Source organism: Achromobacter aegrifaciens (assembly GCF_902859735.1).
GTDB lineage: Bacteria > Pseudomonadota > Gammaproteobacteria > Burkholderiales > Burkholderiaceae_B > Achromobacter > Achromobacter aegrifaciens.
The window spans coordinates 338583-393982 of sequence record NZ_CADIJY010000001.1; the positions used below are offsets into that span (position 1 = coordinate 338583).

The 55400-nt window shown below is 67.4% G+C and carries 55 protein-coding genes and 1 riboswitch (2 of these 56 cut by a window edge); of the genes, 26 read left to right on the plus strand and 29 right to left on the minus strand.

All coding sequences use genetic code 11. The annotated features are described in order from the left end of the window. The 10 genes from HV766_RS01570 to HV766_RS01615 all read left to right on the plus strand — a co-directional run. A protein-coding gene (locus HV766_RS01570) for an ABC transporter substrate-binding protein (RefSeq protein WP_054455062.1) crosses the window boundary here: on the plus strand, nucleotides 1-629 show its 3' portion. It extends 556 nt beyond the left edge of the window; only the last 629 of its 1185 coding nucleotides appear in the window; its start codon lies beyond the left edge, outside the window; its stop codon occupies nucleotides 627-629. Further along, complete coding sequence (locus tag HV766_RS01575) at nucleotides 626-1540, plus strand: branched-chain amino acid ABC transporter permease (RefSeq protein WP_054455060.1); 915 nt, start codon at nucleotides 626-628, stop codon at nucleotides 1538-1540. The genes HV766_RS01570 and HV766_RS01575 overlap by 4 nt, the downstream gene beginning before the upstream one ends. Further along, on the plus strand, nucleotides 1537-2523 hold the full coding sequence (locus HV766_RS01580) for a branched-chain amino acid ABC transporter permease (protein WP_119452165.1): 987 nt from the start codon (nucleotides 1537-1539) through the stop codon (nucleotides 2521-2523). Before HV766_RS01575 ends, HV766_RS01580 begins: the two co-directional genes overlap by 4 nt. Next, a complete protein-coding gene (locus tag HV766_RS01585) occupies nucleotides 2513-3283 on the plus strand; it encodes an ABC transporter ATP-binding protein (protein ID WP_175180433.1) in 771 nt (256 codons plus the stop codon). Before HV766_RS01580 ends, HV766_RS01585 begins: the two co-directional genes overlap by 11 nt. Beyond that, nucleotides 3270-3962: an ABC transporter ATP-binding protein gene (locus HV766_RS01590; RefSeq protein ID WP_054455055.1), complete on the plus strand. Its 693-nt coding sequence runs from the start codon at nucleotides 3270-3272 to the stop codon at nucleotides 3960-3962. Before HV766_RS01585 ends, HV766_RS01590 begins: the two co-directional genes overlap by 14 nt. 72 nt (nucleotides 3963-4034) lie before the next feature. After that, entirely contained in the window at nucleotides 4035-4808 is a 774-nt protein-coding gene (locus HV766_RS01595) for a GntR family transcriptional regulator (RefSeq protein WP_119452167.1), read from the plus strand. Next, on the plus strand, nucleotides 4801-5685 hold the full coding sequence (locus HV766_RS01600) for an alpha/beta hydrolase (RefSeq protein ID WP_054455052.1): 885 nt from the start codon (nucleotides 4801-4803) through the stop codon (nucleotides 5683-5685). Before HV766_RS01595 ends, HV766_RS01600 begins: the two co-directional genes overlap by 8 nt. A gap of 31 nt (nucleotides 5686-5716) precedes the next feature. Next, nucleotides 5717-6631: a LysR family transcriptional regulator gene (locus tag HV766_RS01605; RefSeq protein WP_013391216.1), complete on the plus strand. Its 915-nt coding sequence runs from the start codon at nucleotides 5717-5719 to the stop codon at nucleotides 6629-6631. A gap of 150 nt (nucleotides 6632-6781) precedes the next feature. After that, nucleotides 6782-7771: a Bug family tripartite tricarboxylate transporter substrate binding protein gene (locus HV766_RS01610; RefSeq protein ID WP_054455051.1), complete on the plus strand. Its 990-nt coding sequence runs from the start codon at nucleotides 6782-6784 to the stop codon at nucleotides 7769-7771. A gap of 49 nt (nucleotides 7772-7820) precedes the next feature. Further along, nucleotides 7821-8765: a M14 family metallopeptidase gene (locus HV766_RS01615; RefSeq protein ID WP_119452168.1), complete on the plus strand. Its 945-nt coding sequence runs from the start codon at nucleotides 7821-7823 to the stop codon at nucleotides 8763-8765. Between the two features lie 15 nt (nucleotides 8766-8780). Here HV766_RS01615 and HV766_RS01620 read toward each other — a convergent pair whose 3' ends face one another. The 3 genes from HV766_RS01620 to HV766_RS01630 form a co-directional block, all read right to left on the minus strand. Continuing rightward, entirely contained in the window at nucleotides 8781-9302 is a 522-nt protein-coding gene (locus HV766_RS01620; RefSeq protein WP_054455046.1) for a lipocalin family protein, read from the minus strand. Nucleotides 9303-9383: 81 nt separating this feature from the next. Next, nucleotides 9384-10955, minus strand: coding sequence for a glutamate--cysteine ligase (gene gshA, locus HV766_RS01625; RefSeq protein WP_175180434.1), 1572 nt, complete (start codon nucleotides 10953-10955; stop codon nucleotides 9384-9386). 32 nt (nucleotides 10956-10987) lie between these two features. Continuing rightward, nucleotides 10988-11881 (minus strand): alpha/beta hydrolase, encoded by an 894-nt coding sequence (locus tag HV766_RS01630; protein ID WP_054455043.1) that lies wholly within the window; start codon nucleotides 11879-11881, stop codon nucleotides 10988-10990. A 60-nt stretch (nucleotides 11882-11941) separates the two neighbouring features. Between HV766_RS01630 and HV766_RS01635 the strand changes: the two genes are divergently transcribed. Continuing rightward, a complete protein-coding gene (locus HV766_RS01635; protein ID WP_054455039.1) occupies nucleotides 11942-12481 on the plus strand; it encodes a hypothetical protein in 540 nt (179 codons plus the stop codon). On the opposite strand, the gene HV766_RS01640 is transcribed toward HV766_RS01635, so the two are convergent. Next, complete coding sequence (locus tag HV766_RS01640) at nucleotides 12471-12710, minus strand: helix-turn-helix domain-containing protein (RefSeq protein ID WP_082401106.1); 240 nt, start codon at nucleotides 12708-12710, stop codon at nucleotides 12471-12473. The genes HV766_RS01635 and HV766_RS01640 overlap by 11 nt on opposite strands. A gap of 199 nt (nucleotides 12711-12909) precedes the next feature. Here HV766_RS01640 and HV766_RS01645 point away from each other — a divergent pair, with 199 nt between their 5' ends. Beyond that, nucleotides 12910-13806, plus strand: a complete 897-nt coding sequence (locus tag HV766_RS01645) for an AEC family transporter (protein WP_054455035.1) — start codon at nucleotides 12910-12912, stop codon at nucleotides 13804-13806. Between the two features lies 1 nt (nucleotide 13807). Here the strand turns inward: HV766_RS01645 and HV766_RS01650 are convergent, their stop codons facing one another. From HV766_RS01650 to HV766_RS01670, 5 genes are all read right to left on the minus strand, one after another. Then, entirely contained in the window at nucleotides 13808-14815 is a 1008-nt protein-coding gene (locus HV766_RS01650; protein WP_054455033.1) for an Ldh family oxidoreductase, read from the minus strand. Nucleotides 14816-14853: 38 nt separating this feature from the next. After that, complete coding sequence (locus tag HV766_RS01655) at nucleotides 14854-15789, minus strand: hydroxyacid dehydrogenase (protein WP_054455031.1); 936 nt, start codon at nucleotides 15787-15789, stop codon at nucleotides 14854-14856. A 20-nt stretch (nucleotides 15790-15809) separates the two neighbouring features. Next, on the minus strand, nucleotides 15810-16820 hold the full coding sequence (locus tag HV766_RS01660) for a Bug family tripartite tricarboxylate transporter substrate binding protein (protein WP_054455029.1): 1011 nt from the start codon (nucleotides 16818-16820) through the stop codon (nucleotides 15810-15812). A gap of 179 nt (nucleotides 16821-16999) precedes the next feature. Beyond that, on the minus strand, nucleotides 17000-18175 hold the full coding sequence (locus HV766_RS01665; protein ID WP_054455027.1) for a UxaA family hydrolase: 1176 nt from the start codon (nucleotides 18173-18175) through the stop codon (nucleotides 17000-17002). A 27-nt stretch (nucleotides 18176-18202) separates the two neighbouring features. Next, the gene (locus HV766_RS01670) at nucleotides 18203-18484 is read right to left on the minus strand and encodes a UxaA family hydrolase (RefSeq protein ID WP_042795507.1); all 282 of its coding nucleotides are present in this window, start codon (nucleotides 18482-18484) and stop codon (nucleotides 18203-18205) included. 186 nt (nucleotides 18485-18670) lie between these two features. Here HV766_RS01670 and HV766_RS01675 point away from each other — a divergent pair, with 186 nt between their 5' ends. From HV766_RS01675 to HV766_RS01690, 4 genes are all read left to right on the plus strand, one after another. Beyond that, nucleotides 18671-19426 (plus strand): GntR family transcriptional regulator, encoded by a 756-nt coding sequence (locus tag HV766_RS01675; protein ID WP_054455025.1) that lies wholly within the window; start codon nucleotides 18671-18673, stop codon nucleotides 19424-19426. A gap of 87 nt (nucleotides 19427-19513) precedes the next feature. Then, nucleotides 19514-19595: riboswitch (SAM riboswitch) on the plus strand. Next, a complete protein-coding gene (gene metX, locus HV766_RS01680) occupies nucleotides 19585-20844 on the plus strand; it encodes a homoserine O-succinyltransferase MetX (protein WP_175161146.1) in 1260 nt (419 codons plus the stop codon). It overlaps the preceding riboswitch by 11 nt. Beyond that, complete coding sequence (gene metW, locus HV766_RS01685; RefSeq protein ID WP_054455023.1) at nucleotides 20841-21455, plus strand: methionine biosynthesis protein MetW; 615 nt, start codon at nucleotides 20841-20843, stop codon at nucleotides 21453-21455. Before metX ends, metW begins: the two co-directional genes overlap by 4 nt. A 104-nt stretch (nucleotides 21456-21559) precedes the next feature. Continuing rightward, nucleotides 21560-22816, plus strand: coding sequence for a muropeptide transporter (locus HV766_RS01690; RefSeq protein ID WP_119452172.1), 1257 nt, complete (start codon nucleotides 21560-21562; stop codon nucleotides 22814-22816). Nucleotides 22817-22877: 61 nt separating this feature from the next. On the opposite strand, the gene HV766_RS01695 is transcribed toward HV766_RS01690, so the two are convergent. Next, on the minus strand, nucleotides 22878-23747 hold the full coding sequence (locus tag HV766_RS01695; RefSeq protein ID WP_054455020.1) for a universal stress protein: 870 nt from the start codon (nucleotides 23745-23747) through the stop codon (nucleotides 22878-22880). 222 nt (nucleotides 23748-23969) lie between these two features. On the opposite strand from HV766_RS01695, the gene HV766_RS01700 reads away from it, so the two are divergent. After that, entirely contained in the window at nucleotides 23970-24608 is a 639-nt protein-coding gene (locus HV766_RS01700) for a trimeric intracellular cation channel family protein (protein ID WP_054455018.1), read from the plus strand. Nucleotides 24609-24717: 109 nt separating this feature from the next. Next, nucleotides 24718-25419, plus strand: a complete 702-nt coding sequence (locus HV766_RS01705; RefSeq protein WP_054455016.1) for a GntR family transcriptional regulator — start codon at nucleotides 24718-24720, stop codon at nucleotides 25417-25419. Nucleotides 25420-25444: 25 nt separating this feature from the next. Here HV766_RS01705 and HV766_RS01710 read toward each other — a convergent pair whose 3' ends face one another. The 4 genes from HV766_RS01710 to HV766_RS01725 are packed head-to-tail and all read right to left on the minus strand — an operon-like array spanning nucleotide 25445 to nucleotide 28405. Beyond that, nucleotides 25445-26212, minus strand: coding sequence for a LamB/YcsF family protein (locus tag HV766_RS01710; protein ID WP_175180435.1), 768 nt, complete (start codon nucleotides 26210-26212; stop codon nucleotides 25445-25447). Nucleotides 26213-26225: 13 nt separating this feature from the next. Continuing rightward, on the minus strand, nucleotides 26226-27221 hold the full coding sequence (locus HV766_RS01715; RefSeq protein ID WP_054455012.1) for a 5-oxoprolinase subunit C family protein: 996 nt from the start codon (nucleotides 27219-27221) through the stop codon (nucleotides 26226-26228). Next, the gene (gene pxpB / locus HV766_RS01720; RefSeq protein ID WP_175180436.1) at nucleotides 27218-27949 is read right to left on the minus strand and encodes a 5-oxoprolinase subunit PxpB; all 732 of its coding nucleotides are present in this window, start codon (nucleotides 27947-27949) and stop codon (nucleotides 27218-27220) included. The genes HV766_RS01715 and pxpB overlap by 4 nt, the downstream gene beginning before the upstream one ends. A 24-nt stretch (nucleotides 27950-27973) precedes the next feature. Then, nucleotides 27974-28405 carry a VOC family protein gene (locus HV766_RS01725; protein WP_054455008.1) on the minus strand — a complete coding sequence of 144 codons (432 nt, stop codon included), beginning with the start codon at nucleotides 28403-28405 and terminating at the stop codon, nucleotides 27974-27976. A gap of 150 nt (nucleotides 28406-28555) precedes the next feature. On the opposite strand from HV766_RS01725, the gene HV766_RS01730 reads away from it, so the two are divergent. Next, entirely contained in the window at nucleotides 28556-29422 is an 867-nt protein-coding gene (locus HV766_RS01730) for a LysR family transcriptional regulator (RefSeq protein ID WP_054455868.1), read from the plus strand. Nucleotides 29423-29472: 50 nt separating this feature from the next. Here HV766_RS01730 and serA read toward each other — a convergent pair whose 3' ends face one another. From serA to phoB, 6 genes are all read right to left on the minus strand, one after another. Continuing rightward, nucleotides 29473-30672 carry a phosphoglycerate dehydrogenase gene (gene serA / locus HV766_RS01735; protein ID WP_054455006.1) on the minus strand — a complete coding sequence of 400 codons (1200 nt, stop codon included), beginning with the start codon at nucleotides 30670-30672 and terminating at the stop codon, nucleotides 29473-29475. A gap of 168 nt (nucleotides 30673-30840) precedes the next feature. Continuing rightward, nucleotides 30841-31299, minus strand: coding sequence for a DUF411 domain-containing protein (locus HV766_RS01740; protein ID WP_054455004.1), 459 nt, complete (start codon nucleotides 31297-31299; stop codon nucleotides 30841-30843). A gap of 75 nt (nucleotides 31300-31374) precedes the next feature. Further along, nucleotides 31375-32775 carry a heavy metal sensor histidine kinase gene (locus tag HV766_RS01745; RefSeq protein WP_175180437.1) on the minus strand — a complete coding sequence of 467 codons (1401 nt, stop codon included), beginning with the start codon at nucleotides 32773-32775 and terminating at the stop codon, nucleotides 31375-31377. After that, nucleotides 32772-33461, minus strand: a complete 690-nt coding sequence (locus HV766_RS01750; RefSeq protein WP_054454998.1) for a heavy metal response regulator transcription factor — start codon at nucleotides 33459-33461, stop codon at nucleotides 32772-32774. The genes HV766_RS01745 and HV766_RS01750 overlap by 4 nt, the downstream gene beginning before the upstream one ends. A gap of 45 nt (nucleotides 33462-33506) precedes the next feature. Next, nucleotides 33507-34814, minus strand: a complete 1308-nt coding sequence (phoR, locus tag HV766_RS01755) for a phosphate regulon sensor histidine kinase PhoR (protein WP_054454997.1) — start codon at nucleotides 34812-34814, stop codon at nucleotides 33507-33509. Nucleotides 34815-34827: 13 nt separating this feature from the next. Continuing rightward, nucleotides 34828-35526, minus strand: coding sequence for a phosphate regulon transcriptional regulator PhoB (gene phoB, locus HV766_RS01760; protein WP_006227196.1), 699 nt, complete (start codon nucleotides 35524-35526; stop codon nucleotides 34828-34830). A gap of 161 nt (nucleotides 35527-35687) precedes the next feature. Here phoB and ubiE point away from each other — a divergent pair, with 161 nt between their 5' ends. From ubiE to rfaE2, 6 genes are all read left to right on the plus strand, one after another. Further along, on the plus strand, nucleotides 35688-36464 hold the full coding sequence (gene ubiE, locus HV766_RS01765; RefSeq protein ID WP_054454995.1) for a bifunctional demethylmenaquinone methyltransferase/2-methoxy-6-polyprenyl-1,4-benzoquinol methylase UbiE: 777 nt from the start codon (nucleotides 35688-35690) through the stop codon (nucleotides 36462-36464). 176 nt (nucleotides 36465-36640) lie between these two features. Beyond that, a complete protein-coding gene (locus tag HV766_RS01770) occupies nucleotides 36641-37645 on the plus strand; it encodes a Tim44 domain-containing protein (RefSeq protein WP_119452176.1) in 1005 nt (334 codons plus the stop codon). Between the two features lie 185 nt (nucleotides 37646-37830). After that, the gene (locus HV766_RS01775; RefSeq protein ID WP_119452177.1) at nucleotides 37831-38469 is read left to right on the plus strand and encodes a ubiquinone biosynthesis accessory factor UbiJ; all 639 of its coding nucleotides are present in this window, start codon (nucleotides 37831-37833) and stop codon (nucleotides 38467-38469) included. Nucleotides 38470-38472: 3 nt separating this feature from the next. Further along, complete coding sequence (gene ubiB / locus HV766_RS01780) at nucleotides 38473-40026, plus strand: ubiquinone biosynthesis regulatory protein kinase UbiB (protein ID WP_054454990.1); 1554 nt, start codon at nucleotides 38473-38475, stop codon at nucleotides 40024-40026. Nucleotides 40027-40210: 184 nt separating this feature from the next. Continuing rightward, nucleotides 40211-41089: a ferritin family protein gene (locus HV766_RS01785; RefSeq protein WP_175180438.1), complete on the plus strand. Its 879-nt coding sequence runs from the start codon at nucleotides 40211-40213 to the stop codon at nucleotides 41087-41089. A 22-nt stretch (nucleotides 41090-41111) separates the two neighbouring features. Then, a complete protein-coding gene (gene rfaE2, locus HV766_RS01790) occupies nucleotides 41112-41600 on the plus strand; it encodes a D-glycero-beta-D-manno-heptose 1-phosphate adenylyltransferase (protein ID WP_175180439.1) in 489 nt (162 codons plus the stop codon). An 18-nt stretch (nucleotides 41601-41618) separates the two neighbouring features. Here rfaE2 and HV766_RS01795 read toward each other — a convergent pair whose 3' ends face one another. From HV766_RS01795 to HV766_RS01820, 6 genes are all read right to left on the minus strand, one after another. Further along, the gene (locus HV766_RS01795; protein ID WP_175180440.1) at nucleotides 41619-42950 is read right to left on the minus strand and encodes a TolC family outer membrane protein; all 1332 of its coding nucleotides are present in this window, start codon (nucleotides 42948-42950) and stop codon (nucleotides 41619-41621) included. Nucleotides 42951-43029: 79 nt separating this feature from the next. Further along, nucleotides 43030-43710 carry a protein-L-isoaspartate O-methyltransferase family protein gene (locus HV766_RS01800; protein ID WP_054454984.1) on the minus strand — a complete coding sequence of 227 codons (681 nt, stop codon included), beginning with the start codon at nucleotides 43708-43710 and terminating at the stop codon, nucleotides 43030-43032. A 98-nt stretch (nucleotides 43711-43808) separates the two neighbouring features. Further along, on the minus strand, nucleotides 43809-44651 hold the full coding sequence (thiD, locus tag HV766_RS01805) for a bifunctional hydroxymethylpyrimidine kinase/phosphomethylpyrimidine kinase (protein ID WP_054454982.1): 843 nt from the start codon (nucleotides 44649-44651) through the stop codon (nucleotides 43809-43811). Continuing rightward, complete coding sequence (locus tag HV766_RS01810) at nucleotides 44648-45451, minus strand: thiazole synthase (protein ID WP_054454980.1); 804 nt, start codon at nucleotides 45449-45451, stop codon at nucleotides 44648-44650. Before HV766_RS01810 ends, thiD begins: the two co-directional genes overlap by 4 nt. Nucleotides 45452-45600: 149 nt before the next feature. After that, nucleotides 45601-46539: a cobalamin-binding protein gene (locus HV766_RS01815; RefSeq protein WP_175180441.1), complete on the minus strand. Its 939-nt coding sequence runs from the start codon at nucleotides 46537-46539 to the stop codon at nucleotides 45601-45603. A 53-nt stretch (nucleotides 46540-46592) separates the two neighbouring features. Beyond that, nucleotides 46593-48638 carry a TonB-dependent receptor gene (locus tag HV766_RS01820; RefSeq protein ID WP_054454975.1) on the minus strand — a complete coding sequence of 682 codons (2046 nt, stop codon included), beginning with the start codon at nucleotides 48636-48638 and terminating at the stop codon, nucleotides 46593-46595. Nucleotides 48639-49080: 442 nt separating this feature from the next. On the opposite strand from HV766_RS01820, the gene metH reads away from it, so the two are divergent. Then, nucleotides 49081-52854 carry a methionine synthase gene (gene metH / locus HV766_RS01825; RefSeq protein ID WP_119452179.1) on the plus strand — a complete coding sequence of 1258 codons (3774 nt, stop codon included), beginning with the start codon at nucleotides 49081-49083 and terminating at the stop codon, nucleotides 52852-52854. Nucleotides 52855-52916: 62 nt separating this feature from the next. Here metH and HV766_RS01830 read toward each other — a convergent pair whose 3' ends face one another. The 3 genes in view from HV766_RS01830 to HV766_RS01840 are tightly spaced (at most 10 nt apart) and all read right to left on the minus strand, a layout consistent with a single transcriptional unit that may run on beyond the window. Continuing rightward, complete coding sequence (locus tag HV766_RS01830; RefSeq protein WP_054454971.1) at nucleotides 52917-53702, minus strand: citryl-CoA lyase; 786 nt, start codon at nucleotides 53700-53702, stop codon at nucleotides 52917-52919. Beyond that, complete coding sequence (locus HV766_RS01835; RefSeq protein WP_175180442.1) at nucleotides 53699-55216, minus strand: class I adenylate-forming enzyme family protein; 1518 nt, start codon at nucleotides 55214-55216, stop codon at nucleotides 53699-53701. Before HV766_RS01835 ends, HV766_RS01830 begins: the two co-directional genes overlap by 4 nt. A gap of 10 nt (nucleotides 55217-55226) precedes the next feature. After that, nucleotides 55227-55400, minus strand: the 3' end of a protein-coding gene (locus tag HV766_RS01840; RefSeq protein WP_175180443.1) for a Bug family tripartite tricarboxylate transporter substrate binding protein. 810 nt of this gene lie beyond the right edge of the window; 174 of the gene's 984 nt are visible here — the last part of the coding sequence; the start codon falls outside the window, past its right edge; its stop codon occupies nucleotides 55227-55229.

A 55400-nucleotide genomic window follows, 5' to 3' on the forward strand; every position in this document is an offset into this window, starting at 1 on the left:
CCTACAAGGGCGAAGTGGTCGCCGAAATCTACACCAAGCTCGACCAGTCGGACTTCTCGGTCGAGCTGGCGCGCCTGCGTTCGCTGGCGCCCGACGCCATCTACCAGTTCCATCCGGGCGGCACGGGCATCAACTTCGTCAAGCAGTACGCGGCGGCCGGGCTGAACAAGAGCATCCCGATGCTGATGCCCAGCTTCTCGATGGATGCGCGCATGATCCAGGCCACGGGTGACGCGTCGGCCGGCGCCTACATCACCGGCATCTGGTCGCAGGACTTCGACAACGCGCAATCCAAGGCCTTCGTGCAAGCGTTCAAGGACGCCTACGGCCGTGTGCCGACGGACTACGCCATGCAGGCCTACGACACCGCGCAGCTGATTGGCGCGGGCCTGAAGGCTACCGGCGGCGACCTGTCCAAGGCGGCTGAGTTTCGAGCCGCGCTGCGCAAGCCCGAGTTCACGTCGCTGCGCGGCAAGTTCAGCATGAACACCAACCAGCATCCGATCCAGGATCTGTACCTGATGCGCATCGAGAAAGGCAGCGACGGCAGCCTGTCGCCGAAGCTGGTCCGCAAGCTGGTGTCCGATGACAAGGACGCCTACGCGCAACTCTGCAAGATGCCGTCATGACGCTCCTGTTTGAACAGCTGCTCAACGGGCTGCAGTTCGGCGCCATGCTGTTCATGCTGGCAGCCGGACTGACGCTGATCTTCGGCATCATGGGCGTGGTCAACCTGACGCATGGCTCGTTCTACATGGTGGGCGCCTACTGCGCGGCGTACGCCATCGGCACCACCGGCTCGTTCCTCGCGGGCGTGCTGGCGGCGCTGCTGGGGGCGGGCCTGTACGGCATTTCGGTCGAAGTGGTAGTGATACGCAAGCTGTACAAGCGGGATCACCTGTACCAGGTCCTGGCCACCTTCGGCCTGCTGCTGTTCTCGAACGAAGCGGTCAGCCTGATCTTCGGCCGGCGTCCGCCGCTGGTGGGCATCCCAAGCTTCCTGGAAGGCGCGGTGACGTTGGCGCCGGGATTCCAGTATCCGCTGATCCGCCTGTCGTTCATCGCCATTGGCGCGCTGGTGGCGGTGGGCCTGTGGTGGCTGGTCAACCGCACGCGCATCGGCATGCTGATCCGCGCGGGCGCCGACGACCGCGAGATGGTCGACGCGTTGGGCATAGACATCCGCAAGCTCTACACGCTGGTGTTTGGCCTGGGCGCCTTGCTGTGCGGGCTGGCCGGCGTGATGGCCGCGCCCTTGCTGGCGGTGGAAATCGGCATGGGCGAACGCATCCTGATCACCACCTTCGTGGTCATCGTGATCGGCGGGGTCGGCTCGGTGCGTGGCGCCTTGGCAGGCGCCTTGCTGGTGGGCATGGTGGACAGTCTGGGGCGCGCGTTCCTGCCGCAGCTGCTGTCGACGATGTTCTCGCCCGCCACCGCGGACCCGCTGGCCGCAGGCATGGCTTCGGCAAGCATCTATGTACTGATGGCGATCGTGCTGATCGCCAAGCCGGGCGGGCTGTTCCCGGCGCGAGGATGACGATGGCATACACACTTACGAACCGCGCCCGCTGGGGGCTGGGCGGCCTGGCGGTGCTGATCCTGCTGCCGGCTGCGGCGCTGGCCTCGGGTTCGCCGTTCCTGATCGGCGTGGTGACGCGCTTTCTGATCTACGGCCTGGCCGCGGTCAGCCTGGACCTGGTGATCGGTTATGGCGCCATGGTCAGTTTCGGCCATGCCATGTTCTTCGGGCTGGGCGGCTATGCGGTCGGCATCATCGCCTTCCATACTTCGGAAGCCGGTCCGATCTTCGGCTGGGCTGGCAGCAACGCGGCGCTTGTGGTGTGGCCGATAGCGCTCATCGTGTGCGCGTTGGCCGGCTGGCTGTTCGGCTATCTGGCGCTGCGCACGCGCGGCGTGCAGTTCATCATGATCACGCTGGCGTTCGGCCAGATGGTGTATTTCGTGCTGGTGTCGCTGCAGTTCTACGGCGGGGACGATGGCCTGATGATTCCGCAGCGCAATGAGCTGCCGGGCATCAATCTGGAAAGCCCCATGGTTTTCTACTACCTGTGCCTGGCGCTGCTGACCCTTTGGACGCTGCTGTGCATCCGCGTGACCAACTCGCGCTTCGGCATGGTGCTGCAGGCGCTGCGCCAGAGCGAGCGGCGCGCCATCAACCTGGGCGTGGCGCCCACGCCGTACCGGCTTAGCGCCTTCGTGCTGTCGGCGGTGGGCACGGGGCTGGCCGGCGTGCTGTGGGCCAACTATGCCGGGCTGGTGACGCCCGACATGGCGGCCTGGACCAAGTCCGGCGAACTCATGGCCATCGTCATCCTGGGCGGCGTGGGCACCTTGCTCGGGCCGATCGCGGGCGCGGCGGTATTCCTGGGGCTGGAGCAGATGCTGTCGTCCCTGACCGAGCACTGGCTGCTGTACATGGGGCCCATCCTGGTGCTGGTGGTGCTGTGGGGCCAGAAGGGCCTGTTCGGAAAGCTGCTGGAGACGCGCCATGCCGACTGACGCAAGCGCCAGCCTGTTGCGCCTGACGCAGCTGCGCAAGGCTTTCGACGCGGTGGTGGCCACCAACGGCGTGGACCTGGACGTACGCGCCGGCGAGATCCACGCCATCATCGGCCCCAACGGCGCGGGCAAGTCCACCCTGATCGCGCAGATCTGCGGCGAGATCCGGCCGGACTCCGGGACCATCCATTTGGATGGGCAGGACGTGACCGCGCTGCGCGCCTTCGAGCGTGCGCGCCTGGGGCTGGGCCGCTCGTTCCAGATCACCGAGCTGTGCCAGGAGTACACCGCGCTGGAGAACGTGATCCTGTCGCGCATGCTCAAGAGCGGCCGCGCCTTCCAGGCCTGGTCCAATCCGCGTCATGACGCGGCGTTGAAGACCGAGGCCATGCAGTGGCTGACGCACGTGGGGCTGGAGGACCGTCGCCACGTGCGTTCGGCGGACCTGGCGCACGGCGAGAAACGGCAGCTGGAGCTGGCGGTGGCGCTGGCGCGTTCGCCGCGGCTGTTGCTGCTGGACGAGCCCATGGCCGGCATGGGGCCGGAGGAATCGGCGCGCATGACCCGGCTCTTGCAAGGCATGAAGGGCGACTACGGCATCCTGCTGGTGGAACACGACATGGACGCGGTCTTCGCGCTGGCCGACCGCATCAGCGTGCTGGTCTACGGCCGCGTGGTGTTCAGTGGTTCGCCAGAGGAGGTGCGCCGCCATCCGGAGGTGCGCGCGGCGTATCTGGGAGAAGAACATGTTGAAGGTTGAAGGGCTGACTGGCGGCTACGGGTCCAGCAAGGTCCTGTTCGGCATGTCGTTCGAGGCCAGTGAAGGCGAGGTGATCTCGCTGATCGGGCGCAACGGCATGGGCAAGACCACCACGATCAAGACCCTGATGGGCATGCTGCCAGCCACCGGCGGCGCGGTGCAGTTTCGCGGCCGCACGCTGGGCCGCTCCGCGCCCAGCAGCGTGGCGCGGCTGGGCGTGGGGCTGGTGCCGGAGGGCCGGCGCGTGTTCGGTTCGCTGACGGTGCAGGAAAACCTGGTGGCGACCTCGCGCGCCGCGCCGGGCGGATGGGATCTGGAGCGGGTCTACACGCTGTTCCCGCGTTTGAAAGAGCGCCGCGGGCAGTCGTCGCGCACGCTGTCGGGCGGCGAACAGCAGATGCTGGTGGTGGGGCGCGCCCTCATGACCAACCCCAAGCTCCTGATCCTGGACGAAGCCACCGAGGGACTGGCGCCGCTCATCCGCCAGGAGATCTGGCGTTGCCTGCGGGCGCTGAAGGCCGAAGGCCAGACCATCCTGGTGATCGACAAGAACCTGCCCGAAATGGCGACGCTGGTGGACCGCCACTACATCGTGGACAAGGGCCGGGTGGCCTGGTCGGGGCAGCCCGCCGAGCTGTCCGCCCAGCCCGAGCTGGCGCAGCGCTACCTGGGCATATGAACAGGCCGCGCGGGTAGAATGAGCCGCCTGTGCGCGGATACGCGCCCCGGCCGCTGACATCTGGAGACCATCTTGAAGCCTAGAATAAAAGCTTCCCGCCAGGACGATCCCGGATCGGACGGGAGCGCCGGCATTGAGGAAATCACGCTGTCCGAGCAGGTTTACCGCCTGCTTCGGCGCGACATCATGCGCGGCGCCTTCGCGCCGGGCCAGTCCTTGCGGCTGGAATTGCTGAAGCAGCGCTACGGCAGCAGCTTCTCTCCCATCCGCGAAGCCCTCAACCGCCTGCGCAGCGAGCGCATGGTCATCAGCACCACGTCGCGCGGCTTCAGCATCGCGCCCTTGTCGGTCGAAGAAATGTGGGACGCCTGTGAAACCCGCATCCTGATCGACTGCGACGCGCTGCGCCGCTCGCTGGCCAACGCCGACGACGCCTGGGAAACGCGCCTGGTCGGCGCGTACCATGCGCTGACGCTGGCCGCGCAGCGGGCCGACCAGGCCGCCGAGCCGTCGGAAGAATTGGACGAGCTGCTGGAGGCGCGCCACCTGGAGTTCCACCACGCGCTGATCGGCGCGTGCCGTTCCAACTGGCTGCTGGACCTGTCCACCCAGCTCTACGCGCAGACCGAGCGCTACCGCCGTCCGGCGCGCGCCGGCGCGACCGCCTACGGGCCTGAACGCAACGTCGACGACGAGCACCGCCAGCTGTTGGACGCCGCCATCTCGCGCGACGTGGAAGGCTCGGTCGCCATGCTCGCCGCGCACTACCGCAAGACCGCGCAGTTCATCGAACGCATCATCTCCCAGCCCCAATCGCAGCCAACATCGCAGGCCAGGCATGCATAACAGCGACATCGATCTCTTCTTTCCCACCATCGCCGAGCGCGAGGTGCAATACAACGCGCGCGAATCGGTGCCGGATTTCGACGCCTGCGTGCGCCGCTATGCCGAGTCCTCGGCGCGGGTGCGCACGCGCCGCCCGGGCGTGCTGGACCTGCGCTACGGCATGGGCCAGGATGAAAGGCTGGACCTGTTCCTGCCCGCCGCCTCGCAGGCGCGGGCGCCGCTGTTCGTGTTCATCCACGGCGGCTATTGGCGCGCGCAGCGCAAGGAAGACGCGCCCGTGATGGCAGAGGCCTTCAACGCCGCGGGCGCCGCCGTGGCTACCCTGGAATACACGCTGGTGCCCGAGGCGACCCTGGGCGAAGTGGTACGCGAAGTGCGCTCCGCCGTGGCCTGGCTGTACCGCAACGTGGCGGCCTATGGCGTGGACCCTGAACGGATCTACGTCAGCGGCAGTTCGGCGGGCGGCCATCTGGCCGGCATGCTGGTCGCGCCCGAATGGCAGGCACGCTACGGCGTGCCGGACGACGTGATCAAGGGCACGCTGGCATTGAGCGGGCTGTTCGATCTGCGGCCGCTGTGCGATATCCTGCCCAACACCTGGCTGCAGCTGACGCCAGAGCAGGCCGCGCACCAAAGCCCGATCTTCCATCTGCCGGAACGTGCAGGCCCGATGCTGCTGGCCGTGGGCGGGTTGGAGACGCAGGGTTTCAAGAACCAGACGGCGGCGTACGAAGCGGCGTGGAATGCTGCGGGGCTGGCCTCCACCCGTATTCCGACGCCGCACTGCAATCATTTTGACCTGGTCAATGAACTGGAAAATCCGGACAGCGATCTGACCCGCGCCACCCTGGCGATGATGGGGCTGGGCGCCAAGTGAACGGCCGGCCGATGGCGTAAGCTTGACGTCCATGGCCGACCTGAAACTCCTTGAAGACCTGATTGCCCTGGCGCAGACCGGCAGCTTCGTGCGCGCGGCCGAGCTGCGCCACGTCACTCATCCGGCGTTCGGCCGACGCATCCGCGCGCTGGAGGCCTGGGCCGGCGCGCCGTTGATCGAACGCCAGCGCCTGCCGGTGGTCCTGACCGCCGAAGGCGAGGCCTTGCTCAAGACCGCGACGCAGGTGGTGGAGCAGATGGGGCAGGTGCGCCATCGCATCCGCAGTTTCGGCGCAGGCGGGGAGGCGGTGCTACGCATCGCCACCGGCCGCAGCCTGGCCCGCACGTTGGTGGCCGACTGGATCGCGCGCCTGCGCCACCGCACGCCCAAGGTGTTGACCGAGGGCACGCAGGTCGAATTGTCCACCGGCATGATGCAGGACATGGCGGCGCGGCTGGAGCAGGGCCGGGTGGACCTGCTGTGCTGCTACGAGCATCCGGCTCTGTCGGTGCAGCTGAGCCCGGGGCGCTACCGTTACATGACCCTGGGCACAGACAAGCTCGTGCCCGTCAGCCAGGCGGATTCCCGCGGCCGGCCCCGTTACGTGCTGCAGGAAGGCGGTCCGTCCGTGCCCTTGATCACCTATGCGGGCGGCCTCGCGATGGAACGCATTGTGGGCGACCGCCTGGAGGCCACGCCGTACGCCCTGGCGCCATTCTTGCGCAGCGACTCGCTGGACGCGGCGCATGGCGCGGTCGCCAAGGGGCTGGGCGTGGCTTGGCTGCCGTGGTCCATGGTGGCGGCGGACTGCCGCCGCGGCGCGCTGGCAGCCCTGGGTGGCCGTAGCGAGGAAATCTCGTTCGAGGTGCGGCTGTACCGTTCGCGGGCGCGCCTGGCGGACTTGGCCGAAGCGGCCTGGGAAGCGACCGCCAGTCGCAAGGCGTGAAATCCGTCAGCCGCGCGTCCGGCGTGTGCCGAATCCGCACGGCCATGTGTCGATTCAGCACGAAATATCCCTGGTGTACGCCCGAGAATAGCTCCCGAAACATTAAATGAGACGGCGCCGCCGTCCGCCTCAGCACCCCAGGGAGAAAACATGAAATCCGTCCTGCATCCATTGCGCGGCGCGCTCGCCGCTATCTGTGCCGTCTCGGCGCTGGCCGCGGCGCCTTCCGCCCACGCCGAGTATCCCGAACGCGCCATTTCTCTGGTGGTCGGCTACCCGGCGGGCGGCAGCGTGGACCTGACCGCCCGCCTGTTTGGCGAAGAACTGGCCAAGCGCCTGGGCCAGAGCGTGGTGGTCGAGAACGTGGGCGGCGCCGGCGGCACCATCGGCGCGCAGCGCGTGGCGCGCGCCGCGCCCGACGGCTACACGCTGCTGCTGGGCTCGACCAATGAGATGGTCATCGCCAGCATGATCAACAACGCGGTCAAGTACGACAGCGTGAAGGACTTTTCGCCGCTGGGCGTGATCGCCTCGCAGCCCATGCTGCTGGCCGCCAGCAAGAATTCCGGCGTGAAGACCGCCGCCGAATACCTGCAGAAGCTGCGCGCCTCCGCGCCCGGCAGCTTCAACTACGGTTCTTCCGGCGTGGGCACGACCCTGCACCTGGCCGGCGAGATGATCAACCAGTCGACCGGCACGCGCGCCGAGCACGTGCCGTACCGCGGCGTGGCGCCGCTGGTGACGGACTTGATGAGCGGTCAACTGGACTACGGCATGCTGGTGCTGTCCTCGGGCCTGCCGCAAGTGCGCGCCGACAAGATCGTGGCGCTGGGCGTGACCGAGAAGAAGCGTTCGCCGGTGGCGCCGGACCTGCCGGCCCTGGCGGAAACCCCGGGGTTCGAGTCCGTGGACATCAGCGTCTGGTTCGCGCTCTATGGCCCGGCCGGCTTGCCGGAGCCGGTGGCCGCCAAGCTGCGCAGCGCGCTGGCCGACACGCTGAAGTCGGAGCAGTTCCGCGCCAAGATGCAGGAAGCCGGCGGCGTGCTGTCGCAACCGGGCCTGGACCCGGCGGCCTATCAGGCCGAGGAAACCAGGAAATACGGCGCGCTGGTCAAGGCCGCCAAGATCGAAGCCCAGTGATCCGAAACCGGATCATCGCAACACCCTAGTACCGCAGCGGACGACATCCATGGAATTCAAGCTTCCCGTACCCGACCTGAGCGCCGAGCGCGCCGGCAATACCGGCACCCCTGGCGTGTGGCATTTCGATTCAGGCCTTCCGGGGCGCGCGTTGATGGTGTCCGCGCTGGTGCACGGCAACGAGCTGTGCGGCGCCTGGGCCTTGAAGGACCTGCTGGCGGCGGGCGTGCGGCCGCGCCGCGGCAGCCTGACGCTGGCATTCTGCAATCTGGATGCGTTCGACCGCTTCGACCACGCCAACCACGACGCCTCGCGCTTCGTCGCCGAAGACATGAACCGCGTCTGGAGTGCCGAACGCCTGGACAATCCCACGACGCCGGACCGCCGGCGCGGCGCCGAGCTGCGTCCCTGGGTGGAGCGCGCGGACTGGCTGCTGGACCTGCATTCCATGCATGAGCCGGGTGCGCCCTTGCTGCTGACCGGCGTCCTGCCGCGCAACATTGCGCTGGCGCGCCGCTTGAAGGCGCCGCAGCACGTGATCGTGGACGCGGGGCATAAGGACGGCGTGCGCATGCGCGACTTCGGCCAGTTCGGCGATCCCGCCCGAGAAGACGCCTGCGCCTTGCTGATCGAATGCGGTTTCCATGGCGAGCTGGCTGCGCGCGACGTGGCGCGCGACATGGTGGCGCGCATGCTGCTGGAGTCGGGCGTGGCGGATGCGGCGGACGTGCCGGCGGGCTGGCTGTTGCCGGATGCCGAAAACCAGCGCGTGCTGGAAGTGACGGACGCGGTGGTCGCGCCATCCATGGATCTGCGCTTCTCGCAGCCCTGGACCGGGTTGGAAACGTTCGAGCACGCCGGATCGACGATAGGCTGGGCCGACGGCCAACCCATCGTGACGCCGTACGATCAGTGCACGCTGGTCATGCCGTCCTTGCGCCAGCTGAAGCCGGGCGTGACGGTGGTGCGGCTGGCGCGGGACTACGCCGGTTAAGCGCTGCGGCGCGTCTTATTTCTGCGGCGTGAACCGCAATTCATCCAGCTGATAGCCTTGGGCCTTGGCCGCATCCAGGGCCTTGTCCAGTTCTTCCTTGGGCAACTGCGGCGATCGCGACAGGATCCACAGGTATTTCCGGTCCGGGGTGCCGACCACCGACCAGCGGTATTCGGGGTCCAGGCCGATCACCCAGTAATCGCCCTTGAACGGCTTGAAGAACGAAACTTCGAGCTTGGCGTTGTTGCTGCCTTCCACCACGGTGGCGGTGCCCGAGGCCGAATCGATGTCGCCATCCTTGGTGCGGCAGCGGTTGTTCACGCCGACCGTGCCATCGGCATGTGCGGTGTATTCGGCGGTGGTGTCTCCTACGCAGTCGCGCTGGAAGAACATGGGGAAATTCGCGATTTCGTACCACATGCCTGCGTAACGCTTCAGGTCCACCGATTCCACGGTTTGCATGGGCGGCGGCGCGGCATGGACTATCCCCGCCACGCTGGTGGCCAAGGCCAACAGGAATGTTGCGGTGCGGCGCATGGGGGAAACCTCCTGATGTGACAGAGCGGTCCGCGCCGGCCGGAGGGCCGGCGGCGCGGATCAAAACCCTAACGATACGCCTTATTTGCGCGGGGCCTTCAGCGCGGCGTGGTAGCGGGCCACATAGGTATCGAAATCCTCGGTGTCCGATTGCTCCAGGCGCAGCTGTTCCGCCGTGGACTGCGCGGCGGCCTGTTCATAGGCTGCCGCCAGGTCGGCGGGCAAGGCCTGGGCGCGCAGCGCGTCGGCATGCTTGCGGCTGAGGTCCAGCGAATAGTCATGGAACGACAGGCCGCTGTCGGTCAGCGAAGCCAGCAGGCGCGCCGACGGCGTGGAGTCGGGCTGATCGAGCTTGGCGCGCTGGGCCGCCAGGGCCTCGGCATAGGCGCTGTCGCCCATGGCCGAGTCGAACAGCGCGGCGTAGGGCGCGATCTGGTCCAGCAGTTCGTGGCCCCATTGCGCCAGCCCGATGGGCTGGCCTTCGCGATCCAGCATGAGGCCGGGCTTGCGACCTTCCTTGACCACGGTCGAGAAGTTGTCGGCGCTGCGCTGACAGTAGCCGTTGGCGGGGAAGAAGGGGCTGTCGGACGCGGTGCAGAACAGCAGGAAGGCGTCGACGAAGCGGCTGGTGCTGGCGTCGATGCCGACCGGCGAGTTCGGGTCGATATCCAGGCAGCGCACTTCAACGTACTGCACGCCGCGTTCTGCCAGCGCCGTGATCGGGCGTTCGCAGCGGCCGGTGGCGCGCTTGGGGCGGATGCTGGAGTAGTACTCGTTTTCGATCTGCAGCACGTTGGTGTTGAGCTGGATCCATTCGCCGTCGCGGTGCGTGCCGATCTTCTGGTAGTCGGGCCAGGGCTGGCTGACGGCGTCGTACAAGCGGCCCAGGAACGTGTCCAGGTCGTTGTAGCAGAGCTTGAGCTGCGACTGCGCCTTGTTCTGGTAACCCAGGTCGCTCATGCGCAGGCTGGTGGCGTAGGGCAGGTACAGCGTGCTGTCATCCAGCTTTTTCAGCGGATGTTCGCGCCCGCGCAGGAAGTCGCTGGACAAGGCCGGGGCGGCGCCGAACAGGTACATCAGCAGCCAGGAATAGCGCGTGAAATTGCGGATCAGGCCGATGTAGCCGCGCGAACGGCGGTCCTGGGGGCTACCCGGCTGCGTGTCCAGCACGGACCACAGGTCTTCGGCCAGCGAGAAGTTGTAGTGCACGCCGGCGATGCATTGCATGGTCTTGCCGTAGCGCACGGCCAGGCCGCGGCGGTACACGTGCTTGAGCATGCCGGTGTTGGACTTGCCGTACCAGGCGATGGGGATGTCGGCTTCGGGCGGCAGCGTGGCGGGCATGGACTGATTCCAGATCAGTTCATGGTCCAGCACGCTGTAGACGTGGCGATGGGTGTTGGTCAGTTCGGCCAGCAGCGCGTCGACGTCCTTGTGCGTGCCTGTGATGAGTTCAAGCAGGGATTCGGAGTAGTCGGTGGTGACGTGTTCGTTGGTCAGCGCCGATCCCAGGCCGGCGGGGTGCGGCTTGCGGGACAGGACTCCCTGTTCGTCCACGCGCAGGCCTTCCTTTTCGATGCCCCGCAGGGTCTGGGTCAGCAGCGATCGGTTGGCCTCCAGGCGGGAGAGGCGGTTGGCGGCAGTATCAGTCACGGGTTCTTCTCGTTTGGGTCTGTCGCCGGATTTTACGGGGTGCCGGCCTCCTGTGCCGAGGGAGTCAATACTGGGGACAGGGACAATGCCTGAGCGGTGCGCGCCAGCCACTCGTCCAGGTCTGCATAGACCGGATCGGCGATGGGGGCGGTTTCATTGAAAATCTCGTGCCAGGCGGTGTCGTACCAGCGCAGCGTCAGCAGTTCGGCGGGTGCGCGCTGGGCGAACTGGCGGCTGCCTTCGGCAGCGACGATGGAATCGTCGCCCGCCACCATCAGCAGGGTGCGGCAGGCCAGCAGCGGGGCTTCACGCAGGGACTCGCGGCCGCCTTCGTCCACGAAGCGCGCCAGGCGTCCTGTCATTTGGCGCCGCACCAGCGGATCGCTGCGGTAGGCCTTGACCACGGCCGGGTCGTGGGAAATGCGGGCGGGCGCCAGGCCGTGGGGCACGCGCAGGTCGGGCGCATGCAGCGACATCCAGGTCAGGGTGCGCCGCACCCACGGCGGCACGTGCACCACGAACGGCGGCGAACTGAGCACCAGGCCGTCGATCTCGGCCAGGCGGCGCAGGGCGATCCGCACCGCGACCAGCGCGCCCAGGCTGTGGCCCAGCAGGATGGGCGGGCGTCCATGGGCCGCGGTCCAGGCCCGCAGGCGGTCGACCGCATCGACGACCAGATCGTCCTCATGGTTCAGGGTGGCGGGCCGCCCGCCGGAGCGGCCATGGCCGCGGTGGTCATGGGCGCCCACCGTCCAGCCGCGCGCGGTCAGCCAGCGCGCCAGGCGGTCATAGCGCCCGGCATGCTCGCTAAGTCCGTGCAGCAGGTAGATACTGGGGGTGCCCAGGCCGGCGATCGGCGGGGGCACGTTGGGCGCGGCTGGCCACACATAGTTGGCCAGTGGCGTGCCGTCGGGCGCGGGGGTCATCGAAATCGGCGACAATTTCTGGCTTCCTCGAAATGAATAGACAGTCCAGGTCCTCGGGTAATGACGATTTCATCGCTGTTTCGTTTCATGTTCAAGAAAGCCGGCGCAATTGTCGCGCTGGCCCTGCTGATCACGGCCTGCTCGCCCAGTTACAACTGGCGCGAAGTCGACGTGGCCGACGGCCACGCGCGCGCCGCGTTTCCGGACCGGGTCACGACCGACACCCGCGACCTGAAGCTGGATACCCATACCTTGCGTTTTACCCTGGCCAGCGCCACCGTGGGCGAGGCGGTCTTCGCCGTGGGATCGGCGCCGCTGCCACCCGACATCGCGAAGGATCCGGCCGCCAAGCAGGCGCTGGGCATGGCGCTGATGCATTCGCTCTACGCCAACATGCAATCGCCGCCGCCCAATGAATGGCCTGCCTACGGGCAGGACATCGAGGTCCAGGGCAAGGCCATGGGCAAGCCGGGCTGGCTGCGCGCCAGGGTCTGGGTGACCGACACCATGTTGATCGAGGCCGTGGCAGCCGGCACCGTGGAAAGCCTGCCGGCCGAGCGGGCGCATGAGTTCCTGCGTTCCGTTGTCATCAAGCCGTGACGGGCGCGATCAGGCCCAGTCTCAATGCCGCGACCACTGCGGCGCGGCGGCCGCGCACGCCGAGCTTTTCGCAGGCGTTGCACAGATGGAAATTCACCGTGCTTTCGCTGACGCCCAGGATGCGGGCGGTTTCCCAGCTGGTCTTGCCCATGGCGGCCCAGTGCAGGCAGCTGGCCTGGCGTTCCGACAGGGGTTTGATGGGCCGGGCCGGACCAGACGCGGCGTTCAAGGTGGGATTCGCGGCCGGGTTTGTGGCCACGTGTGTGGCCAGATGCGGGGGCGTGGCGGAATGTGCGGTGGCTGACATGGCGGTTGGGGGCAGAAGCCCGGCGATTGACGAGTTGCTCCATGCTGCCGCCCGGGCGCGTTGCCCGGCAAGCGATGATGCCTTCATGCATCAAACCTCTTATCTCTAACGGAATAAGCGCATGTCTGCCGTCGTGCAGTTCTATTTTTCATCGATCGTGCTGATGCTGCCTTTGCTCTTTTGCGCGGGCATAGGGGTGTATTGGGGCAAGCGGGACCTGCCGTTCGGCGGTTCCTTCATCACCATGCTGGTGACGTCGGTGACCACGCCGGCCCTGGTGTTCCACACTTTCGTCACCACCCACCTGGACGACCGCGCGTTGGCCGACGTGGCGGTGGCGACCCTGCTGGCGCTGCTGCTGTGCGCCCTGGTGTGCGCGTTGTTGCTGAAGGCATGGAAGCTGCCCGTGCGTACGCTGCTGCCCACGGCCTTCCTGCCCAACGCCGGAAACCTCGGGCTGCCGATTTCGCAGATGGCCTTTGGCGACGCGGGCCTGTCGGTGGCGGTCGCGTTCTTCGCGGTCAGTTCCTTTGTCATGCACACCATCGCGGTGCGCCTGTTGCCGGGCGTCAACACCAAGGGCAGCTGGAAGAGTCCGATTTTGCTGGCTTCGCTGGTCGCCGTGGCCCTGCGTCTCATGCACGTGCCGGTGCCCGCATGGCTGATCGAGACCTCGCGCATGCTGGGCGCGGTAACCGTGCCGCTGATGCTGCTGAGCCTGGGTCACGCGCTGGCCTTGATTCCGTCCAACGGCTTGCGCGACGGCGCCAAGGTCGCCGCCATCCGCTTGGCCGTGGGCCTGGGCGCGGGGCTGGCGGTGGTGTGGGCGCTGGATCTGGAACCGGTGCTGGCCGGGGCGCTGAGCCTGCAGATGGCCATGCCCTGCGCCGTGGTGAGCTACATGTACGTCAAGCGCTACACGACGCAGGGCGATACCGCGGCTGGCGCGGTGCTGGTGTCGACCGTGGCGTTCCTGTTGCTGGCCCCGGTGATACTTTGGTTCAGCCGCGGGGTTTGACCTACCCCGCGCCCGACATCGCGCGCAATTGCGCCATCAACGCATCGGGAATCTCCACGCCATGCTTGAGCGCTTCGTCGCGCAGCTTGCGGCGGCGATCACCCGGCAGGCGCACGCCTTCATCTTCCAGCATGGCGTCGACCAGGACCTCGACGCGATCCAGATAGGCGTTGTTGCCCGCCAGGGCGCCGGGGTCGATCGCCATGAAGGCCTGGCCCAGCCGCGCCGGGCCGCCTTCGTCGACAAAGAAGGACTCGGTCTCGAAACCGAAGTGCGAGCCGGTCAGCGCGCAAGCCAGCAGTTCGATGATCAGCGCCAGCATCGCGCCCTTGACGCCGCCCGCGGGCAGCATGCTGCCCGCCAGGCCGGCCTTGGGATCGGTGGTCGGCTGGCCGTCGGCGTCCAGCGCCCAGCCCAGGGGGATGGGCTGGTTGTCGCGGGCCGCGATCATGAGCTTGCCGCGCGCGACCTGAGACAGCGACAGATCGATCACCAGGCGCGCGCCGCCGCGTCGCGGAAAGACCGCGGCGATGGGGTTGGTGCCGAATAACGGACGCTTGCCGCCCCAGGCGGGCATGGCGGCGGGCGAGTTGCTCAGCGCCAGTCCCACCAGCCCGAGGTCGGCCAGGGCTTCCAGGTGGTAGCCGGCTTCGCCGAAGTGGTGGCTGTTGGCCACGCCGATGAAGGCTACGCCATGCTCGCGGGCGCGCAGGCCGGCCTGTTCGATCGCCATGGCGCAGGCGGGAAAGGCCAGGCCGGACCCGGCATCGATCAGCGCGGCGCCGCCGCGCTCATGCACGATGCGCGGCACCGCCGTACCGATGGCGCGGCCGGCGCGCAGGTGTCCGGCATAGAAAGGCACGCGCGACAGGCCGTGGGAGCTGAGTCCCTGGCTTTCGGCGAAGACCAGCGCACGCGCCGTGCTGTCGGCCATGGCCGGGTTGGCGCCAGCGGCGGCCAGGCCGGCCGCGGCCAGGAGTTGCAGTTCGTCCAGATAGATGTGAGCCATATCCTTCTCTTCAAGGGCGCGCGCCGGGCCGTGTGGCTTCATCGGTCGCCGCCGGTAAGCGCCATTGTCACCCCGGCGGCCACCATGTCGGAAACCCGGGTGTTGGCTTCCTGCGTCAGCCCGGCGATATGCGGCGTCAGGATCAGGTTGGGCGCGCCCGCCAGCGGGCTGCCGGCGGGCAGGGGTTCCTGTTCGAACACGTCCAGCGCCGCGCCGCGCAGATGGCCCGTGCGCAGGGCATCCGCCAGCGCGGCCTCGTCCACGATGCCGCCGCGCGAGGTGTTGATCAACACGGCGCCGGGCCGCATGCGCGCGATGCGGCCGGCGTCCATCAGCCGCCGCGTGCCGGGCGTGAGCGGCAGGTGCAGGGTGATGGCATCGGCCTGGGCCAGCAGCTCGTCCAGCGGCAGGGCGGTGACGCCGGTCTCCCGCCACGCGGGATGGTCCGGCGGCAGCGCGGCGTCGCAGCCGGCCACGCGCATGCCCAGTCCTTGCGCCAGGCTTGCGGTCAGCCGGCCTATGCCGCCGAAGCCCACGATGCCCAGCATGCGGTTGTGCGCCTCCAACCCCTGCGAGAGCGCGTTGCGCGGCCATGCGCCCGCCGCGACCTCGGCCGTCGACCCGTAGGCGCCGCGCAGCAGCATCAGCATGGCGCCCACGACGTACTCGGCGACGGCGCGCGCGTTGGCGCCGGTGGCCGGTATCACCGCGATGTTGCGCGCGGCGCAACCGTCCAGGTCGATGTTGTCCAGTCCTACGCCCAGGCGGCCCACGGCCCGCAGCCGCGGGGCCGCCTGCAGCAGGGCGGCGTCGACCTTGCTGCGGTTGCGCACGATGAGGGCGTCGGCGTCGGCCGCCGCGGCCAGCAAGGCATCGCGCTGCTCCACCAGTTCGGGCTCGTACCGCACCTTGAACCGCTGGCGCAGCGCGTCGACCGCGGGCGCGTCCATGAACTCGGAAATGAGGATATGCATCGGTTGGGACTCCACGGTACTCAGGCGATCTGGATGTTGGCGTCGCGGATGATCTTGGCCCAGCGGTCGACCTCGGACTTCAGGTAGGCGCCGAACTCCGCGGGGCCGCGCGGCTGCGGCACGAAGCCCAGCTGCAGCAGCGCCTGCTTCATGGCGGGCTGCGAGACCTGGCGCACGATGGCGTCGCCGATGCGCTGCACCAGCTCCGGCGGCGTGCCTGCGGGCGCCAGCACGCCGGTGAAGTTCTCGACGATCAGGTCCGGCAGGCCGGCTTCCTTCACGGTGGGCACGTCGGGCAGGTCCGCGCTGCGTTCGCGGGTGGTGATGGCCAGCGCCCGCAACGAGCCGTTCTTCACGTGCGAGAGCGATTCCGGATAGTTGGAGAACACCACGTCCAGGTGGCCGCCTATCAGGTCGGTGAGGGACGGCGCGCCGCCCTTGTAGGGAATGTGCATCATCGGTACGCCGGTGAGCTTCTGGTACAGCGCCAGGGTGAGGTGCGGCGGCGTGCCGTTGCCGCTGGAGCCGGCCGACAGCGATTTCGAGCGGGCGGCCTTGGCCAGATCGGCCATGCTCTTGATGTCGCTCTTGGCGTTGACCACCACCATGATGGGCGAGGAAGCCAAGCCGGCCAGCGGCGTGAGGTCGCGCGTCAGGTCGTAGCCCGCCTTGCCGGCAAAGAGCGTCGCGTTGGCGGCATGCGACAGCGTGATCGCCAGCCAGGTGTAGCCGTCCGGAGCGGCATGGGAAACGTGGGCGGCGCCGATGTTGGCGCTGCCGCCGGGCTTGTTTTCCACCACCACGTTCCAGCGCTCGGCGTCGCTTAGCGCTTTGCCGACCTGGCGCGCGGCCACGTCGGTCAGGCCGCCGGGCGGAAAGGGCACCACGTAATTGATCGGACGTTCGGGCCAGGCTTTCTGCGCCAGCGCGCGCTGCCAGGGCGCCAGGGCACAGAGGCCGGCGGCGCCCAGGGCGGCAAGCAGGCGCCGGCGTTGCGCGGCGTCGGGATGGTGATCGTGTTCGCTGTTCATCTGTCTTCCTCCTTGGGGGACGCCCGGGTAGGAATGCAACCGCCTGTGCTGCCGTGGCGGATGTCGCCCGGGTCTGCTGGTGTGGTTCTGAGACGATGCTGCGGGGAAATGCTGGCGGCAGGACGGCGCGTCCGCAATCCTGCTTGCGGACGCGCCGTTGCCAGGGACGACAGGCGCGATTAAGCGCTTTCGAAGATGCGGGTCAGGACGAATTCGCGGTGGCCCAGCGCTTCGGCCGCGGTCCAGCGGCCGTTGGCGGTGGCCAGCATGCATTCCAGCAGCTTGTCGCCGGCCTGGTTCAGGTCGATTTCGCGCTGCAGCAGGCCGCTGGTGTCCACGTCGATGTGTTCGGACATGGTGCGCACCGTGCGCGGATTGGCGCAGATCTTGATGACCGGCAGTATCGGGTTGCCGATGACGTTGCCCTGGCCGGTGGGGAAGAAGTGCACGGCGTAGCCCGAGGCCGCGCACAAGGTCACCATTTCGGCCGCGGCGGAGGACGAGTCCATGAACCACAGGCCCGGGCCGTCCGGGATCTCGGCCTTGTCGATCACGCCGTCCACGCGGCATTGCTTGCCGATCTTCTGGATGTTGCCCAGCGCCTTTTCCTCGATGGTGGTCAGTCCGCCCGCGATGTTGCCCTTGGTGGGCTGGGATTCGGACAGGTCGCTGGTCTTCCAGCGGTCGATCATGGCCTGGTAGCGGTTGAACATGAACATGAAGCGCTCGCGCACCGCGTCGTTGGCGCAGCGCTCGGCCACGATGTGTTCGCCGCCGGTGAGTTCCGAGGTTTCACCGAAGACCAGCGTGGAGCCCAGCGCGTACAGCTTGTCGAAAGCGTTGCCCACGGTGGGGTTGGCGCCACAGCCGGAGGTGGTGTCGGATTCGCCGCATTTGGTCGACACCCACAGGTCGGCGATGGGGCATTCGCTGCGCGTCAGGGCCGTGGCGTAGTGCACGAATTCCTTGGCGCAGCGCGAGGCGCGCATGATGGTGTCGTGGTCGCCGTGCAGTTCGATGCTGAAGCCCATGACCGGCTTGCCGGTGGCGGCGATGCCGTCCACCACGCGCTTGGTCCAGCCTTCCTCGATACCGATTACCACCACTGCGGCGACGTTGGGATTGCAGCCGGTGCCGATCAGGGTGCGGAAGTGCAGCTCCAGGTCCTCGCCGAATTGCAGTCGGCCATAGGGATGAGGCAGGGCCATCGTGCCCTTGATGTTGTTGGCCACGGCTTCGGCTGCGGCATTCGAAATATCGTCCACGGGCAGGACGATGACGTGGTTGCGGACGCCGACGCGGCCGTTGTCGCGGCGGTAGCCCTGGAAGGTGGTCGAGGCGGTGATGATGGACATGGCGGATTCCTGTGCGGGGTGGGGGGCTTACCAGCGCTTGGTCTTGATGTTGTGCACATGGGCGTGCTGGCCGGCCTTGATGGGCTCCACCACGCGGCCGATGTCGACGCCGTACTTGAAGACGGTGTCGCCCACGGCCATGTCCTTCATCGCCACCTTGTGTCCGATGGGGATGTCCTGCGATGCGCGCACGTGGATGATCTTGTCTTCATCCATGATCCAGGCGTTCAGTTCCGTTCCGGCGGTGACTCCTTCCACGACGGCGACCGCCACCGTGTCCTTGGCATCGTGCAATACGGCGTGAATCATTTGTCTTCCTCTCTTGGGCTTGGGGGCGCCCGGCTGGTGCGGCGGCAGGGCGCGGATCGCTACGGCCAGGAAATCTTAGGACCGTGCTTCATGTGTGTCAACTAAATCATATATATGAATTGTATGACTTGAGCAGGTTCCGTCCCCGCCGCTACACTGTGGGCTCCTGATTTTTGCGATGCACCCATGAACACCAGCCTGTCCTCGACCGTGCCTTTGGGCAGTCCTCTGTACGCGCAGGTCAAGCAGGCCGTGCTGGCCGCGCTGGCGCAGGGCGAATGGAAGCAGGGCGAGGCGATCCCGCCCGAGAAGCTGCTGGCGGAACGTTTCGGCGTCTCCATCGGCACCTTGCGCAAGGCCATCGACGAACTGGCTGCGGAGAACATCCTGGTGCGGCATCAGGGCCGCGGCACCTTTGTGGCCGTGCACACGCGCAACCACCATTTCTTCAAGTTCTTCCGCATCGTGCGGCAGGACGGCGACAAGTCCTATCCCGCGACCGAGCTGCTGCGATTTCGCCGCGTGCGGGCCTCGGCCATCGCGCGCGAGAAGCTGAACCTGCCCGCCGGCGCCATGGTGTTCGAGTTCCTCAACCTGTTGTCGCTCAACGGCGACGTGGTGATGATGGATGAGATCTGCCTGCCGGAAGCATGCTTTCCGGGCATGACCGAAGCGCACCTGCGCGACCGCGCCAGCACGCTGTATGCGCTGTACCAGGACGTATTCGGCGTCAATGTGATCGCCACCGACGAGCGGCTGCGCACCTGCGTGGCCGAACGCACGCAGGCGCGGGCGCTGGGCGTGGCCGAAGGCAGCCCCTTGCTGGAGATCCGCCGCGTGGCGTTTTCCTACAAGCGGCAGGCGGTGGAATGGCGCATCTCGCGCGTCAACACCGAACGCTACGAGTACCTGGGCCAGGAGCCCTGGGAGGCCGGCGCCTGAATGGCCGCCGCGCGCGCCAGGCGGGCCGGATGGGCCGCCCGCCGTTGCGGCGCGCGTCAGCAGTGCTAGAATTCCTGCCGCAGTACAAAATTTTTCGGCGCCGATTTGCCTGATCCGCTTGCGGGCGCCTTCCAATAAATCCAGCTAAAGAGGTCCGTATGACCACTCCTGCCCAAAATTTGGCCGGTGATTCGGCCAGCGGGTTCGTACCCGCAACCGTCACGACTTCCGCTTCCGCTGATCCCGGTTCGGTCGGTCTCGTTGCCCCCACCTTCATCCGTTTCGATGAGCCCCTGTCCTTGCAGAGCGGCCAGTCGCTGGCTGCCTACGAACTGGCGGTCGAAACCTACGGCACGCTCAATGCCCAGCGCAGCAACGCGGTGCTGATCTGCCACGCGCTGAACGCTTCGCACCACGTGGCGGGGCAGGCGGCCGACAATCCCAGCGACGTGGGGTGGTGGGACAACATGGTGGGGCCCGGCAAAGCGGTGGACACCAACGTCTTCTTCGTCATCGGCGTCAATAACCTGGGCTCCTGCTTCGGCTCGACCGGCCCGGCCAGCATCAATCCGGAAACCGGCAAGCCCTGGGGCGCCGCTTTTCCGGTGCTGACCGTCGAGGACTGGGTAAGGGCGCAGGCCAGGGTCGCGGACCACTTCGGCATCGAACGTTTCGCCGCCGTGATGGGCGGATCGCTGGGCGGCATGCAGGCGCTCAGCTGGGCCATTACGTTGCCCGAGCGCGTGGCCAATTGCGTGGTCATCGCCAGCACGCCGCGCCTGTCGGCGCAGAACATCGGCTTTAACGAGGTAGCGCGCCGCGCCATCATCACCGATCCGGATTTCCACGGCGGCGACTACTACGCGCAGGACACCGTGCCGCGCCGCGGCCTGTCGGTGGCGCGCATGCTTGGCCACATCACCTACCTGTCCGACGACGACATGGCCGAGAAGTTCGGCCGCGCCCAGCGCGCGCCGGCCGAGAACGGCGCGTACCACTACGGCTACGACGTCGAGTTCGAGGTGGAGTCGTACCTGCGCTATCAGGGTGAGAAATTCACCCGTTATTTCGACGCCAACACCTATCTGCTGATTACGCGCGCGCTGGACTACTTCGACCCGGCGCGCACCACCGGCGGCGATTTGGCCCGCGCGCTGGCTCCGGCCAAGGCCGATTTCCTGCTGGTGTCGTTCTCGACCGACTGGCGCTTCCCGCCGGAACGTTCGCGCGAAATCGTGCGGGCGTTGCTGAAGAACGCCAGCCCCGTGACCTACGCCGAGATCGACGCGCCGCACGGCCACGACGCCTTCCTGCTGGAAGACGCGCGCTACCATGCCGTGGTTCGCGGCTATTACGAACGCATCGCGCGCGAGCTCGGGCTCGGCGTTGCCGCCCAGACCGAAGGACGTTCCGCATGACTCCCGTGACTCCCCGACCCGCGCACAGCGTCTTGCGGCCCGACCTGGCGCGCATCGCCAGCTGGATCGAGCCCGGCAGCCGCGTACTGGACCTGGGCTGCGGCGACGGCGCGCTGCTGGCGCATCTGCGCGACCACCGGCAGGTGCGGGGCGCGGGCGTGGAACTGGACGACAACTGCGTCATCGCCTGCGTGCGGCGCGGCGTTGAAGTGATCCAGCAGAACCTGGAAGACGGGCTGGCGCTGTTCGACGACAAGCAGTTCGATACCGTGGTGCTGTCGCAGACCCTGCAATCGATGCATCGCACCGAGCACATCCTGCGCGAAATGGCACGGGTGGCGCGCTACGGCGTGGTGTCGTTTCCCAACTTCGGTTACTGGCCGCACGGCTGGGCCATCCTGCGCGGCCGCATGCCGGTGACGGGCCAGATGCCCTACCAGTGGTACAACACGCCGAACATTCACTTGTGCACGCTGCGCGACTTCGAGCAGCTGGCCGGCGAATTGCGCCTGTCCATCCTGGAACGCGCCACCTTCAACGAAGGACGCGAGGTCAAGCTGCTGCCCAGCTGGCGCAGCACCCTGGCGGTGTACCGCTTCGCGTCGCCCTGACATTCCGACACGCCTGCTGCCTGCGGCGCGGGCGCATAGGCCCTAAAATGCCGCAAGCCTGCGGCCGCCAGCGGTGCGCTGGCGCGTTGTTTTAGGAGACCGTCATTACCGCTGCATCCAACGTCTATACCAGCCCCCGCGTGGCCCCCTTGCTGGTCCTGGGATTTGCCAGCGGATTGCCTCTGGCCCTGACCAGCGGCACCTTGCAGGCCTGGGCCACGGTGGAAAACGTGCCGCTGCAGCAGATCGGTTTCCTGACCCTGGTGGGCAGCGCCTATACCCTCAAGTTCCTGTGGGCTCCCTTGGTGGACCGCTATGCGCCGCCCTTGCTGGGGCGGCGGCGCGGCTGGATGCTGCTGACGCAGTTGCTGCTTGCCGTGGCCATCATGGCGATGGGCGCCTTGTCGCCTTCGTCCGCCTTGCAGACGCTGGCTCTGCTGGCCGTGCTGGTGGCGTTTCTGTCGGCCACGCAGGACATTGCTTTCGACGCCTATTGCACGGACGTGCTGCGCAAGGATGAGCGCGGCGCCGGCGCGGCCATCAAGGTCATGGGCTACCGGCTGGCGATGATCGTGTCGGGCGGGCTGGCGCTGATCCTGGCGGACCAGTGGATAGGCTGGGGCAATACCTATGTGCTGATGGGCGGGCTGATGCTGTTGTGCGCGTTGGCGACCTTCTGGGCGCCCGAACCCGAGCACGTCGCCCGACCGCCGCGTACGCTGCGCGAGGCCGTGGGCGAGCCTTTGCGGGAATTCTTCACGCGGCGCGGCGCGCTGGCGGTGTTGCTGCTGATCGTGCTGTACAAGCTGGGCGACGCGTTCGCGGGGGCTTTGTCCACCACCTTCCTGATCCGCGGCGCGGGCTTCACGCCGACGGAAGTGGGTACGGTGAACAAGGTGCTGGGGCTGGCCGCCACCATCATCGGCGCACTGGCGGGCGGGTCGCTCATGTCGCGCTGGGGCCTGTACCGGTCGCTGATGGCGTTCGGGCTGCTGCAGGCGGTGTCGAATCTGGCGTACTGGCTGATCGCCGTCAGTCCCAAGAACCTCTGGCTGATGGCCGCGGGCGTGGGGATCGAAAACCTGTGCGGCGGCCTGGGCACGGCGTCCTTCGTTGGCCTGCTTATGGCGTTGTGCCGCCAGCAGTTTTCGGCGACCCAGTTCGCGCTGCTGTCGGCGCTGTCGGCGGTGGGCCGGACCTACCTGGCCGGCCCTCTCACGCCGCCGCTGGTGGAAGCCATGGGCTGGCCGGGTTTCTTCCTGCTGACCGTGGCCATCGCGTTGCCGGGCCTGGTGCTGCTGCATCTGCTGCGCGGCACGATAGAAACCATGGAGAAGCAGGGCGATCAGGCCCCGGCTTGAAGCCGGCGGGTCCAAAAAAAAACGGCGCCGAGGCGCCGTTTTTTAATGGCCGGACCGGGGTTTATTCCTCGCCGAGCAACCTGACGATCAGCACGTCGCTGGGCAGCGACTCCAGCAGCCGTTCGGCCACGCTGCCGATGGCGGTGCGCAGGATGCCGGTGCGGCCATGGGTGCCCGTCACGACCAGATCGGAACGGTGGTTGAAGGAGTATTCCGACAGCACGGTTTCCGGCTGGCCGCATTCCAGCACCACCTTGGGTGCGGCGACCTGGGCGAGTTCGGGCGTTTCGGCGATGAAGTCCTGGGCGCTCTGCTCGGCCGCCTTGTAGAAGCTGCGCGTGATGGCGTCATCCGGCGTGTTCTTGCCCTGGAAGGGGACGTCGTAGGAGTGGAACAAGGTCAGGTCCGCGTTCGGCACCAGGTGCAGCGCGGCGCGCAGCGCCTGGCGCGAGCCGGCGGAGAAGTCCGTGGCGACCAGCACGTCGCGGTAGGGCCGGCGCGGACGGGTCTTGACCACCAGTACGGGCTGGCGTGCCTGGCGGGCCAGCTTTTCGACCGTGGTGCCCAGCAGCAGGCGGCCCAGGGTTTCATCGCGCGCGGTGCCGGTGACGATCAGCGAGCAGCCGTAGCTGTCGGCGGTTTCCATGATGCGGACCAGCGGATCGCCGCTGACCACCACCACTTCGGTCGCCACGTCGGCGGCGGCCAGGTCCTCGGCCAGCTCGCGCTCGGCCAGCGCCTTGTGGTCCGTCGACAGGCGCCGCCACACGGGCGTGGTCAGGCGAGCCGGCGTGGCATGGGATTCCATGACATGCAGGACGATGAGCTTGGTGTTGAGTTCCTTGGCCAGCTGCAGCGCGCGGTCCAGGGCGCGGTCGCCGCGCGCGCTCAGGTCGGTCGCCAACAGGATGGGGCCAGTTTGCTGTGTCATACGTTCTCTCCCGGTTGTGGTTGGACCGCCGACTCCCGCGTGCGTCGCTCCAGCCGTTCCGCCCTCGCGGGCCTTATCCCCATTCTCGCGCGGCTGCGCGGAAGGGGACTTGATAGATATCAACGCAAAGTCGAGGGTAAGGGATGGCGGGCGCGCAGGCAATGGCCGTCCGCTACCCCGCCGCCTTAATACAATGGGGCCAGTTCAACTCCCTGCCTGCCCATGTTTCCGGATCTGTCTCCCGCCTTGCTGCACACGCTGTATCTTGTCGCCATCGTGGCGGAAGCGATGACCGCGGCGCTTTCGGCCGGCAGGCGCGACATGGACTGGATGGGCGTCTGCATCATTGCCTGCGTGACGGCCCTGGGCGGCGGTTCCCTGCGCGACGTGCTGCTGGGTCATTACCCGCTGACCTGGGTGGTTCATCCCGAATACCTGTGGATGACGGCGGGCGCGGCGATCTTTACGGCCCTGATCGCGCCCGTCATGCGGCGCCTGCGCAGCCTGTTCCTGCTGGCCGATGCGCTGGGCCTGGTGGCGTTCACGGTCATCGGCTGCCAGGTGGCGCAGCTGATGCAGCTGCCGATCACGGTGGTGCTGATCAGCGGCATGATCACCGGCTGCGCCGGCGGGGTGCTGCGCGATGTGCTGTGCAACGAGGTGCCGCTGCTGTTCCGCAAGGAGCTCTATGCCAGCGTGTCCTTCGTGACCGGCGGGCTGTACCTGGGCTCGCAGGCCTTGGGCCTGTCCGCCAACGCCGCGGTGCCGATCGCGCTGGCCGCGGGCCTGGCGGTGCGCCTGCTGGCCCTGCGCTTCAATTGGCAGATGCCGAAGTTCGTGTATCGGGACGACTGGGACTGAAGCAGGGCGGCAGGGCGCTCTGCAACAATTTTCTTATTTATGTTTCAAGAGATTTCTAGTATCTTCACGAAGTCTCATACCATGCATTGCGCAGTACAAGGGGAGCCGATTGGACGTCAAAGCGCCCGCCACGATTCCGTATTTCCTGCAGGAACAGATTCGTGAATTGATCGTGGACGGCACCATCCGTCCCGGCCAGCCGCTGCGCGAACAGGAGCTGGAGCAGCGTTTCGGCACCAGCCGCAGCCCGATCCGCGAAGCGCTGCGCCTGCTGGAGCTGAGCGGCCTGGTCACCCATATCCAGCGCAAGGGTTTCAGGGTCACCCTGTACACCGAGGCGCAAATCCGTCATCTGTACCAACTGCGCGCCGAACTCGAGGCCTATTGCATCCGCCAGGCGGCGGAAGCGGCCGACCAGGCGCCGCTGCTGGCCGAGCTGCGCCTTCATGACGCCGCCATCGGGGCGGCATTGGCGTCGGGCGATGGGCGCGCCGCCATTGCCTCGGCCTGCGCGTTCTATCTGGCTGCGGCCCGCAGCACGGGCAATACCCCGCTTGCGGGCATGCTCAGCAAGCTTTACGAGCAGATCGAACCGTTGCGCTACCTGTTGGCCAGGCAGGCGCTGCCGTTCACCGGCATCCAGGCCTGCACCAGCGGCGTTATCGAAGCGTTGGCCGGCCGCGACGTCGAGCGCGCTGCCAACCTGACGCGCAGCTATCTGGCGGACGTGCTGCCCAGCGTGGCGCAGGCGTATCGCCAGGCCGCGCTGCAGGACGCGGAAGAACCGCAGCCGCGCTACGCACGCGCCTGAGCCGGCCGCGCCTCGCCGGCCGCGCCTATTCCCTCGGTGGGGTGCGGACTTCTATGCCGGCCTGTTCCAGCGCCTTGCGGATGCCGTCGGCGAAGATCAGCGCGTTCGGCTGGTCGCCATGGATGCACAGCGTGTCGGCCTGCACCGCCACGTCCTTGCCGTCCACCGAACGCACCTTGCCTTCGCGCACCATGCGTACTACCTGCGCCACCGCCTGATCCAGGTCTTCGATCATCGCGCCAGCGCGGCTGCGCGGCGTGAGCGAGCCGTCGTCCTGGTAGGAGCGGTCGGCGAAGACCTCGTTGGCGGCGGCCAGGCCGATGGAACGGGCCGCGTCGATCAGTTTGCTGCCGGCCAGTCCGTACAGGATCAGCGAGGCGTCCACGTCCTTGACCGCCTGGCAGATCGCGTGCGCCAGCCCTTCGTCCTTGGCGGCCATGTTGTAAAGCGCGCCGTGCGCTTTCACATGGTGCAGCCGCGCGCCTTGCGAGGCGGCCACGCCGGCCAAGGCGCCGATCTGGTAGACCACGATGTCGTAGGCTTCGTCGGGGCTGATCTGGATGACGCGGCGTCCGAATCCGGCCAGATCCTGCAGGCTGGGGTGCGCGCCCAGCGCCACGCCGCGCGCCAGCGCGGCCGCCACAGTCTTGCGCATGGTGGCCGGGTCGCCGCCATGGAAGCCACAGGCGATATTGGCGGAGCTGACGAACTGCAGCACCGCGGCGTCGTTGCCCATGGTCCAGGCGCCATAGCTTTCGCCCATGTCGCAGTTCATGTCGATGCGGGTGGTCATGGCAAATTCCTTTCTAGGCGAGGAGCGCGCGCAACGGCGCCAGCGCGTCCTGCAATTGCGTGAAGGCGCGCTCGCGTTCGCCGTCCAGGCGCTGCGCTTCTTCCAGTTCGATCAGTTGGAAGCGCAGCGTCTGGCCCGGTGCGCACTGCGCCAGGACGGGCAGGTCCACCGTGGCGATCTGCGCGATCTTGGGGTAGCCGCCGGTGGTCTGCCGGTCGGCCATGAGGATGATGGCCTCGCCGCCCGAAGGCACCTGCACGGTGCCGAAACACGCGGCTTCCGACAGCATCTGACGCGGCTGGCTCATGGCCAGCGCGGGGCCCAACAGGCGGTAGCCCATGCGGTCGGACTGCGGGCTGATGCGGAACTCCGCGCCGCCGCCAAAGGCCTGGCGGGTGGCCTCGGAGAATTCCTCCCAGTGCATGCCGGGCAGGAAACGGATGAACTCGCGGCGCTTGGCGCCCAGCGCCGCCGGCAGGTAGACGCGCTGGTTCCACAGCGCTTCCTGCAAGGCGTCGAGGTCGCGGCCAGCGGCCAGCGGCGCATGCAGCGGCACCTGGTCGCCCTTGGCCAGCGCGCGTCCCTGGAAGCCGCCGAAGCCGCTGCGCAGGTAGGTGCTTTCGCTGCCCATGACGCGCGGCAGCGCAAAGCCGCCGTGCACCGCGAGATAGCCGCGCACGCCCACGGCCGGCCTGGCGCCGAAGGCCAAGGTGTCGCCCGTCCGCGCCACCAGCGGGCGGTGGACGGGAATGTCCTGGCCGTTGAGCGTGGCGCCAAGGTCGGCGCCAGCCAGCGCGAAGCAGGCCGCGGCGTCAAAGCGCAGGGTAGGACCCGTCAGGGTTATTTCCAGCGTGGCGTGTTCGTCTTGATTGCCGGCCAGCGCGTTGGCCAGCCGGTGCGCGCGCTCGTCCATGGCGCCCGCGGCGGGGATGCCCTGATGCTGGTAGCCCTCGCGGCCGCGGTCCTGGAAGCTGGACAGCATGCCGGGCTTGATCACGGTCACGCTCATGGCCGGGCTCCCCGGATGCGGTTGAAGTCCTCGGGGCTGATGGGCACGAAGCGGACCGAGTCGCCGGGTTGCAGCAGGGCGGCGGGTTCGCGGGCCGGGTCGAACATGGTGAGCGGCGTGGCGCCGATGATGTTCCAGCCGCCGGGCAGGCGGTTCGGGTAGATCACGGTCTGCCGGTTGGCGACCGCCACGGCGCCGGGCGGCACCGCGGTGCGCGGCGAGGCGCGGCGCGGGATATTCAGTTTTTCGTCGTGCACGCCCAGATAGGCGTGGCCGGGCGCGAAGCCCAGCATGAAGACCATGCTGCGCGGCTGGCTGTGCAGCTGGATGACGCCTTCGGGAGTGAGGCCGGCGGCGTCGGCCACTTCGGCGAGGTCGGGGCCATGTTCGCCGCCGTAGCAGACCGGGATGTCGATCTCGCGTCCGCCCAGGGCGTCCGCGGCGATGCCTTCGGACAATAGTTGTCCGATGCGCTCGGCCAGTTGCGGGTAGGTGGGGCCGCCGCTGGCGCCGGGGCGGTAATGCACCGCCACCGCGACGAAGGAAGGCACCACATCGGTCACGCCGGCAAGCCGCGCGTCGCGCAGCTTGCCGGCCGCGGCCAGACAGGTCCTGCCGACATCGGCGTCGATCTGGTCGCCAAAGGAAACGATCAGGCAGCGGTCACCCTGGGGCAGGATGCGCCAGGAGGTTTCGGCCGGAGAAGGAGGTTCTGAATTTGCGTTCAACGACACGAAACCTGTAGAGACGGATTACTTGGCGAACAGGGAATCCAGGTTCTTGAACGCCTTGAATTCCAGCGCGTTGCCCGACGGATCCAGGAAGAACATGGTGGCTTGTTCGCCCACTTCACCCTTGAAGCGGATGTAGGGCTCGATGACGAATTCGGTGCCGGCGTCGGTCAGACGCTTCGCCATCGCTTCCCATTGTTCCATGGAAAGCACCGCGCCGAAATGGCGCACCGGCACATTGTGCGAGTCCACGGCGCTGGTGGCCTTGTGGCCGCATTCGCCGGGAGCCAGGTGGGCGACGATCTGGTGGCCGTAGAAGTTGAAGTCGATCCATTCGGGCGAGCTGCGGCCCTCCGGACAGCCCAGTTTTTCGCCATAGAAGGCGCGGGCTTCGGCCAGGTCGCGGACCGGGAAGGCGAGGTGGAACGGCGGCAGGTTGGTTTGAGCGGTCATGGAAGGCTCCGGGTCAGGCAAAGAAAAAATGATCAGTCGGATTGCGAGCCATCGCAAGTTTGGACGGCCTAGCATCGATGGGTAGTTTAGGTATTGTTTTTTTGATTGAAAAACGATATTTTTTGCTACTTAGCATCGAAATAATTGATCGTGATCAAAGAGTTCAAGACCTTCATCGCCGTGGCGCGGGACGGCACCTTTACCGGCGCCGGCGCCCGGCTGGGCCTGACCCAGTCTGCCGTCAGCGCCCAGATCAAGCGCCTGGAGGATTACCTGGGCGGGCCGCTGTTCGACCGTAGCGCGCGCGCCGCGGTGCTGAATGCGCACGGCCGCGAAGTGCTGCCGCAGGCGGAAGAACTGGTCGCCATGGCCGAGCGGATGATTACAGCTGGCGGGGCGGGCCATGTCAGCGGCTTGCTGCGCATCGGCGCCATCGCGTCGGTGCAGCAGGACCTGCTGGCGCGCGCGCTGGGCGGATTTCGCGCGGTCTATCCGGATGTGCGGGTGCGCATCGTGCCAGGCGTGTCGCTGTCGCTCCTGGGGCAGGTGGATGCGGGCGAGGTGGACATGGCCATGCTGATCAAGCCGCCCTTCGCTCTGCCGCCCGAACTCGGCTGGCAGCCCCTGCTGCGTGAACCGGTGATGTTGGCCATGCCCGCTTCCATGCCCATCGCGCCCTGGCGCGAACTGCTGGCAAGCCAGCCCTTCATCCGCTACGACCGCGCGTCATTCGGCGGGCGCGTGGTGGACCTGTTCCTGAAGAAGCAGCGCATCCCGGTGCGCGAGGCTGTGGAGCTGGACGAGATCGACGCCATCGCCAACATGGTGCGGTTGGGGCTGGGCGTGGCGCTGTTGCCGCAGCTGCGGCGGCTGGACATGACCGGCTTGCGGCTGTTGCCGCTGGGGGAGGCGGCGTTCCACCGCGAGATCGGCCTGATAGGCCGGCTGCCGTTCGATGCCGGCAGCGTGCAGGAGAAGATGGCGGAATGCCTGGCGGCCGCCGCGGCAGAGTCTTGAGCCGTTTGGCGGGCGGCGCATGACGCGCTGCCCGCCACGGCGGCGGTGGCTTACAGCCGGTCGCAGCGGACCGTGATGGGGTGGCTGCGCAGCGTGGACATCACGACGTCGTTGACTTCGCCTTCCACGTCGGTGATCACATAGCCGATCTGGCCGCGGGTCTGCAGGGTCTGGCTGACGATGTTCAGGCCATGCTGCGCCATCAGGTTGTCCAGCGTGCCCAGCGCGCCCGGGGCGTTGCGGTGCACGTGCAGGATGCGCGTGCCGCCGGCGGGCTCCAGATACGGCAGTTCGGGGAAGTTGACCGCGCCCTTGGTGGTGCCGGCCTGCAGGAAGCGCACCAGCTTCTCGGCCACTTCCCGGCCGATGTTCTCTTGCGATTCCTGCGTGCTGCCGCCGATGTGCGGGGTCAGGATCACGTTGGGCAGGCCGATCAGCGGGCTGGCCAGCGGCTCGTCCGCGCCCTTGGGCTCGGTCGGGAACACGTCCAGCGCGGCGCCGGCCAGATGGCCGGATTTCAGCGCCGCATGCAGCGCGTCGATATCCACCACCGTGCCGCGCGAGGCGTTGATCAGGATGGCGCCACGGCGCATGCGGCCGATGGTTTCCGCGTTCATGATCTTTTCGGTGGTCTTGCCGCCCGGCACGTGCAGGGTCACCACGTCGGCCTGCTCCAGCAGCTCGTTGAGCGTGGCCGCGGGCCGGGCATTGCCCAGCGGCAGCTTGGCTTCGACGTCGTGATAGACGACGCGCATGCCCAGGCCTTCGGCCAGCGTGCTGATCTGCGAGCCGATGTTGCCGTAGCCCACGATGCCCAGCGTCTTGCCGCGGGTCTCGAATGCGCCGGCAGCGCTCTTGTCCCAGTGGCCCAGGTGCACGCGGGCGTTCTTTTCGGGAATGCGGCGCAGCAGCAGGATGGCTTCGCCCAGCACCAGTTCGGCCACCGAGCGGGTGTTCGAGAACGGTGCGTTGAACACCGGGATGCCGCGCTGCATGGCCGCGTCCAGGTCGACCTGGTTGGTGCCGATGCAGAAGCAGCCCACGACGCGCAGGTCGGGGTTGCCGGACAGCAGGGCGGCATCCAGGTGCGTGCGAGAACGGATCCCCGCCACCTGAGCGCCGCGCAGGGCGTCGCTCAATTGCGACGCCGGCAAGGCGGCCGCATGCGTGACGATGTCGGAGTAGCCGGCGGCTTCAAAAACAGCGCGGGCGCTCGGGTGGATGTTCTCGAACAGGACGATTTGTGCCATGACAGCCTGAGGGGTGGGTGAGGAATCCGTTTTATTGATTGTGGCCCATTTTTGCTGCAGTGCAAGGAGTAGCCATTGAGGCGGCATGGATGAATTGTTTCAGGCGCACAAACGATACGGGCATCGCCACAAAGAGCGATGCCCGGACAGAACCTGAAGGTTCGCGCGTTAACGGTAGGCCTGGAACACCTTGGCGCCGCCCTGCTTGTCCACCAGGACCACGTCATGCGGCGTCTTGCGGCCGCCGTATTCGGGGCCGTCCATGCCGGGGGAGCCCAGCGGCATGCCTGGCGCGGCCAGGCCGGCTGCGTCGGGCTTTTCGAGCAGCAGGCGGCGCACGTCGCTGGCCGGGACGTGGCCTTCGATCGCGTAGCCTTCGACGGCCGCGGTGTGGCACGAACCGTAGTTGGCCATGCCGGCGTTGCGGCGGATGGGGCCAGTGTCCTGGACGTCGTGGGTGGTGACGGCGAAGCCGTTGTCGCGCATGTGCTTGACCCAGTCTTCACAGCAGCCGCAGGTCGGGGTCTTCCAGACCTCGACCTTGACGGGCGTCTGGGCGGTGGCGAAAACGGGCGCGCACAGGGCCGCGGCAAGGGCCAGGCGGCGCGTAAGACGGGAAAGGTTCATGATGCTCCGTTGCGGGACGATGTGATTGCAAGCGTACTGTAGAGGAACGGGGGTGACCCCATTCTGTCCCGCACATTACGATTTTGTAATGTTGTCCGCGGTGGCATGGCCCTCCGGCGCGCGCAGCGTGATGCCGACCACGGTGCCATGCGCGCCCGAGGCCGCGTCGACCTCGCCGCCATGCATGCGCGCGATGGCGCGCACGATGGCCAGGCCCAGGCCGTGGCCTTCGCTGCGCGGCGCGCGCGCCTGGCTGGAGCGGAAGAAGCGGTCGAAGATGCGGGGCAGGTCCGTCGGCGGGATGGGCGGGCCTGGGTTGCGCACTTCCACCCGCGCGCCCGCGGGCGAAGCCGAGCAGGTCAGCACGATTTCGCCGCCCCGGGGCGTGGCCTTGATGGCGTTGGAAATCAGGTTCGCCAGCGCGCGCCGCACCAACCCGGCGTTGGCGGCCACGGTGGCGTCGCCTGCGCAGCGCAGATGCACGCCGCTTTCTTCCAGCGTGGCTTCGTAGTATTCGGCCACGCGTCGCGCTTCGGCGGCCAGCGATACCTGCGCCAGGTCCGCGGCCCGTTCGCCGCGGTCGGCGCGCGCCAGGAACAGCATGTCGTTGACCAGGGTCTTCAGGTCTTCCAGCTCTTCAAGGTTGGATTCCAGCGCATCGCGCAGTTCTGCCGCGTCGCGCGGCGACGACAGCATGACCTGCGTGCCGTTGATCAGCGTGGCCAGCGGCGTGCGCAGCTCGTGCGCCACGTCGGCATTGAAGCCTTCCATCTGCTGGTAGGCGGTCTGCAGGCGTTCCAGCGTGCGGTTGAAGGAACGGACCAGCTCGTGCAATTCGCGGTCGGTGTCTTCCAGCGGCAGGCGCCGCGCCAGATTGTCGGGCTGGATGCTGGCCGCCTGCTCGGACAGCCTGCGCGCCGGCGCCATGCTGCGCCTGACGGCCCAGGCCGCCAACACCACGGTCGCGCCGACCCACAGCGCGCAGATCAGCACCAGCGCGGTGCCATAGGCATACAGGAACTGCGAACTGGTGCGCGTGCTGACCGCCACGGTCAGTTGCGCGCCGGGCAGGATGCGGTCGTTCATGGCGACCCGCAGGCCGCGCATGCGGCCGCCGTCGGCGGTCTGCAGCACGACCTGCCTGCCGTCGCCGGTCGCCAGCGTTTCGGGAGCGGGGCCGCCGTACACGGAGTGGCCGTGCGCATCCACGATCCAGATGCCCAGCTGGCCTTCGCCCGCGCGCATCTCGTCGAAGGTGGCGGCCAGGTCTTTCAGGCCGCGGGCGTTGTTCTGCATGTCGATCAGGTGATCGATCAATTCCAGCTTGCCGCTGACTTCGGTGATTTCCTGCCGTTCCACTTCGCGCTTGAGCGCCCAGAACAGCGTGGCTCCCGCCAGGCTGGACACAAGCAGGGCGATGGCGCCCAGCAGCAGCGTCAGCCGCGCCTGCATGGAACGCATGCGCAGCGGCTTCATGCCGGGCGGCTATCCGCGGGGCGCGATTCCAGCACGTAGCCCATGCCGCGCACTGTATGCAGCAACTTGGTGTCGTAGGGGTCGTCCAGCTTGCTGCGCAGCCGCCGCACCGCCACGTCGATGACGTTGGTGTCGCTGTCGAAGTTCATGTCCCAGACCTGCTCGGCCAGGGTGGTGCGCGACAGCACCTGGCCCTGGCGGCGCAGCAGCAGGGCCAGCAGATTGAATTCCTTGGCGGTCAGGTCCAGGCGGCGGCCGCCGCGTTGGGCGCGCCGGCGGGCCAGGTCCAGTTCCAGGTCGGCCAGGCGCAGCAGGGTGGGTTCCTGAGAGCGTCCGCGGCGTAGCAGCGCCTGCACCCGCGCGAGCAGTTCCGAAAAGGCGAAAGGCTTGACCAGGTAGTCGTCGGCGCCGCCTTCCAATCCGCGCACGCGGTCCTCGACGGCGTCGCGCGCGGTCAGCATCAGGATGGGCGTGTCCTTCTGTTCGCGCACCGCGGCCAGCACGCCGAAGCCATCCACGCCCGGCAGCATCACGTCCAGCACGATCAGGTCGTAGACGCCTTCCAGCGCCAGATGCAGGCCGTCCACGCCGTCGCGAGCCAGGTCCACGACGTGGCTTTGCTCCGACAGGCCCTTCTTGAGGTAGTCGGCCAGTTTGGGTTCGTCTTCGATGACCAGGATGCGCATGGCAGGAAATTTACCATCCGCGCTGCGTCAGGTCCGGCGGACGGCTCAGGCCGGGCTGTCGATGGCGATGCGGTCGGGCGGAAAGCGCAGGGCGAACACGCTGCCCTTGCCGGGTTCGCTGGTGATCAGCAGTTCGGCGTCGTGGCGCATGGCGATGTGCTTGGTGATCGCCAGGCCCAGGCCGGTGCCGCCCACCGCGCGCGAACGGCCGCGGTCCACGCGGTAGAAACGCTCGGTCAGGCGGGGCAGGTGGCGCGCGGGGATGCCGATGCCGGTGTCCTGCACGCTGTAGCGCGCGCCGCCGTCTTCCTCGCGCTCCCAGCGCACGGTGATGGTGCCGCCGTCCGGCGTGTAGCGCACCGCGTTGGTCAGCAGGTTGGACAGGGCCGAGGTCAGTTCGGTTTCGGCGCCCAGCACGTCCAGGGATTCATCGATGTGCCACTCCAGCACGTGGCGGCCGCCCGACAGGGCCTCGATCTGCTGGCGCGCCTTCTGCAGCAGCGCGCCCATGTTGACCGCGCGCGGGTCGCTGCCCGGCGAGGATTCCAGCGTGGACAGGGTCAGCAAGTCTTCGACGATGGCCTGCATGCGCTGGGCCTGCTCGTGCATCATGTCGATGTACTGCTCGCGTTGTTCGGCGGGCAGGGCGTCGGCGGGCATGTCGCGCAGGGTTTCCAGAAAACCCGCCAGTACCGTCAGAGGCGTGCGCAATTCGTGCGAGACATTGGCCACGAAGTCGCGGCGCGTGGTTTCCAGGCGTTCGATCTGGGTGACGTCGCGCGTGATCAGCAGGCGCTGGTTGCTGGCGTAGGCCGTCAGTTGCATCATCATCAGCCGCTCCTGGCCTTGCTGGCCCAGGCGTACCAGTATGGGCTCGGGCCAGGACGGACGGTGCGCATATTCGACGAATTCGGGCGCGCGCAGCAGGTTCAGCAGGTTATGGCCGCGGTCGGCCGGCAGGCGCAGGCCCAGGTGCTGGCGCGCCATGCGGTTGCACCAGTCGATCTGGAAATCCTCGTTCAGCGTCACCGCGCCGTCCGGCAGCGCTTGCGCCGCGGCCAGCATGCCCTGCATGGTGTTCTGGGTTTCGTTCAGTTCGCGGGCCCGGGCGCGGGTGTAGCGGTACAGCGGCGCGAGGATGTCGTCCCAGGGACCGACCGAAGCCGGCGGCGAGGTATCGGGGTGGTTGGCCCAGTGGGACACCAGGTGCAGGCGCCAGCTGCGCCAGAGCAGCATGGCGGCCAGCGCGAAGGAAAACAGTATCCAGCCCGCCGGGTCTCCTATGAGCCATTGGGCCAGTAATGCGGCAACCGCCCACAGGGCGACCAGGAAAAGAGTGCGCAGCCAGATCATCGTGCGGGAGTTTTTACCGCGTCGGGAGCTGGGCAGTAAACCGGTAGCCGCTGCCGCGGACCGTTTCCACGTGCGCGTCGTGGCCGCTGGGTTCCAGCGCTTTGCGCAGGCGGCGGATGTGTACATCGACCGTGCGCTCTTCCACGAAGACGTGGTCGCCCCAGACCTGATCCAGCAGCTGGGAACGCGAGAACACGCGTTCGGGGTGCGTCATGAAAAAGTGCAGCAGGCGGAATTCGGTGGGGCCGATCTGCAGCGACTGGCTGTTGCCCGACAGGCGATGCGTCACCGGATCCAGCTTCAGGCCGCCCACGTCGATCACGTCGTCGGTCAGCTGGGGGGCGCGGCGGCGCAGCACGGCCTTGATGCGCGCCATCAGCTCCTTGGGCGAGAAGGGCTTGGTAATGTAGTCGTCGGCGCCGGCTTCCAGGCCGTCGACTTTGTCCTGCTCGGAACCCTTGGCGGTCAGCATGATCACCGGCACGGCGCGGGTGCGCTCGTCGTTGCGGAGTTTGCGCGCCATGGCCAGGCCGGAGGTGCCGGGCAGCATCCAGTCCAGCAGGATCAGGTCGGGAAGTTCGGCGCGGATCAGGGTCTGGGCCTGGTCGGCGTCGAAGGCGCGCAGCACCTTGTGTCCGGCGAAGGACAGGTTGACGGCGATCAGTTCCTGGATGGCGGGTTCGTCTTCGACGACGAGGATGGTGCTGGACATGGCGGATTGGGCACACTTCTGAGCGCCGGCGCGGCGCGAACATTGCGATAGTATGGCCGCAATATTTCAGGTATGTGACCGCCGGGCGTCATCGTCCGCGTCCGCCGGCCGCCCGCGGGAGCCCGATAGGCTACCATTGAACGATATATCGGGAATTCACCATGCAAAACCCCTCCGAATCGCAACATTCCGCGGATTCCGCCTCGCAATCGACCCATTTCGGCTTCCAGACGGTGCCGGAAGGCGAAAAGGCCCGCAAAGTCGCCGAAGTCTTCCATTCGGTCGCCCAGCGCTACGACGTCATGAACGATTTCATGTCGGCCGGGCTGCACCGCGTCTGGAAGGCGTTCACCATCGGCCGCGCCGCCATCCGCCCCGGCATGAAGGTGCTGGACATTGCGGGCGGCACGGGCGATCTGGCAAAGGCCTTCGCCAAGCGCGCCGGCCCCACGGGCGAGGTCTGGCTCACGGACATCAACGACTCCATGCTGCGCGTGGGCCGCGACCGCCTGACCGATGCCGGCCTGCTGGTCCCCACCGCCGTGTGCGACGCCGAGCGCCTGCCGTTCCCCACCGGCCATTTCGACCGCGTCAGCGTGGCTTTCGGTCTGCGCAACATGACCCACAAGGACCGCGCCCTGGCTGAAATGACCCGGGTGCTGAAGCCGGGCGGCAAGCTGCTGGTGCTGGAATTTTCGCGCGTGGCCAAGCCGCTGGCCCCCGCCTACGACTGGTATTCCTTCAATGTGCTGCCCTGGCTGGGCAAGAAGGTTGCCAAGGACGAAGCCAGCTACCGCTATCTGGCCGAATCCATCCGCATGCACCCCGACCAGGAAACCCTGGCGGACATGCTGCGCACGGCCGGGCTGGAACGGGTGCAGTACTTCAACCTGACCGCCGGCATCGCCGCTCTGCACGAAGGCGTGAAGCTGGGCTGATCCGCCCCGGCCATCCGGATTTTTCGCCGCCCTGCGGGAACTTGTGGGGCGGCGTCTTGTCCGTTATTCTTACGGTATTCAGATTAATGTAAGAAAAGTCGCGACGAAGGTCCCGCGGTCCGTGGGACTTCCTGCTGCTCGGGGCGGCAGGAGCGCGAGTACGAGGGAGCAAACCTATGTCCAAATTCTGTCTTTCGCGGTTTGTCGCCGCGGCGCTGATCGCCGTTTCCGGCGCGGCACTGGTGACGGCGTCGTTTGACGCCGAAGCCCGCCGTGCGGGCGGCGGCAGCAGCGTCGGCCGACAATCCTCCAACGTGACCCAGCAGCGCCAGGCGACCACGCCGCCGACCGCCGCCAGCAACACGGCGGGCGCTACCGCCGCTCCGGCAGCCGCCGGCGCGGCCACGGCCGGCGCTGCCACTGCGGGCGCCGCCGCCAAGAGCGGCGCTTCGCGCTGGCTCGGCCCCATCGCCGGCATCGCCGCCGGCCTGGGTATCGCCGCGCTGCTCTCCAGCATGGGCCTGTCGGGCGCTTTCGCCGAGTTCCTCGGCTCCGCGCTGCTGATCGCCGCGGTCGTGTTCGCCGTCATGTTCATCATCCGCCGCCTGCGCGGCGCCGGTCCGCGCACTGCCACGCAGGGCGCGTTCGGTGGCGCCAACAACGCGCCGGGCCAGCAGCAACAGCAGCCGATGTGGCGTGAAACGCTGAAGCCGGCGGCTCCTGCGGCAGCGGCTCCGGTTGCCGCCGCCGCGGCGCCGGCCGCGATGCCCAAGATGGGCGACGACAACAACTGGTTCGTGCCGGGTGACTTCGATACGCCCAACTTCCTGAAGCAGGCCAAGGAGCAGTTCGTGCGCATCCAGGCCGTCTGGGACAGCGGTAGCACCGATGGCCTGCGCGAGTTCCTGACCGACGACCTGATCACCGAGCTCAAGCCGCAGCTGGCCGAACGCGGCGCGGCGCCCAACAAGACCGAAGTGGTCCTGCTGAACGCTGAAATGCTGGGCATCGAAACCGTGTCCGACGGCCACCTGGCCAGCGTGCGCTTCTCCGGCATGCTGCGCGAAGCGCCGGGCGCCGAGGCCTTCCGCTTCGAGGAAGTCTGGAACCTGTTCAAGCCCGCCAATGGCGGCTGGCTGCTGGCAGGCATCCAGCAGATCCCGGTGGATCTCGCCAGCTAAGCCTGGCCGGCCGGGGCCGATCCCCACCTCCGTTGCGGATGCCGCAAGGCATCTGTTTGAACCGGCCCTTACAGGGCCGGTTTTTCCATGTGCTTGCGCAAAACACCCAGCCATCTAACCCGTTACACTCCCGATTTACCCATTAACTTCCGCAACCCCCGCAATCGGGGCCGTTGCAGACCGCCATGCTGCCTCTTCCGTTCCTGCCCACCCCCTCGCGACTGGCTGTAAGCGCGCTCAACGCCCTGTTGCGGCGCGAGGACTGGGCGCGCGCGCGCCTGGTCCGGCATGCGGGCAAGACGGTGCGTTTCGCGCTGGGCGGCTTCAGCCTGGGCCTCACCATCGATAGCGAAGGCCTGGCGGCCCAGGCCGATGCGGCCGTGGTGCCCGACGTGACCCTGACGGTCGCGCCCGAAAAACTGCCGCTGCCGCGCCTGGGCGCGGACCGCGAGCGCCCCGATTTCGCCGAGGCCACCCATATCTCGGGCGACGCGGCGCTGGCGCAGGTGGTGTCGGACCTGTCCACGCAGCTGCGCTGGGATCCGGAGGACGCGCTGGCCCGGGTGGTGGGCGACATCGCCGCGCTGCGCCTGGTGGGTGGCGCGCGCGCGGCCGCCGGCGGCGCGCGCACGGCCAGCCTGAGACTGGCCGAGAACGTGTCCGAGTACCTGTCCGAGGAAAGCGGCATGCTGGCCAGCCGGCCCGCGCTGGAGCAGTGGCGGCTGGACCTGGCCGAGCTGAACGCCCGCGCCGATGCGCTGGCCCGCTCGGCCGCCGCGCTGCAAACCCGCCTGGCATCCGCCAGCGCAAAGCGGGGCGCCTGATACATGTTTCCCCTGCTGCGCCTTTTCCGCATCATTCTGGTTTCGCTGCGCTACGGCCTGGATGAGCTGGTGCTCTCCAGCCTGAACCATCCGCTGGCCACCTGCCTGCTGCGCGTCATCCGCCTGGGCACGCGTCCGCGCAAGCCGCGCGGCTTGAGGCTGCGCCTGGCGCTGGAGTCGCTGGGCCCCATCTTCGTGAAGTTCGGACAGGTGCTGTCCACCCGCCGCGACCTGATCCCCGCCGATATCGCCGACGAACTGGCGCTCTTGCAGGACCGCGTGCCGCCGTTCCCCTCGGCGCAGGCCGCGGCCTGCATCGAGGCGGCGCTGGGCGCGCCGCCCGAGAAGCTGTTCGCGCAGTTCGAAGTGGATCCGGTGGCCTCGGCCTCGATCGCGCAGGTGCACTTTGCCGTGCTGCACGACGGCCGCGAGGTCGCGGTCAAGGTGCTGCGCCCGGGCATGCTCAGCATCATCGAGAAAGACCTGTCGCTGCTGAAAGTGGTGGCGCGCATCATCGAGCGCCTGGGCGCCGACGGCCGCCGCCTGAAGCCGCGCGAAGTGGTGGCCGAGTTCGACAAGTACCTGCACGACGAGCTGGACCTGGTGCGAGAAGCGTCCAATTGCAGCCAGTTGCGCCGCAACTTCGGCCCCGAGTCCGGCCGCGGCGACATGCTGATCGTGCCCGAGGTGATCTGGGAATACACGGCATCCACGGTCTTCACCATGCAGCGCATGTACGGCATGCCGGTGGGCCAGGTGGAGCGCATGCGCGAGGCCGGCATCGACATCCCGACGCTGGCGCGCACCGGCGTGGAGATCTTCTTCACCCAGGTCTTCACCGACGGCTTCTTCCACGCCGACATGCACCCGGGCAACATCTACGTGTCCGACCGTCCGGAAACGCTGGGCAGCTACATCGCCCTGGACTTCGGCATCGTGGGCTCGCTGTCCGAGTTCGACAAGAATTACCTGGCGCAGAATTTCCTGGCCTTCTTCCACCGCGATTACCGCCGCGTGGCGCAACTGCACATTGAATCGGGCTGGGTGCCGCCCGATACGCGCGAAGAAGAACTGGAAGGCGCCGTGCGCGCCGTCTGCGAACCGTACTTTGACCGGCCATTGTCGGAGATCTCGCTGGGGCAGGTGCTCTTGCGGCTGTTCCAGACCTCGCGCCGGTTCAATGTGGAGATCCAGCCGCAGCTGGTCCTGTTGCAGAAGACCCTGCTGAACGTTGAAGGATTGGGCCGCCAGCTCGATCCCAACCTGGATCTCTGGAAGACCGCCAAGCCCTATCTGGAACGCTGGATGCGTCAGCGCGTCGGATTCAAGGGGCTGCGGCAGAGCCTGGAAAAAGAAGCCGCGCAGTGGTCGCAAATGCTGCCTGCTTTGCCCAGGCTGGTCCATGACCACCTGAGCCGTCCCAACGTCTCGCCCGCCTTGCTGGCCGAGATGATCCAGTTGCGGCGGGCCCAGGAACAGAACAACCGGCTGGTTGCAGCGCTGGTTGGGGTGGCCGCGGTTGCCATCGGGGTCGCGATATGGGCCTTGACCCGATAGGCGGCGCGATGATCTAGACGGTATCTGTCATGTTTCATTCATGAAACGGTCATCATAGCTTCGCGGTACACGGCGAAAAATAGCGCTGCGGTGGATGAATGCAGCGCCCTCGCCGGCAGCGCGCGCGCCATTCTTAATCTCTATATCTATAGCCCCACTAGCGGGACGAATACAAGGGCAGACCATGCTTTATCCTGAACTCTTCAAGACCATGGAAGCCGTGCGCTGGAACATGGCGCATGACATTCCCTGGGGCGACTTCGATCGCAGCAAGCTCTCGGACGAGCAGGCACACACGATCAAGATGAACGCCATCACGGAATGGGCCGCCTTGCCGGCCACCGAAATGTTCCTGCGCGACAACCGCGGCGACAGCGATTTCTGCGCGTTCATGTCGGTGTGGTTCTTTGAAGAGCAGAAGCATTCGCTGGTGCTGATCGAATACCTGCGCCGCTTCCGTCCGGACCTGGTGCCCACCGAGGAAGAGCTGCACAACGTGCGCTTCGAGTTCGACGCCGCGCCCGAACTCGAAACCCTGATGCTGCATTTCTGCGGCGAAGTCCGTTTGAACCACTGGTACCGCCGCGCCGCCGAATGGCACACGGAACCGGTCATCAAGGCCATCTACAAGACCGTGGCCCAGGACGAGGCCCGCCACGCCGGCGCCTACCTGCAGTACATGCGCCGCGCGCTGTACGACCGCGGCCAGGACACGAGCGAGCAGGCGCGCCTGGCGTTCTCCAAGATCGGCGTGCTGATGGCGTCGGCCGGCCGCACGCAGCAGGCCCTGCATCCGACCAACCTGCACGTGAACAAGGACCTGTTCCCCAACGACACGGTGCAGTCGCGCCTGCCGGAACCCGGCTGGCTGGAGCACTGGCTGGACACGCAGATCCGCTTTGACGGCGTGTGGGAGCAGAAGGTCGCCACCCGTATCCTGCACATCCTGTCCAAGCTGATGGACCGCAGCTTCGAAACGGTGAAGGACCTGAACCGCTACCGCAAGGAAATGACGGCCCTGATCGTGCCCAAGGAAAAGCAGATCATCCTGGGCGGCGCCTGAGCCGGGGCGATACAATCGCCGCATGCCTGCCGCCCGTTTCGAATCCAAGGTCCTGTCCCGCGACGAATGCGTCGCTGCCGTCGCCGACGGCCGCTATCCGCGGCCGCTGGTGTTCACCAACGGCGTCTTCGACATCCTGCACCGGGGCCACGCGACCTACCTCGACCAGGCCGCCCAACTGGGCGCGACCCTGGTGGTGGCGGTGAACACCGACGAGTCGGTGCGGCGCCTGGGCAAGGGCGCCGAGCGTCCGCTGAATCGCATGGAAGACCGCGCCGCCTTGCTGGCGGCGCTGGGCTTCGTGACCGTGGTCACGTCCTTCCATGAAGACACGCCCGAAGCCCTGATCGGCCAGCTCAAGCCGGACCTGATCGTCAAGGGCGGCGACTACGACATGGAAAAGCTGCCCGAGACCGCCCTGGTCAATAGCTGGGGCGGCCGCGCGGTGGCGATTCCATTCGAGTTCGAGCGCTCGACCACGGCGCTCGTGAAGAAAATCCAGAACAAGTAAACCGGGCCCCGTAGCGGCTCAGCGCGGTTCCCGCAGCAGGCGGTTGATTGCTTCCAGGTCCGCTTCGGCCAGGATGCCGCTGGTGGCCTTCAGGCGCAGGCTGGCGAGCACCGTGCTGTAGCGCGCCAGCGCCAGGTCGCGCTGGGTGGCATAGAGCTGCTGCTGGGCGTTGAGCACGTCCAGGTTGATGCGCACGCCGACCTCGTAGCCGGTGCGGTTGGCCTCGACCGCGGCGCGGCTGGATTTTTCGCCTGCCTCCAGCGCCTGGATGCGGGCCAGGCCGCTGGTGACGCCGGTGTAGTACTGGCGCGCGGCCTGCACGGCCTGGCGGCGCGCTGCCTCATAGTCATGGCGCGCCTTCTGTTCCAGCTGGACCTTTTCGGTCACTTGCGACGACACCCCGCCGCCCGAGTACAGCGGGATCGACAGCACCACGCCGATGGTGCTGTCGATGGGCTTTCCGGGCGCGGCATTGCGCATCACGGCGTCGCTGGCGCTGCCGCTGCTGGCGCGCAGGTTCAGGGTGGGATAGTGGCCGCTTTTGGCGATCTGGATCTCGCGGCCGGCGATGCGCGTCAGAAGCTGCGCGCGCAGCACGTCCAGGCTGGAGGACTCGGCCTGGTTGCTCCAGTCGGCCACGCGGGCGGGCTGCGGCGCGGGCAGTTGCACGCCATAGGGCAGTTCGGACAAGGCGCCGGGCGGCGTGCCGATGATCTTGGCCAGTTCATCGCGGCGGACTTCCAGGTCGTTCTGCAGGCGCAGTTCCTGCGCCACCACCAGGTCGTAGCGCGCCTGCGCTTCGTAGGTGTCGGTGATGGTGGCGTTGCCGAGTTCGAAGTTGCGCTTGGCGGATTCCAGCTGCCCGGCCACGGCGGCCTTCTCGGCCTCGGTGGCGGTCAGCGTGTCCTGGGCGTAGAGCACGTTGAAATAGGCGTCGGCCACGCGCAGCAGCAAGTCCTGGTAAGCCTGTTGCAGCTGCACTTCGACGTCGGCGACGATCAGCTTGGACTGTTCGAAGTTCTGCCAGCGGCCCCAGTCGAACAGCGGCTGGGTCAGGGACAAATCCCAGACGCCGCGGCCGCCGCTATAGGCGATGCCCATGCCGCGAGTGCTGCGGGTTTCCTGGTAGGCGCCGCCGGCTTCGGCGGAAATCAAGGGCAGGAGCAGCGAACGGGCCTGGGGTTCTTTTTCCAGGCCGGCGCGATAGTTGGCGCGCGCTGCGGCGTAGATCGGGTCATTGCCCAGCGCCGATTGCCAGATCTGGATCAGGTTCTGCGCGCGGGCAAGCGTCGGGCCGACGCTTGCGGCGCAGGTAAAAACCAGTAAAGCCGTTAGCAATCGGAAACGCATGGTGGTCAACGATACGCCGGGCCGCCCGGGGCGCGGCGGCCCCGTCAAGGAGGCAGGCGCCGGGCGGCAGGGTTGGGGATCAGAACTTGAACTGGGAGACCGTGACGCCGCGCAGCGGCTTGATGACGGTTTCGAACAGGTTCACCGTTTCGAAGCTGGCCGCGGTGGTGCGGGTGATGCGACAGGCCGTCATGACGGGCGCCTGGCCCACGATCACGACCAGGCGGCCACCCACGCGCAGCTGGTACTTCAGCGCGTCGGGGACGGTCGGCACGGAACCCGTGACGAGGATGGCGTCGTATTCGGTGGAGCCCCAGCCGTTGCGGGCGTCGCCGGTTTCGACCTTGACGTTGGTGACGTTGTTCATCTGCAGGTTCTGCTGCGCGAACGTCACCAGGCGGCTGTCGATTTCGACCGAGGTGACCTGCTGCGCCAAGTAGCCCAGCAGCGCGGCCTGGTAGCCGGAGCCGGTGCCGATCTCCAGCACGCAGTCGGACTTGGTCAGCTGCAGCTCTTGCGCCAGGCGGGCTTCCACCTTGGGCGCCAGCATGTTCTGGCGGGTGTTGACCGCGTTGATCTCAAGCGGCAGTTCCAGGTCGGAAAACGCCAGCGCGCGCAGGGCCGGCGGAACGAATTGTTCGCGGCGCACATCGAACAGCGCTTGGAGCACGTTGGCGTCCAGAACGTCCCACGGGCGGATCTGCTGTTCCACCATGTTGAAGCGGGCTTGTTCTACGTCGGGCAGGGTCGAAGCGTTCATGACGGTCAGAAAAAACAGAGGAATCAACAGACCATTGTACCGATTCGTAGCGTACTGTGACGCCCGGCCCCGCCGACAGATGTTTCAGACGCCCGGATCTACCACCAGGCGTGGAAGTGGTGCACCGGGCCGTGGCCCGACCCCACCGACAGGCGCTCGGCGTGGCGGATGGCCTCCGTGAGGTAGGCCTTGGCGCGACGCGCCGCCTCGGGCACGTCCCCGGTTTGCGGCAGCAGGGCGGCCAGCGCCGCCGACAGCGTGCAGCCGGTGCCGTGGGTATTGGCGGTTTCGATGCGGTGGCCGGGCAGCTCGATCATGCGGTCGCCGTCGTGCAGCAGGTCGATGGTCTCGTTGCCGGGCAGGTGGCCGCCCTTGACCAGCACCCAGCGCTCGCCCGAATGGGCCAGCTTGTTGCGCAGGCGTTCGGCCACGCGCCGCATTTCCTTGACCGTCTCGACCGGGCGCTCTTCCAGCAGCACGCCGGCTTCGGGCAGGTTGGGCGTCAGCAGGGTGGACTGCGGCAGCAGGGCTTCGCGCATGGCGCCCACGGCGTCGCGCTCCAGGAGCAGGTCGCCGCTCTTGGCCACCATGACCGGGTCCAGCACCACGTGGGCGGGGGTCCACTTGGCGAGCTTCTCGGCCACCACCTGGATCACCGGCTGCTGGCCCAGCATGCCGATCTTGACCGCGTCGATGCGCACGTCCGCGAACAGCGTGTCGATCTGCTGGCCAACGAAAGCGGGCGGCACCGCAGAGATGCCGGTGACGCCCTGGGTGTTCTGCGCCGTCAGCGCGGCGATCACCGCGCAGCCGTAGGCGCCCAGCGCGCTCATGGCCTTCACGTCGGCCAGGATGCCGGCGCCGCCGGACGGGTCGACGCCGGCGATGGTCAACGCGTTGGGGATGGGACGGCCGCTGGCGGCCTGCTGGCGACCGTTCATTTGGGGGCGCCTGCCGTGATCAGGCCTTCGTTGGGCGAGCTGGGAGCGCCGCTGTACAGCTTCTTGGGCATGCGGCCGGCCAGGAAGGCCTCGCGGCCGGCTTCCACGCCTTTCTTCATGGCGCTGGCCATCAGGATGGGATCGCGCGCGCCGGCGATGGCGGTGTTCATCAGGACGGCGTCGCAGCCCAGTTCCATGGCGATGGCGGCGTCCGACGCGGTACCCACGCCGGCGTCCACCACGATGGGCACGCGGGCCTGTTCGATGATCAGGCGCAGGTTCCAGGGATTCAGGATGCCCATGCCCGAGCCGATCAGCGAGGCCAGCGGCATCACGGCGACCGCGCCCAGGTCTTCCAGCATGCGGCACTGGATGGGATCGTCGGTGCAATACACCATGACCTTGAAGCCTTCGTCCACCAGGGTCTTGGTGGCCTTGAGCGTCTCCGGCATGTTGGGGAACAGGGTCTGCGGGTCGCCCAGCACTTCCAGCTTCACGAGGTCGTGGCCGTCCAGCAGTTCGCGCGCCAGGCGCAGCGTGCGCACGGCCTCGTCGGCGCTGTAGCAGCCGGCGGTGTTGGGCAGCAGCGTGAATTTGGACGGCGGGACGTAGTCCAGCAGATTCGGTTCACCGGCGTTCTGGCCGATATTGGTGCGGCGGATGGCGACGGTGACGATCTCGGTGCCGCTGGCGTCCAACGCCGCGCGGGTCTGTTCGAAGTCCTTGTACTTGCCGGTGCCGACGAGCAGGCGCGACGAGTAGGCGCGGCCGGCGATGGTGAGGGTGTCTTGAGTGGTCATGGCGGAGGTTCAAAGGGCGGGTGCGCACGATGCGAGACCCGCGGGGACTGGCGATTCGTTGGACGAATGATAAAGCACGGCGCCGCGCGGCAGACCCGTCCGGTGAAATGTAGCGTTCCAATATTTGCAGATCGCGGCGCGGACGCGGTTCAGCGCAGGCGGTCCAGATCGGCGCAGATCGCCTCGGCGGCGTCGATCAGGCGCGGACCCGGGCGGTACAGGGCGTCGGCGTCCACGCCGTACACGTGCCCCAGCCGCGCGGCGGGCAGCCCCAGCGCCTGCCAGGCTGCCAGGTTGCGGGCGCCGTCCTCGGGTCGGGACGTGCCGGCCAGCACGGCCTCGGGCCGCGCCGCCAGCACGCTTTCCAGCGTGACCTGGGGCGCCACCACGGGGGCCTGGCCGAAGACATTGACGCCGCCGCAGACGCGCAGGGCGTCACTGACGATGCTGCTGTCGTTCAGGGTGTAGATGGGATCCAGCCCCGCCTGCACGAAGACGCGCACGGGGCGGCGGCCGGCATAGCGGGCGGCCAGGGCGTCCAGCCGCACGCGCAGGGCCTGGGCCGCGGGCCGCGCCTGCGCTTCGGTGCCGAACAGGGCACCCATGCGTTCGACTGCATCGGGGATGGCGGCCAGGGTCTGCGGATCGCTGTAGAACACCGGCACGCCCAGTTTGTCCATCACCCGCGCCAGCGGCGCGGCGGCGGCGGGCTGCCAGGCGATCAGCAGGTCCGGACGCACGGCCGCCACGCGTTCGGGATCGGGCTGGGTGCCGTCGCCGATGACGGGCAGCTGGCGAGCCGCGGGCGGATAGTCGCTGCCGCGGATGGTGGCGATGAGCCGGTCGCCCGCGCCCGCGGCAAAGACGAGTTCGGTGGCGTGCGGGGCCAGGGTGACGGCGCGCCGGGCGGGGGCGCCCAGCGAGACCTGGCGTCCCTGGTCGTCGCGGACCTGGATGGCCGCGCCGGCCGCGGCACGGGTTGCCGGACCTGCCAGGGAACTTGCCGCGGCGGGTCCCGCAGACAGCAGCGCGCCCAGGGCCAGGAACAGCCCCGGAGCGATGCGAGGGAGGGTGCGTGCGCGGGTCATGCAGGAGACCGATATAGCCAGCGGGGAACGCCGACTATATCGGAATGCCGCGATCAGTAGCGCAGCGTGAGCGACGCGTAGAAGTTGCGGCCAGGCGCGGGGTACAGGCTGTAGTTGGCGACCGGGCCCAGCATCTCGAACGAAGCATTGCCGCCGCGGATGCCGTACGTGGCGTACTGGCGGTCGAAGATGTTGTTCACGCCGATGGCGCCTTCGATGTTGCGCGTGAACTTGTACGCCACCTTGGTGTTGAACAGTACGTAGGCGTCCAGTTCCTTGGCGAACTGGTTGGCCTGGTCGTTGTCCATGCGCGACTTGCCCACGTATTGCGCCGTCACGTTCCACAGGAACGCATCGGTGGGACGCCAGGTCACGCCGGCGTTGGCCAGCCACTTGGGCGCCAGCGGCACGGTCTTGCCAGCCAGGTCCACGCCGGCGTAGGTGCCGGAGCGGAATTGCGCTTCCATCCAGGTCAGGTTGGCGTCCAGCGACACGCTGCTGGAAATGGCGGTGTGGCCTTCCAGTTCGATGCCTTGGCGGCGGGTCGGATCCAGGTTGGTGTTGGCGCCCGTGCCCGGGCCCCAGATGCCGTCGGCCAGCGGGTTGTACTGGATCTCGTTGGTCAGGTCATAGCGGAAGTACGACAGGCGGGCGCTGCTGCTGGCCGATTGCCAGGTCACGCCGATTTCCTTGTCGGTGGAGGTCTGCGGCGCCAGCGGGGTCTGCACCGACAGCAGTTCATCGGCGTTGGGCAGGCGGAAGCTGCGGCCGACCTTGCCATACACGCCGAAGCCGGCGGGCAGGTCCTGGCGCACGCCCAGCTGCCAGGCGGTCAGGTGGTTGCTGCGGTCCGACGCCGTGCCCGAGCCGGAAATCACGTCGAGGTCGTCGGAGGCGTACTGGCGGCGCACGCCGGCCGTCACGTAGGTGGTATCGGTGGCGCGTACCTGGCCTTCGGCGAACAGGCCGTACTGGTGCTGGCGCGACTGCCACTTCGAGGGCTGGAAGTCGTAGTAGGCGTTCTGGTTGGCGGTGGTCTTGGCTTCCTGGCCGTCGGCGCCGAAGACGATGCTGTGGCCGCCGTTGATCGGCAGGCGGTAGCGCACGCTGGCGATGTTCTCTTCCAGCTTCTGGTCGCGCAGGATGTCGCCGAAGCCGTCGTAGGTCAGGCCGTCGAGCTTCTTTTCGCGGGTCGACAGGTCGGCGTACAAGGTGCCGGCGCCGATGGCCTGCTCGAGCTGCAGGCCGAAGGTGGTGGTGGTGGTCTTGACGTAATCGACGTCGTTCTTCGAGCCGCGCGGATCGTCCTGGTATTCGTTCAGGCCGGTCTTGGGGTTGATCGTGCGCGGGCCGGGCAGTTCCAGCTTCTGGGTGGTGGTGCGGCCGTACAGGCGGATCGAGCCGTCGTCATGGCGGAAGGTGATGCCGCCGCCGCCGCCCTCGCGCCGCTCGCCGCTGTGATCGCGGTAGCCGTCGCTGTGCAGCGACTGCATGTAGGCGTCGATGCCGACCTTTTCATTGTTCATGGCCACGGCGGCGTCATACTGGCGCAGGCCGTAGCTGCCGAAGGTGGCGGTGGCGCGGGCGCTCACCGGTTCCTTGGCGAAATCAGGGCGCGTGATGATGTTGATCACGCCGCCGGTGGTGCCGCCGCCGTATTGCACGGAACCGCTGCCGCGCACGATTTCAATGCGCTCGACCTGGTCCAGCGGCACTACGCCGAGGCTGGGCGCCGACAGGTCGTTGGTGTTCTGCTTGACGCCATCGATCAGGATCAGCGTGTTGCTGGCGCCGGTGATGCCGAAGCCGCGCAGGTCGACGATGGAGTTGTCGCTCGAGCTGCTGGTGTTGATCAGGTGGATGCCGGCCTGGGTCGACAGCACGTCCTGCATGGTGCGGGCGCTGGACGCGGCGATGTCCTCGGCGGTGATGATCGAGATCGACACCGGCAGCGTGCGGCCGTCGGTCGGCACGCGCTGGGCGGTGACCGTGATGGCGTCGAACTGGGGAGTGTCGGGGGCGGCTTGCTGGGCGGCGGCGACGGCCGGGGCGGAGCAGAGCAGGGCGCCGGCGTAGCGCCGGATGGAGCGGGTTTTCATCTACGTAACCTCGATGCGACCCGCGACCCCGCAGGCCATTCACGATGGGGAGGATGCCCAAGCCGCGGCGGGCCGGTGAGGGCCTGGCGGCATTGCATGGACTTCCTGGCGATCGAACAGGCCGGTATCGGGCTGCCATGGGCGCATTGCGCGCATGGGGACCGTTGCGGGGGCAGCACAGGCTGGAGCCAGGGTTTGCCGGCGCCTTGTGGGGCGGCAGTCCTGGGAGGTTCTTCCTGTTTCCCGTTTACCTTTCGCGCGCGGCTGGCAAGTGTTGCGTTCTTGCCTGCCCAGTGCGCCGAAAGCACCGGTTCGGGGCCGAAACTGTATCACCGGGAGGCGCGGATAGGCCCATTTTGTTACGATCAGGGCTTGTTTTTGCGGCGTTTTTCGCTTTTTCGCCACATAGCGCCGCCATCGCCAACTCCATCCGGACCTGCCCGTGTCGTATCCCCGCCTGCCTTACCCGCCCGAAGCCTATACCCACGGCAGCGAATTCGCCCGCCTGCTGGGCAAGCGCATCCTGATCCTGGATGGCGCCATGGGCACCATGATCCAGCGCTACAAGCTGGGCGAGGCGGATTTCCGCGGCGAGCGCTTCGCCGGCCACGGCAAGGACGTCAAGGGCAACAACGAGCTGCTGTCGCTGGTGCGTCCGGACGTGATCTCCGAGATCCATCGCCAGTACCTGGAAGCCGGAGCCGACGTCATCGAGACCAACACCTTCGGCGCCACCACCATCGCGCAGGGCGACTATGAACTGCCGGAACTGGCCTACGAACTGAACCTGGTGTCCGCGCGCCTGGCGCGCGAGGCCTGTGACGCCTACAGCACGCCCGAGCGGCCGCGCTTCGTGGCCGGCGCGCTGGGTCCGCAGCCCAAGACCGCGTCGATCTCGCCGGACGTGAACGATCCGGGCGCGCGCAACGTCACCTTCGAGGAACTGCGCGTCGCCTATGTGGAGCAGCTCAACGGCCTGCTGGACGGCGGCATCGACATCGTCCTGATCGAAACCATCTTCGACACCCTGAACGCCAAGGCGGCCATCTTCGCCACCGAGGAAGTGTTCGAGGCGCGCGGCGTGCGCCTGCCCGTGATGATCTCGGGCACGGTGACCGACGCGTCCGGGCGCATCCTTTCCGGCCAGACCGTGGAAGCCTTCTGGAACTCGGTGCGCCACGCGCGCCCCATCACCATCGGCCTGAACTGCGCGCTGGGCGCGGCGCTGATGCGGCCCTACGTGGCCGAGCTTGCCCGCATCTGCGACACCTACGTCTGCGTCTATCCGAACGCCGGCCTGCCCAATCCCATGGCCGAGACCGGCTTTGACGAAACCCCGGCCGATACCTCGGCGCTGCTGGAGGAATTCGCCCGCGCCGGGCTGGTCAACATGTCGGGCGGCTGTTGCGGCACCACCCCGGACCACATCCGCGAGATCGCGGCCAAGGTCATGTCGCTGACTCCGCGCGCCGTGCCGGACATTCCGGTCAAGACCCGCCTGTCGGGCCTGGAGCCGCTGAACATCGACGAAGACACGCTGTACGTCAACGTCGGTGAACGCACCAACGTGACGGGCAGCAAGATGTTCGCCCGCCTGATCCGCGAAGAGAAATACGACGAGGCGCTGGCCGTGGCCCGCCAGCAGGTCGAGAATGGCGCGCAGATCATCGACATCAACATGGACGAGGCCATGCTGGATTCGGTGGCCTGCATGCGGCGCTTCCTCAACCTGATCGCCTCCGAGCCCGACATCGCGCGCGTGCCGATCATGATCGACAGCTCCAAGTGGGAAGTCATCGAAGAAGGCCTGAAGTGCGTGCAGGGCAAGCCCGTGGTGAACTCGATCTCCATGAAGGAAGGGCTGGAGCCCTTCCGCCACCATGCGCGCCTGTGCCGCCGCTACGGCGCGGCCGTGGTGGTGATGGCGTTCGACGAACAGGGCCAGGCCGACACGCTGGAGCGCCGCAAGGAAATCTGCGGCCGCGCCTACAAGATCCTGGTCGAGGAAGAAGGCTTCCCGCCGGAAGACATCATCTTCGATCCCAACGTCTTCGCGGTCGCCACCGGCATCGACGAACACAACCACTACGCCGTGGACTTCATCGAAGGCACGCGCTGGATCCGCGAGAACCTGCCCTACGCCCGCATCTCGGGCGGCGTGTCCAACGTCAGCTTTTCGTTCCGCGGCAATGAGCCCATGCGCGAGGCCATCCACACGGTGTTCCTCTATTACGCCGTCAAGGAAGGCATGACGATGGGCATCGTCAACGCCGGCCAGCTGGGCGTGTACGCCGACCTGGATCCCAAGCTGCGCGACCTGGTCGAGGACGTGGTGCTGGACCGCGCCGAGCCCGTGGGCAAGACGGAAGCCGACGACGAGCGCACCCCGACCGAGCGCCTGGTGCAGTTCGCCGACAGCGTGAAGGGCTCTGGCGCCAAGAAGGAAGAGGACCTGACCTGGCGTAATGCCGAGGTCGAGGCGCGCCTGTCGCATGCGCTGGTGCACGGCATCACCGCCTTCATCGTCGAGGACACCGAGGAAGTGCGCCAGAAGATCGCCGCGCGCGGCGGCCGTCCGATCGAAGTGATCGAAGGCCCGCTGATGGACGGCATGAACGTGGTGGGCGACCTGTTCGGCGAAGGCAAGATGTTCCTGCCGCAGGTGGTGAAGTCGGCCCGGGTCATGAAGCAGGCCGTGGCCCACCTGATTCCCTTCATCGAGGAAGAAAAGCGCCAGATCGCGGCCGCGGGCGGCGACGTGCGCGCCAAGGGCAAGATCGTCATCGCCACCGTCAAGGGCGACGTGCACGACATCGGCAAAAACATCGTATCGGTGGTCCTGCAGTGCAATAACTTCGAAGTCGTGAACATGGGCGTGATGGTGCCCTGCGCCCAGATCCTGGAAAAGGCCAAGGAAGAGAACGCCGACATCGTCGGCCTGTCCGGCCTGATCACGCCCAGCCTGGAAGAAATGGCCTACGTGGCCAGCGAAATGCAGCGCGACGAGTACTTCCGCAGCCGCAAGCTGCCGCTGATGATAGGCGGCGCCACCACCAGCCGCGTGCACACCGCCGTCAAGATCGCGCCCAACTACGAAGGCCCGGTGATCTACGTGCCGGACGCCAGCCGTTCCGTGGGCGTGGCGACGAACCTGATGTCGGACCAGTCCGCAACGTATCTGGCGGAGTTGGCCGAGGAATACGAAGAGGTGCGCCGCCGCCACGCCAACCGCAAGGCCACGCCCATCCTGCCGCTGGCGGAAGCGCGCGCCTCGCGTCCCGCGATCGACTGGGACAACTACACGCCGCCGCGCCCGAAGTTCATCGGCCGCCGCACATTCAAGAGCTACGACCTGGCCGAAATCGCCAAGTACGTGGACTGGGGCCCGTTCTTCCAGACCTGGAGCCTGTTCGGCCCGTTCCCCGCCATCCTGGACGACAAGGTCGTGGGCGAGCAGGCGCGCAAGGTCTACGCCGACGGCCTGGCCATGATGAAGCGCATCATCGAAGGCCGCTGGCTCACCGCCAACGGCGTGGTGGGCTTCTATCCGGCCAACAGCATCAACGACGAAGACATCGAGGTCTACAAGGACGAGACCCGCAGCGAAGTGCTGTTCACCTACCGCAATCTGCGCCAGCAGGGCGCCAAGCGCGAAGGCGTCAGCAACAAGTGCCTGTCCGATTTCATCGCGCCCAAGTCCAGCGGCAAGCTGGACTACATCGGCATGTTCGCCGTCACGGCGGGCCTGGGCATCGAAAAGAAGGAAGCGGAATTCGAAAAGGCCCTGGACGACTACTCCAGCATCATGCTGAAGTCGCTGGCCGACCGCCTGGCCGAAGGCTTCGCCGAATGCCTGCATGCCCGCGTGCGCCAGGATCTGTGGGGCTATGCGCCCGACGAAGCCCTGTCCAACGACGACATGATCGCCGAGAAGTACGTGGGCATCCGCCCCGCGCCCGGCTACCCGGCCTGCCCCGAACACGTCATCAAGACCGACATGTTCCGCGTGCTGGACGGCGCCGATATCGGCATGATGCTGACCGACAGCTATGCCATGTACCCGGCCTCCAGCGTGTCCGGCTTCTACTTCAGCCACCCGCAGTCGCAGTACTTCAACGTGGGCGTGATCGGCGAAGACCAGTTGCAGGACTACGCCGCCCGCAGTGGCCGCAGCATCGAAGACCTGAAGCGTACCCTGGCGCCGAACCTGGGTTGAGCGCTGCGGGGGAGCGGTCAGGCGTACTCGCTGGCCATTCCCCCGTCCATGCGGCTGCGCCGTTACGCCTGCTCTCCGTCTTGATGCGTCTTGCCTTTGCCCACATAGGGAATGGCCTGGTCTATGGTTTCCCAGATGTAGCGTCCCGATGGACTTTGCTGTTCCTCGGCCACGTGCGACACCAGGCCGGCCGCGCGCGAAATGACGGCGAAGCCGCGCATCAGTTCGGTCGGCACGCCGATCTCGCTGAGCAGCGCGGCCACCGCGCCGGTGGCGTTGATGGTGATGTGCTTGCCGTAGGTCTCGTCGATCGCGGCCGAGAGCAGGCGCAGCGCCTTGAGCGAGTCGCCCTTGAGTTCCGGTTCGGCCTCGGCCAGCGCCAGCAGCTTGATCGAGCGCGGGTCGTCGGGCTTGTGCAGATGGTGGCCGAAGCCGGGTAACGCGCTGCGCGATTCACGGAACTCGCGGGCGATCGCCAGGGCTTCTGCGCGGCCGTCGTCGGCCTGGCGGATGCGGTCCAGCAGGCGCGAGCAGTTTTCCATGGTGCCGACGAACTGGCTGCCTACCGCCATGAGGCCGGACGCCACCGCGCCCTGCAGGTTTTCCGGCGCGCTCATGTAGATCAGCCGGGTGGCGATGGCGCTGGGCGTCAGGCCATGCTCCATCAGCGTGACCAGCACCGCGTCGACGATGCGCAGGTCCACCGGGCGCGCCTCGCGGCCCAGGATCTGCATGATCATGACTTCGGTGAAGGTCTTCTTGCCGATCAGGTCTTCGACCAGATCCACGTCGCGGTAGGACATGCCGGTAAGGTGATGCGCGCAGAGGCGGGTTTCGGGCGTTTTCATGAGGTCTCCTTCAGGGCCGCGTCGCGCACGGCGTTTTTCAGTACCTTGCCCACGCTGGAGCGCGGCAGGCTGTCATGGATGTGGAATTGCTTGGGCGTGGCCACGGGGCCGAGCAGGGCGCGCACGTGCGCCTTCAACTCGTCCGCGCTGGCCTGCGCGCCGGGATGGAACTGCACGGCGGCATGGACCGCTTCACCCCACTTGTCGTCGGGCAGTCCGAACACCGAGCACTCGTAGACGGCGGGATGCGCGGACAGCGCGTTCTCCACGTCCACCGGGTAGATGTTGAAGCCGCCGGTGATGATCACGTCGCGCAGCCGGTCCTTCAGGAACAGATAGCCGCGCGCATCGATCAGGCCGGTGTCGCCGGTATGCAGCCAGCCGTCCACCACCGTTTCGGCGGTTTTTTCGGGCAGGCGCCAGTAGCCCGACATGACCAGGTCGCCCTGCACCACGACCTCGCCGATCTCGCCGCGCGGCAGCAGCGCGCCGTCGGGCGACATGATGGCCACGTCGCTGAGCCAGGTGACGCGTCCGACCGAGGCGCGGTTCTCCGGCGCTTCCAGGTCGGCGGGGCGCAGCACCGTCATGATCTGCGGCGCCTCGGTCTGGCCGTAGGTGGTGCCCAGCACAGGGCCGAAGAATTCGCGCGCCCGATCGATCTTTTCCACGGGCATGGGCGCGCCGCCGTAGATCAGGTTGCGCAGCCGGGGGAAGTCGGCGCGCGAGACGCCGGGCTGCGCCATGATCATGTAGATCAGTGTAGGCGGCATGAAGCTCAGCGTGCCGCCGCGCTCGCGGAAGGCGGCGGTGATGCTGGCCGGCGTGACGCCATCCAACAGCAGATGGGCGCCGCCGCGCGCCAGCACCGGCAAGAGGTATGTGCCGGTGCCGTGCGTGATGGGGGCGGCCACGACATAGCGGTCTTCGTGGGTCAGGCCCCAGCTCATGATCTGGTTGATGATGCCCGCGTTCCACGCGTGGTACGGCTGCATCACGCCCTTGGGCAGGCCGGTGGTGCCGCCTGTGAACTTGATGGCCTGGGTGGCGTCGCGCGGTAGCGCGTGGCGCTGCGGCTCGCGTCCGGCGCAGCGGGCCAGCAGCTTATCCAGCGCCAGCGGCGCCGATGCGTCGCCCAGATGGATGTGGCGGCGGCGTTGCGGCGCCTGGGCCGGAGGCGCCAGCGGCGCGCCCACGCCGTCCACGATCACGATGGACGGCTCGGTGGCGTCCAGGATGCGCCCGATCTCGCGCTCCGTGCTGCGGTAGTTGAGCGGCACCCACACCTTGCCGCTGGCCAGCACGGCCAGCAGCGCCAGGATGTGCCGCGCGGAGTTGCCGGCGCAGATCGCCACCCGCGTCTGCGGCGCGGGATCCAGTTCTTGCAAGGCCGCGGCCAGCGCCCGCGTATCGGCGGCCAATTGCGAGTAAGTGACCTGGCCTTCGGGACCGTCCAGCGCGATGCGCTCCGGATACTGCTCGGCCGCGCGGAAGAAGAAATCTATCGGGTACATCCTGGTGTTCCTAGTTGGCTTTGAGGTTGGCGCTCTTGACGACCTTGCCCCATTTGTCGATCTCGCTGGCGATCTTCTGGGCGTAGGTCTCGGGGGTGTTGGGCTGCTGTGGCGCGTAGAAGCCGGATTGCTGGTAGGACGCCTGCAGCGCCGGGCTGGCCAGCGCCTTGTTGATGGCCTGGTT

Bases quoted from the DNA above. Each gene is read 5' to 3' on its own strand.
- HV766_RS01575 (WP_054455060.1), top strand. From the start codon at position 626: ATGACGCTCCTGTTTGAACAGCTGCTCAACGGGCTGCAGTTCGGCGCC.
- HV766_RS01580 (WP_119452165.1), top strand. From the start codon at position 1,537: ATGACGATGGCATACACACTTACGAACCGCGCCCGCTGGGGGCTGGGC.
- HV766_RS01585 (WP_175180433.1), top strand. From the start codon at position 2,513: ATGCCGACTGACGCAAGCGCCAGCCTGTTGCGCCTGACGCAGCTGCGC.
- HV766_RS01590 (WP_054455055.1), top strand. From the start codon at position 3,270: ATGTTGAAGGTTGAAGGGCTGACTGGCGGCTACGGGTCCAGCAAGGTC.
- HV766_RS01600 (WP_054455052.1), top strand. From the start codon at position 4,801: ATGCATAACAGCGACATCGATCTCTTCTTTCCCACCATCGCCGAGCGC.
- HV766_RS01605 (WP_013391216.1), top strand. From the start codon at position 5,717: ATGGCCGACCTGAAACTCCTTGAAGACCTGATTGCCCTGGCGCAGACC.
- HV766_RS01610 (WP_054455051.1), top strand. From the start codon at position 6,782: ATGAAATCCGTCCTGCATCCATTGCGCGGCGCGCTCGCCGCTATCTGT.
- HV766_RS01615 (WP_119452168.1), top strand. From the start codon at position 7,821: ATGGAATTCAAGCTTCCCGTACCCGACCTGAGCGCCGAGCGCGCCGGC.
- HV766_RS01620 (WP_054455046.1), bottom strand. From the start codon at position 9,302: ATGCGCCGCACCGCAACATTCCTGTTGGCCTTGGCCACCAGCGTGGCG.
- HV766_RS01630 (WP_054455043.1), bottom strand. From the start codon at position 11,881: ATGACCCCCGCGCCCGACGGCACGCCACTGGCCAACTATGTGTGGCCA.
- HV766_RS01635 (WP_054455039.1), top strand. From the start codon at position 11,942: ATGACGATTTCATCGCTGTTTCGTTTCATGTTCAAGAAAGCCGGCGCA.
- HV766_RS01645 (WP_054455035.1), top strand. From the start codon at position 12,910: ATGTCTGCCGTCGTGCAGTTCTATTTTTCATCGATCGTGCTGATGCTG.
- HV766_RS01650 (WP_054455033.1), bottom strand. From the start codon at position 14,815: ATGGCTCACATCTATCTGGACGAACTGCAACTCCTGGCCGCGGCCGGC.
- HV766_RS01655 (WP_054455031.1), bottom strand. From the start codon at position 15,789: ATGCATATCCTCATTTCCGAGTTCATGGACGCGCCCGCGGTCGACGCG.
- HV766_RS01660 (WP_054455029.1), bottom strand. From the start codon at position 16,820: ATGAACAGCGAACACGATCACCATCCCGACGCCGCGCAACGCCGGCGC.
- HV766_RS01665 (WP_054455027.1), bottom strand. From the start codon at position 18,175: ATGTCCATCATCACCGCCTCGACCACCTTCCAGGGCTACCGCCGCGAC.
- HV766_RS01670 (WP_042795507.1), bottom strand. From the start codon at position 18,484: ATGATTCACGCCGTATTGCACGATGCCAAGGACACGGTGGCGGTCGCC.
- HV766_RS01675 (WP_054455025.1), top strand. From the start codon at position 18,671: ATGAACACCAGCCTGTCCTCGACCGTGCCTTTGGGCAGTCCTCTGTAC.
- metX (WP_175161146.1), top strand. From the start codon at position 19,585: ATGACCACTCCTGCCCAAAATTTGGCCGGTGATTCGGCCAGCGGGTTC.
- metW (WP_054455023.1), top strand. From the start codon at position 20,841: ATGACTCCCGTGACTCCCCGACCCGCGCACAGCGTCTTGCGGCCCGAC.
- HV766_RS01695 (WP_054455020.1), bottom strand. From the start codon at position 23,747: ATGACACAGCAAACTGGCCCCATCCTGTTGGCGACCGACCTGAGCGCG.
- HV766_RS01700 (WP_054455018.1), top strand. From the start codon at position 23,970: ATGTTTCCGGATCTGTCTCCCGCCTTGCTGCACACGCTGTATCTTGTC.
- HV766_RS01710 (WP_175180435.1), bottom strand. From the start codon at position 26,212: ATGACCACCCGCATCGACATGAACTGCGACATGGGCGAAAGCTATGGC.
- HV766_RS01715 (WP_054455012.1), bottom strand. From the start codon at position 27,221: ATGAGCGTGACCGTGATCAAGCCCGGCATGCTGTCCAGCTTCCAGGAC.
- HV766_RS01725 (WP_054455008.1), bottom strand. From the start codon at position 28,405: ATGACCGCTCAAACCAACCTGCCGCCGTTCCACCTCGCCTTCCCGGTC.
- serA (WP_054455006.1), bottom strand. From the start codon at position 30,672: ATGGCACAAATCGTCCTGTTCGAGAACATCCACCCGAGCGCCCGCGCT.
- HV766_RS01740 (WP_054455004.1), bottom strand. From the start codon at position 31,299: ATGAACCTTTCCCGTCTTACGCGCCGCCTGGCCCTTGCCGCGGCCCTG.
- HV766_RS01745 (WP_175180437.1), bottom strand. From the start codon at position 32,775: ATGAAGCCGCTGCGCATGCGTTCCATGCAGGCGCGGCTGACGCTGCTG.
- HV766_RS01750 (WP_054454998.1), bottom strand. From the start codon at position 33,461: ATGCGCATCCTGGTCATCGAAGACGAACCCAAACTGGCCGACTACCTC.
- phoR (WP_054454997.1), bottom strand. From the start codon at position 34,814: ATGATCTGGCTGCGCACTCTTTTCCTGGTCGCCCTGTGGGCGGTTGCC.
- phoB (WP_006227196.1), bottom strand. From the start codon at position 35,526: ATGTCCAGCACCATCCTCGTCGTCGAAGACGAACCCGCCATCCAGGAA.
- ubiE (WP_054454995.1), top strand. From the start codon at position 35,688: ATGCAAAACCCCTCCGAATCGCAACATTCCGCGGATTCCGCCTCGCAA.
- HV766_RS01770 (WP_119452176.1), top strand. From the start codon at position 36,641: ATGTCCAAATTCTGTCTTTCGCGGTTTGTCGCCGCGGCGCTGATCGCC.
- HV766_RS01775 (WP_119452177.1), top strand. From the start codon at position 37,831: ATGCTGCCTCTTCCGTTCCTGCCCACCCCCTCGCGACTGGCTGTAAGC.
- ubiB (WP_054454990.1), top strand. From the start codon at position 38,473: ATGTTTCCCCTGCTGCGCCTTTTCCGCATCATTCTGGTTTCGCTGCGC.
- HV766_RS01785 (WP_175180438.1), top strand. From the start codon at position 40,211: ATGCTTTATCCTGAACTCTTCAAGACCATGGAAGCCGTGCGCTGGAAC.
- rfaE2 (WP_175180439.1), top strand. From the start codon at position 41,112: ATGCCTGCCGCCCGTTTCGAATCCAAGGTCCTGTCCCGCGACGAATGC.
- HV766_RS01795 (WP_175180440.1), bottom strand. From the start codon at position 42,950: ATGCGTTTCCGATTGCTAACGGCTTTACTGGTTTTTACCTGCGCCGCA.
- HV766_RS01800 (WP_054454984.1), bottom strand. From the start codon at position 43,710: ATGAACGCTTCGACCCTGCCCGACGTAGAACAAGCCCGCTTCAACATG.
- thiD (WP_054454982.1), bottom strand. From the start codon at position 44,651: ATGAACGGTCGCCAGCAGGCCGCCAGCGGCCGTCCCATCCCCAACGCG.
- HV766_RS01810 (WP_054454980.1), bottom strand. From the start codon at position 45,451: ATGACCACTCAAGACACCCTCACCATCGCCGGCCGCGCCTACTCGTCG.
- HV766_RS01815 (WP_175180441.1), bottom strand. From the start codon at position 46,539: ATGACCCGCGCACGCACCCTCCCTCGCATCGCTCCGGGGCTGTTCCTG.
- HV766_RS01820 (WP_054454975.1), bottom strand. From the start codon at position 48,638: ATGAAAACCCGCTCCATCCGGCGCTACGCCGGCGCCCTGCTCTGCTCC.
- HV766_RS01830 (WP_054454971.1), bottom strand. From the start codon at position 53,702: ATGAAAACGCCCGAAACCCGCCTCTGCGCGCATCACCTTACCGGCATG.
- HV766_RS01835 (WP_175180442.1), bottom strand. From the start codon at position 55,216: ATGTACCCGATAGATTTCTTCTTCCGCGCGGCCGAGCAGTATCCGGAG.